We start from the raw sequence: 54,964 nt of genomic DNA, 5'->3' as shown, positions 1-54,964 counted from the left end.
TCTGTGTGCAGGCGGACGTGGCCGACCGCATGATCGAGATGATTGCGGGTAGCGCGCGCGAGCTGAAGCTCGGCGATCCGCGCGATGTTTCGGTCCATATCGGTCCGGTGATCGACCGCGAGGCCAAGGACAAGCTCGATGCGCATACCGATGAGATGAAGCGCCAGGCGAAGGTGCATTATGCCGGCACTGCGCCGGCCAACGGCACTTATGTCGCGCCGCATATCTTCGAGCTCAACAAGCCGCACGATCTCGCGCAGGAAGTGTTCGGCCCGATCCTGCACGTGGTGCGCTACAGGGCGGATCGTCTCGAAGAGGTCATTCAGGCCATCGAGGGCACGGGCTATGGCCTCACGCTCGGCGTGCATTCGCGCATCGACGCCACGGTGAATCGGATCGTCGAAGCTCTGTCGGTCGGCAACGTCTATGTGAACCGCAACATGATCGGGGCGGTGGTCGGCGTGCAGCCCTTCGGCGGTCACGGCCTCTCCGGCACCGGCCCGAAAGCTGGCGGCCCGCACTACCTCCTGCGTTTCGCCACGGAGCAGACGGTGACCATCAACACCGCTGCAGCCGGCGGCAACGCGAACCTGATCGCTATGGGTGAGTGAGATTGCTCTCTCTCGTCATGCCCGGCCTTGTGCCGGGCATCCACGCCTTCTTCTACACAGGGTCTTAAGACATGGATGGCCGGGACAAGCCCGGCCATGACGTAGCAAGTGGCGTTGTTATTCAGCGAAATGGAATCGCCGTACCTTCTCCCAAGGTCCGCCGCGATACCACCAGAGATCCAAGCCAATCCCTTGGACCTGGAACAGCACGAACGGCTCTGACAATTTCATCAAGAGCGCGCGCGCTTTCTGCGGGTCGACATTGTTCTGCACCGTCACATGCGGCTGGTGGTTCTGCCGATCCTGTGGTGTCAGCCAATGGGCCCATTGTGATGCGAGGCTACGGCGCAGATCCGCCAGTTCTGGAGACTGCAGAGCGTAGGCGACGCCACGTCCGAGGAAGCGCAGGTTCGTGACATCAAGTTGGAAGCGGGGCTGAGCTGAGCACTTTTGCTCGATGTGTTCGTGGATGATCTCCACCTGATCGCCCGGCAGATGATGAAACAACGTCAGATGCGCGGGGATGAAGTTCCGCTCGGGCGGAAAATAGCGCCGCCTCTGCTCGTCGAAGAACGCGAAGGAGGGTTCGTCCAGCACGAGTGTCAGGATGAGAGGCGCAGGCTTCGTCATGAAAAGAAAAACCCGGCTTGGGGCCGGGTTGTTTCAGGTCAGTAGTTCAGCGCCGCCTTGGCCTCGCGCAGCTGCGCGATGGCCGATTCCGCCGCATGCTTGGCGGCCGGATCATTGGTGGCGTCATAGTGCATCTCGGCCGTCAGGATCTCGTGGTCGAGAATTGCCTGCGTCAGCTCCTCCTCAGGAAGAGCACGCTCGGCAAGGACCGTAAGGCCGTTCTGGTTGACGTCGGCGAAGCCGCCGCGCACCAGAACCCGGCGACCGTTGCCGGGGTTGCTCGTAATGACGAGGAAGCCGGTCTTGAGGGTCGTCATCATCGGCGCATGGCCGGCGAGAACCGTCATATCGCCTTCGCTCGCAGGCAGGACCACCGCATCGACGGGGCCTGAGAACAGCACGCGCTCGGGAGAGACGAGTTCGAAATTGAAGTTGGCCATCTGAGCTTCTCGTCATCCGTCCGCTCGGAGAAAGCGGTCCGGGGTCGTTGGAGACAGGCTTTTACAAAGCAGTCCCGGAGCGTGCGGGCACGCTCCGGGACGATGCCGATTTCAATCAAGCTGCTTCGGCTGCGAGGCGCTGGGCCTTCTCGACGGCTTCCTCGATGGTGCCGACCATGTAGAAGGCGGCCTCGGGGAGGTGATCGTAGTCGCCGTTCACGAGACCCTTGAAGCCCTTGATGGTGTCTTCAAGCGCAACGAGCTTGCCGGGCGAGCCGGTGAACACTTCCGCGACGTGGAACGGCTGGCTGAGGAAGCGCTCGATCTTGCGGGCGCGGGCGACGGTGAGCTTGTCCTCTTCGGAGAGCTCGTCCATGCCCAGGATCGCAATGATGTCCTGGAGCGCCTTGTAGCGCTGCAGCACCTGCTGGACCTGGCGGGCGACGTTGTAGTGCTCCTCGCCGACGATGGCGGCGGACAGCATGCGCGAGGTCGAGTCGAGCGGGTCCACGGCCGGGTAGATGCCCTTCTCGGCGATCGAACGCGACAGCACGGTCGTGGCGTCGAGGTGGGCGAACGAGGTGGCCGGAGCCGGATCGGTCAGGTCGTCGGCGGGCACGTAGATGGCCTGCACCGAGGTGATCGAGCCCTTGGTGGTGGTGGTGATGCGCTCCTGCAGCGTGCCCATGTCGGTGGCGAGCGTCGGCTGATAGCCCACCGCCGAAGGAATACGGCCGAGAAGCGCCGACACTTCGGAGCCCGCCTGGGTGAAGCGGAAGATGTTGTCCACGAAGAACAGCACGTCCTGGCCCTGGTCGCGGAAGTGCTCGGCAACGGTCAGACCCGTCAGAGCGACACGGGCGCGGGCGCCCGGAGGCTCGTTCATCTGGCCGTACACGAGAGCGCACTTCGAACCGGCGGCCGAGCCGTTGTTCTCCGTCGGGTTGACGTTCACCTTGGACTCGATCATCTCGTGATAGAGGTCGTTGCCCTCGCGGGTGCGCTCGCCGACGCCGGCGAACACGGAGTAGCCGCCGTGCGCCTTCGCGACGTTGTTGATGAGTTCCATGATGAGCACGGTCTTGCCGACGCCTGCGCCGCCGAAGAGGCCGATCTTACCGCCCTTGGCATAGGGAGCGAGCAGGTCGACGACCTTGATGCCCGTGACGAGGATCTGAGCCTCGGTGGACTGCTCAGCGTAGGACGGAGCGGGCTGGTGAATGGCGCGGGCAGCTTCACCGGTGATGGGACCGGCTTCGTCCACCGGCTCGCCGATGACGTTCATGATGCGGCCGAGCGTGCCGGCGCCGACCGGCACGGAGATCGGAGCGCCGGTGTCGACGACTTCCTGGCCGCGCACCAGACCCTCGGAGGTGTCCATGGCGATGCAGCGCACGGTGCTCTCGCCGAGCTGCTGAGCCACTTCGAGCACCAGGCGGTTGCCCTGGTTCTGGGTCTCGAGGGCGTTGAGGATCTCCGGCAGGTGGCCTTCGAACTGCACGTCGACGACGGCGCCGATGACCTGCGTGATGTGACCGACCTTGTTGCCGGCGGTAGCGGTGTTAGCCATGTGAGGCTCCTCTCGGATTCGTCAGAGCGCCTCGGCGCCCGAAATGATTTCGATCAGTTCCTTGGTGATCATCGCCTGACGCGACCGGTTGTAGGTCATCGTCTGCTTCTTGATCATCTCGCCCGCGTTGCGGGTCGCATTGTCCATGGCGCTCATGCGAGCACCCTGTTCGGAAGCGGCGTTCTCGAGCAGCGCGCGGAAGATCTGCACGGTGAGGTTCCGCGGCAGAAGCGTCGCCAGGATCTCGCCTTCATCAGGCTCGTATTCGTAGACCGCATCCGACGCAGCGCCGGTAGCCTCGATCTGAGCCGGAATGATCTGCTGCGCCGTCGGGATCTGCGCGATCACCGAGCGGAAGCGCGAGTAGAACAGAGTTGCCACGTCGAACTCGCCGGCTTCGAAGCGCGAAAGCACCTTCTGAGCGATCATGTCGCCCTGTTCGAAGCCGATCTGACGCACGGAGCGCAGGTCGATGAACTCGATGATCTGCTCGGCGAACTGGCGACGAAGGATATCGTAGCCCTTCTTGCCCACGCAGATGATCTTGATTGTCTTGCCGTCTGCGAGAAGCCGGTTGGCATGGTCGCGAGCCAGACGTGCGATCGAGGAGTTGAACGCGCCACACAGGCCGCGCTCGGCCGTGCAGACGATCAGAAGATGAACCTGATCGGCACCCGTGCCGGCGAGCAGACGCGGCGTATCGGGTCCGACAGTGATGCCGGACGCCAGATTGCCGAGCACCGTGGCCATGCGCTCCGCGTAAGGACGCGCGGCTTCCGCCGCGGTCTGCGCGCGGCGCAGCTTCGCGGCGGCCACCATCTGCATGGCCTTGGTGATCTTCTGCGTCGCCTTGACCGAGGCGATGCGGTTACGAAGGTCTTTCAAGCTCGGCATCGAGCGGCCCTACCCTCTCCGGAGTTCCGGCTGGATCTTACGAGAACGCAAGTCTTACGAGAAAGACTTGGCGAAGTTCTGGACGACGTCCTTGAGCTTCGCTTCCGAATCGCTCGACAGGTCCCTGGAAGCGCGGATCGATTCCAGGATGTCAGCGTGCTTGCCGCGCAGGGTGGCGAGCAGGCCATCCTCGAAAGCGCGCACGCGGTTGAGCGGCAGGTTGTCGAGGTAGCCGTTCACGCCGGCGTAGATCACGGCGACCTGCTCTTCCATCTTCAGCGGCGAGAACTGCGGCTGCTTCAGGAGTTCGGTCAGGCGCGAGCCGCGGTTCAGCAGGCGCTGCGTGGTGGCGTCGAGGTCGGAGCCGAACTGAGCGAAGGCCGCCATTTCGCGGTACTGCGCCAGTTCACCCTTGATCTTGCCCGCGACCTTCTTCATCGCCTTCGTCTGGGCCGAGGAGCCCACGCGCGACACGGAGAGGCCGACGTTCACCGCCGGACGGATGCCCTGGTAGAACAGATCCGTCTCAAGGAAGATCTGGCCGTCGGTGATGGAGATCACGTTGGTCGGAATGTAGGCCGACACGTCGTTCGCCTGCGTCTCGATGACCGGCAGAGCGGTGAGCGAGCCAGCGCCGTTGTCGTCGTTGAGCTTCGCAGCGCGCTCCAGCAGACGGGAGTGCAGGTAGAACACGTCGCCAGGATAAGCCTCGCGGCCCGGAGGACGGCGGAGCAGAAGCGACATCTGACGGTAGGCGACGGCCTGCTTGGACAGGTCGTCATACACGATCACGGCGTGCATGCCGTTGTCGCGGAAGAATTCGCCCATGGCGCAGCCGGCGAACGGAGCCAGGAACTGCATCGGGGCCGGATCGGAAGCGGTCGCGGCGACGACGATGGAGTATTCCAGAGCGCCGTTGTCCTCGAGAGCCTTCACGAACTGAGCGACCGTGGAGCGCTTCTGACCGACGGCGACGTACACGCAGTACAGCTTCTGCGATTCGTCGTCGCCCTGGTTCAGCGGCTTCTGGTTCAGGATCGTGTCGAGCGCGATCGCGGTCTTGCCGGTCTGACGGTCGCCGATGATCAGCTCGCGCTGGCCGCGGCCGACCGGGATGAGGGCGTCGATGGCCTTGAGGCCCGTCGCCATCGGCTCGTGCACCGATTTGCGCGGAATGATGCCGGGAGCCTTCACGTCGACGCGGCGACGCTCGGTGGACTGGATCGGGCCCTTGCCGTCGATCGGGTTGCCGAGAGCGTCGACGACGCGGCCCAGCAGGCCCTTGCCGACCGGCACGTCCACGATGGCGCCCGTGCGCTTCACGGTCTGGCCTTCGGCGATCTCACGGTCGGAGCCGAAGATCACGACGCCGACGTTGTCGGTTTCGAGGTTGAGGGCCATGCCGCGCACGCCGCTCTCGAATTCGACCATCTCACCGGCCTGAACCTTGTCGAGGCCGTAGCAACGGGCGATACCGTCACCGACGGACAGGACCTGACCGACTTCTGTGACTTCAGCTTCGGTACCGAAGTTCTTGATCTGCTCTTTGAGGATCGCGGAGATCTCAGCGGCTCGAATGTCCATCAGCGGACCTCTTTCATCGCTAGACGAATGGAATTGAGTTTGGTGCGCACCGAGGCATCCACCATGCGGGAGCCCATCTTCACGATGAGACCGCCGATGAGGCTCGGGTCGATTTTGACGTCGACAGCGACGTCAGCCTTGGCGACGTCGCGCAGCGCCGCCTTGATTTCGTTCAGAACGGTGTCCGACGGAGCCTCCGCCAGAATCACCTGAGCCCGCACGATGCCCTTCGCGTCGGACACGAGGTCCTGATACGCGCGGATCATGTCGGGAAGGGCGAAGAGGCGGCGCTTGGACGCCACGAGACGGATGAAGTTGCCCGCCAAGCCCGCGATGCCGGCCTTGGTGAGGAGGACATCCATCGCGCGGGACTGCTCTTCAGCCGTGAAAATGGGGTTGCGGATCAGGCGCTGCAAATCTTCGCTGCCCCGGATCAGTTGCTCGAAGCGGCCGAGGTCGCCGGCGACGGCGTCCACGGCGTTGGCCTCCCGAGCGAGTTCGAACAGCGCCGAAGCATAGCGCAACGCTACGCCCGACAGGAGGGGTCCTTCATGCGAACCGCTTTGCGCCACGTAATCGTCTCTCTCAAGTTACGGGTTTCGGACCGGCAAGCTCTTACAAAACTGAGCTTTCGGGAAACCCGTCAGGTCGATGGAAGTGAGCCTTGGACGCGACCGTCTCCGCCTCCAGGCGGGGGTGCACTAGCATGGGTTTTCCTGGGGCGCAAGGAGAGCTAGGCCAGGAGCGGCCCGTAAAAAGTCGGTGATGCTGCTCCAGGGTTAAAGATCACAGCTCCAGAACGGCAACCTCGCAATTGCCAAGGTACTGCCCGGTGAGCCGGCTGAAGAAGGTGCCGTGGCCCACGACCGCGATCATTCCCTCCGGCCGTTGCTTAAGCCAGCGGCGGAACTCCTCCACCCGGCCCTCGAAAATATGGCTGGGCTCATAGACGAATCCGCGCGGGTCCAGCTCCCCCTCGTTGTGCCACCAGATCTCGTCCAGATGATCGAAGGCGAGGTGCGGAAAGTCCTGAGCCAGGAGATCCGGCTTGCGGCCCACGTCGCAGCTGCTCTCCAGGTGCTCCCGGTGGAGGCACTCGATGTGGATCGGCGGCTTGGCCGGGTGGTCGCCGAAGAGCCCCAGGGTGGTCTGAATCGCTCGTGTCAGCGGCGAGGTGACGACCAGATCATAAGCGTGTTGCCGCAGCTCGGGGGCCCGCTCCGCCACCTGCCTGCGGCCAAGCTCGGTGAGGGGCGCATCGAAATGCAGCGGGTCCTCCCCGGTCTCGGCGAAATGGGCATTGAAGGTCGATTGGCCGTGGCGGATGCAGTGAACGATCTTGGACATGAGGTTCCCGGGCACAGGTCTTCTTGCGTCTGCTATCGACCACAAAAACACATTTGCGTCGACCCGATCGAGGTAGTCCGTCGCATCTGTGCTTTTGCGCACTTGAGAAGCCGGAGCCGGGCTCCACCCTAACGCATGGTTAACACGAGGCATCCCCTGAGGAAGCTGCCATGCGCTTGTTCGCCACCATTACCCTGCTCGCCTTAAGTCTGTTCTGGAGCTACCCGTTCTTCGCTCCGGAAATCGAAAAGGCTGTGCGCAACAAGGTCGCGCCCGCCCCGCGTGGCGGGGAACCCGTTCTCGTGCTCGCGCCTGCGGATATCCGGGTGCAGCCCCGAGAAACGGTCGCGGCCCGGCTTACAGAAAGCTCTGAGGATCCACGTCAATAGAGACGCGGGTATTGCCTCTCACCTTCGGACAGCGGGCAAGCCAGGAGCGCAAATAGCCCTGCAGATCGACCTCCCGCTCCGTCTTCACCAGCAATCGATAGCGATAGCGGCCCCGGATGAGGGCGAGCGGCGCCTCGGCGGGGCCGAGCACCATGACCCCGGGCGGCGGCTCCGTCACCATGGCCATGGCCCGGGCATGGGCCTCGGCGACCTCGCGCTCCTCCGCGGAAATGATGAGGGAGGCGAGCCGTCCAAAGGGCGGAAGCCCCGCCATTTCGCGAACGCGCGTCTCCTCCTCGTAGAATCGCTCGGCATCGCCTGAGACGAGTGCGGCGATCACCGGATGATCCGGCTGCCAGGTCTGGACGAGGGCCCGCCCAGGCTTTTCGCCGCGCCCGGCGCGACCCGTGACCTGCTGGAGCATCTGGAAGGTGCGCTCCGCCGCCCGGGGATCGCCGGAGGTCAGGCCGATATCGGCATCGAGCACGCCCACGAGCGTCATGAGCGGGAAATTGTGCCCCTTGGCCACGAGCTGGGTGCCAATCACGATGTCGACCTCGCCGGCCGCAATCGCCGCCAACTCCGTCCGCAGCCTCTCGGTGCCGCCGGGAAAGTCACTGGAGAGCACAATGGAGCGCTTGTCCGGGAAGAGCTCCGCCACTTCCTCCGCGATTCGCTCCACACCCGGACCGCAGGGCACCAGCGAATCGATGCTGCCGCATTCCACGCAGGCCTGAGGCGTGCGCTCCACATGCCCGCAATGGTGGCAGACGAGGGAGCGCCGGAAGCGGTGCTCCACGAGCCAGGCCGAGCAGTTCGGGCATTCGTAGCGATGCGCACAGGCACGGCAGAGAGTGAGAGGCGCATAGCCGCGCCGGTTGAGGAAGAGCAGCGCCTGCTCGCCGCGCCCGACCGTCTCCTCCACCGAGGCGACGAGGGTGGGCGAAAGCCAACGACCTTTTGGAATCTGCTCGCGTCTCAGGTCGACGGCGCGGATCTGCGGCATGGAGCGCCCGCCGAAGCGCTCGGGCAGCTTCACATGGCGATAGCGCCCGCGCTCCACATTCACGCGGCTCTCGATGGAGGGCGTGGCTGAAGCCAACACCACCATGGCGTTCTCGATCTTGCCTCGCACCACCGCCATGTCGCGGGCGTGGTAATGCACGCCGTCGTCCTGCTTGTAGGCGGTCTCGTGCTCCTCATCGACGACGATAAGGGAGAGATCGGCATAAGGCAGGAACAGCGCGGAGCGCGCGCCCGCCACCACCTTCACCTCGCCCGAGGCAATCGCCGCATAAAGCCGCTCGCGCTTGCGGCCCGTAACGCCCGAATGCCAGGTGGCGGGCTTCACGCCGAAACGCGCGGCGAATCGGTCGAGGAACTGCGCGGTGAGCGCGATTTCCGGCATGAGGATCAGCGCCTGCTTGCCCTGCCGCACGGCCTCGGCCACCGCCTCGAAATAGACTTCCGTCTTGCCGGAGCCCGTCACGCCTTCGAGGAGGATCACGGGCGGATGCGCCTCATGCATCGCAGCGACGATCTCGCCGGCCGCGTCGCGCTGGCCGTCGGAGAGCGCGGTGTCGCCGAAAGCGGGATTGGGGAGTCCTGCCACCGGCTCCTGCAGCAGGGACAGGGTTTCGAGTACGCCTTCGTCGATCAGCCCGTCGACGACACTCGCGCTGACACCTGCCGCATGGGCGAGCTCGCTTTTGAGGCGCACGACGCCATCCTGCGCCGCCTCGATCACCTTCTGCCGTGCGGGCGTCATGCGCTTCGGCAAGTTCGCCGTGAGCCTGACGCCGATGCGCACGACCTCCGAGCGGTCGGGATCGGGAAATTTCAGGCTCATGGCGAGTGCCGAACCCTTGGGGGCCAGCGTATACCAGGACACCCAATCGATGAATTTGCGCATTTTGGGCGAGAGGTTCGGGCCTTCGAGGGCGCCCGTGACCTTCTTGAAATTGCCGCCCTGCCCTTCGCGCAAACCCCAGACGACGCCCGCCACCTCGCGGGTGGCCAACGGCACCTGCACCACATCGCCCTCTTCGAGCGCGAGGCCATCCGGCACGGCATAGGAATAGGCCGTGTCCAGCGCCAGCGGGATGAGGACATCGGCGATGCGGCTTGTCATTCGAAAGGGATTAACCTGTAGCTGTTACTCTGTCTGCCCTTGCATATAGCGGCGCCATGTCAAAGAGCGAAATGTCAAGCAGCGACACACAGGATACCCTCGATCTCGCCCTGCCCGGCGCGGAGGATACCCGCCGGGAGGTGATGGCGTGGCTCAACGGTCTTGCGAAAGAGCGCAGGCTCTCGCCGAAGACGGTGGAGGCCTATGCCCGGGACATCCGGCAGTTCCTTGCCTTTCTTGTCGAGCATCTCGGCGAGAGGCCGACCGTCAAGGCTGTGTTGGGGTTGAAGCCCCTCGACATCCGCTCGTTCCTGGCCTCGCGCCGCATGAGTGCGGTGGGAAGCCGCTCGCTCATGCGCCAGCTCGCGGCCTTGCGTTCCTTCGCCCGTCATCTCGAACGGGAAGGCCATGGCACGGCCTCGGCCTTTGCGGCGATTCGCACCCCGAAAGTGGACAAGAACCTGCCGCGCCCCCTCTCCGCCTCCTCCGCCGTTGCGGTGACGGACAGGGAGGCGCGGGCGTCCGAGGATCGCAAACCGTGGATTCTTGCACGCGATGCCGCCGTGCTGTCGCTTCTCTATGGCGCGGGCCTGCGTATTTCCGAAGCGCTCGGTCTCCAGCGCCGCGACGCGCCGGTGAGCGGCATCGATTCGATCACGGTGACAGGCAAGGGCGGCAAGGTGCGCAGCGTCCCGGTGATTCCGCCGATTCAGCGGGCGGTGGAGGAGTATCTGCACCTCTGTCCCTATGCGGTTCCGCCCGAAGGCCCGCTTTTCGTGGGCGCACGCGGCGGGCCGCTCTCACCGCGCATCATTCAGCTGGCAGTCGAAGAGCTGCGCGGCGCCTTGGGTCTGCCCGATAGCGCGACCCCTCACGCCCTGCGCCACTCCTTCGCCACGCATCTGCTTGCCAAGGGCGGCGATCTGCGCGGCATCCAGGAACTTTTAGGCCATGCATCGCTCTCGACGACGCAGCTCTACACGAAGGTGGATGCGGCCCGCTTGATGGATGCGTTCAATGCTGCGCATCCAAGGGCAAGGGTGAAGTGAGCTCCACCGCGTCATCACCGGCCTTGTGCCGGTGATCTCGATTGGCTGAGGCGCTGTTCCGGTATCGGGATGACCGGGACGAGCCCGACCATGACGGGCGGTTCAGCCGCCTATTCCGCAGCCACGACAGCCTCGGCCAGGAGCTGGCGTGCGGCGGGGCCGATATCACCCTTCGTCCAGTGCGGACGGCAGACGGAGACGTAGCGGCTTTCGCCGCCCACTTCGATCACGGGACCTGAACGCACGGGCTCGCCGTTGGGATCGAACTTCAGGATCATCGTGGCCTTGCGGCCGCAATGACAGAGCTGCTTGATTTCCTGGAAATCGTCGGCGAGCGCCATCATGGCCTGAATCGCCTCGCTGAACAGCGTGCCGTAGACGTTGTTCTTCAGGCCATAGGCCATGACGGGGATACCGAGTTCATCGACGATCCAAGCGAGCTGGCGAACCTGCTCCGCCGTCATGAACTGGACTTCGTCGATGAGGACCGCGGTCACCTTCCTCCTGGCGTGCTCCGCGGACACGATGGCGTCGATGGCCTCGTCCTTCCTCAGGACCGTCGCATCGGCTTCGATGCCGATGCGCGATCTCACCTTGCCGACGCCGAAGCGGTCGTCGATGGGACTCGTGAACAGCAGCACGTGACCGCCGTTCTCGATGTAGTTGTGACGAACCTGCAGGAGATGTGTGGTCTTGCCTGCATTCATCACCGAGTAGAGGAAGTGAAGTTTTGCCATGAATCCATATTACATATGGATCGCGCGCTTCTCCACTGCGAGTGCGGCTTCCTTCACAGCTTCCGCAAGGGTCGGATGCGCGTGGCAGGTGCGGGCCATGTCCTCGGACGAGGCACCGAACTCCATGGCGATGGCCGCCTCGTGAATGAGGTTGCCGGCCTCGGGGCCGATGATGTGCACGCCGAGCACCTTGTCGGTGGCGGCATCCGCGAGGATCTTCACGAAGCCGTCCGTGGTGCGGTTCACCTTCGCGCGGCCGTTCGCCGTAAAGGGGAACTTGCCGGCGTTGTAGGCGATTCCCGCATCCTTCAGTTCCTCTTCGGTCTTCCCGACCGAAGCGACCTCGGGGAACGTGTAGACGACGCTCGGGATCACGTCGTAGTTCACGTGCCCCGCTTTGCCGGCGAGGATCTCGGCAACCGCAACGCCCTCGTCCTCGGCCTTGTGCGCGAGCATCGGGCCTGCGATCACGTCGCCGATGGCATAGATGCCGGTGACGTTCGTGGCGAAATGCGCATCGGTGAGGATGCGGCCGCGATTGTCCTTCTGGACGCCCACATGCTCCAGCCCCAGGCCTTCCGTGTAGGGCACGCGGCCGATGGCCACGAGCACCACATCCGCCTCGATGGTCTCCGCAGCGCCGCCTGCGGCGGGCTCGAAGGTGAGCGTCGCGCTCTTGCCGGTCTTCTGAACGCCGGTGACCTTCGCGCCGAGCTTGAACTGGAAGCCCTGCTTGGAGAGAATGCGCTGGAAGTTCTTGGCGACCTCGCCGTCCATGCCGGGCAGGATGCGGTCGAGATACTCGACGACGGTGACTTCGGCACCGAGACGACGCCACACGGAGCCGAGCTCGAGGCCGATCACGCCCGCGCCGATGACCACGAGGCGCTTCGGCACGCTCTCGAGTTCGAGCGCACCGGTGGAGGACACCACCACCTTCTCGTCGATCTCGACGCCAGGCAGGCGCGTCACGTCCGAGCCCGTGGCGATGAGGATGTTCTTCGTCTGCAGCAGCTGGTTGGAACCGTCTTCGGCGGTCACTTCGACCTGGCCGACGCCGGCGATGCGGCCGGCGCCGATGAAGGCATCGATCTTGTTCTTCTTCAGCAGGAACTCGACGCCCTTGGTGTTGCCGTCGACGCCTTCCTGCTTGAAGGCCTGCATCTTCTTCAGATCGAGCTTGGGCGCGCTGAGGCCGATGCCGAGATCCGCGAAGTGGTCGCGCGCATCCTCGAACATGTGCGAGGCATGGAGCAGCGCCTTGGACGGAATGCAGCCCACGTTGAGGCAGGTGCCGCCGTGGGTCTTGCGCTTTTCGACGACGGCGGTCTTGAGACCGAGCTGCGCAGCGCGGATAGCGGCCACATAGCCGCCGGGACCTGTGCCGATGACGATGAGATCGTAGGACATGTGTTCGCCCCCTTGGACGTCATGGCCGGGCTTGTCCCGGCCACCCGTTCGCGAGGATGGCCACCCGGCTCAAAAAAGGTGGATGCCCGGCGCGAGGCCGGGCATGAGGTGAGTGTTTCTTAAAGGTCCAGAACGAGGCGAGCCGGATCTTCCAGGGCTTCCTTGACGCGCACGAGGAAGGTCACGGCTTCCTTGCCGTCGACGATGCGGTGATCGTAGGAGAGCGCGAGATACATCATCGGGCGCACGACCACTTGGCCGTTGCGGACCACCGGACGCTCCTCGATGCGGTGCATGCCGAGAATGCCCGATTGCGGCGCGTTGAGGATCGGCGTCGACATGAGCGAGCCGTAGATGCCGCCGTTAGTGATCGTGAAGGTGCCGCCCTGCATCTCCTCGATGCCGAGCTTGCCGTCACGCGCGCGCTTGCCGAAATCGGCAATGGTCTTCTCGATGCCGGCAACGGAGAGCTGATCCGCATCGCGCACCACCGGAACCACGAGGCCCTTCTCGGTGCCGACGGCGATGCCGATGTGGTAGTAGTTCTTGTAGACGATGTCGGTGCCGTCGATCTCGGCGTTGACGGCCGGCAGCTCCTTCAGGGCCTGGATGACGGCCTTCGTGAAGAAGCCCATGAAGCCGAGCTTCGTGCCGTGCTTCTTCTCGAACACGTCCTTGTACTGGCTGCGCAGCGACATGACCGCGCTCATGTCCACGTCGTTGAACGTGGTGAGCATGGCGGCGGTGTTCTGAGCGTCCTTCAGACGACGTGCGATGGTCTGGCGCAGCTTCGTCATCTTCACGCGCTCTTCGCGCTCGGCGTCGACCGAAGCGGAGGGAGCGCGCACGGACACCGGAGCAGCGGGTGCGGCAGCAGTTGCGCCGCCGGTGGCGATGGCAGCGAGCATATCGCCCTTCGTCACGCGTCCGTCCTTGCCGGTGCCTGCAACGCCAGCCGGGCTCACGCCGCTCTCCGCAGCGAGACGAGCCACGGCCGGGCCGTGATCCTTCGCGGCGCCCGGAGCAGCCGGTGCAGGGGCAGCAGCTACTGGCGCCGGAGCAACCTTCGGAGCCTCAGCCTTGGGGGCAGCCGCAGGGGCGGCGGCAGCGCCGCCCTCGATCACGGAGCCGAGCACCGCGCCGGGAGAGACCGTCTCACCGTCCTTGGCGACAATCTCGCCAAGGGTGCCGCTCGCAGGAGCGTTGACTTCCAGAGTGACCTTGTCGGTCTCGAGCTCGAGCACGGGCTCGTCAGCCTTCACGGGATCGCCGGGCTTCTTGAACCAGCGGCCAATGGTGGCCTCTGAAACGGATTCGCCGAGAGTGGGTACGCGGATTTCGGTTGCCATGATCGTCTTGCCGTTCGGGGCTTACAAAGCCCGATGAAAGTTATGAGAGCCTTCGCGGTTTCTACGCCGCGAAAGCCTCGTCGAGGAAAGCCTGCAGCTGGGCGAGATGCTTGGACATCAGGCCGGTGGCGGTGGCGGCAGAGGCGGGACGGCCCACGTAGCGCGGACGGTCCACCTTGGAGCCGGCGGTCTTGAGCACCCATTCGAGATAGGGCTCGACGAAGGTCCAGGAGCCCATGTTCTTGGGCTCTTCCTGGCACCACACCACGTCGGCCTTCTTGAAGCGGGAGAGCTCCGCGGCCAGCGACTTCGCCGGGAATGGGTAGAGCTGCTCGACGCGAAGCAAGTAAACATCGTCGATGCCCCGCTTCTCGCGTTCTTCGAGCAGGTCGTAATAGACCTTGCCCGTGCAGATCACCACGCGCCGGATCTTGTCGTCCTTCACCAGCTTGATGCCGTCACGACCGAGCTGCGCATCGTCCTGCAGGACGCGGTGGAAGTGCGTGCCTTCCGAGATCGCGGCCAGCGTCGAGGTGCAGCGCTTGTGACGCAGCAACGACTTCGGCGTCATGAGGACCAGCGGCTTGCGGAAGTCGCGCTTCAGCTGACGGCGCAGGACGTGGAAGTAGTTGGCTGGCGTCGAGCAGTAGCCCACCTGCATGTTGTCCTCAGCGCACATCTGGAGGAAGCGCTCGAGACGTGCGGAGGAGTGCTCGGGGCCCTGGCCCTCGTAGCCGTGCGGCAGAAGGCAGACGAGGCCCGACATGCGCAGCCACTTGCGCTCGCCCGACGAGATGAACTGGTCGAACACGACCTGCGCGCCGTTGGCGAAATCGCCGAACTGAGCTTCCCACAGGGTCAGCGCGTTGGGCTCGGAGAGGGTGTAGCCGTACTCGAAGCCGAGCACCGCCTCTTCCGAGAGCATCGAGTTGATGACCTCGTAACGGGCCTGATTCTCAGCGATGTGGTTGAGGTTCGTGTAACGCTCCTCGTTCTCCTGATCGGTGAGAACCGAGTGGCGCTGCGAGAAGGTGCCGCGCTCCACGTCCTGACCGGAGAGACGCACGCGGTGGCCCTCGAGCAGCAGCGAACCGAAGGCAAGCGCCTCCGCCATGGCCCAGTCGAGGCCTTCGCCGGATTCCAGCATCTTCTTGCGGTTATCGAGGAAGCGCTGGATGGTGCGGTGGACGTGGAAGCCCTCAGGCACCTTGGTCAGCACGTCGCCGATGCGCTTGAGCGTCTCGACCGGCACACCCGTCTGGCCACGGCGGGGATCGTCCTGATCCTCACGCACAGCCTTCAGGCCCGACCAGCGGCCGTCGAGCCAGTCAGCCTTGTTGGGCTTGTAGTTGGCGGCGATGTCGAACTCGGCGTCGAGCTTCGAGCGCCAGCTGTTCTTCATCTCCTCGAACTCGACCTCGGTCATAACGCCCTCGGCCAGGAGCTTCTTGGAGTAGAGTTCCGTGATCGACGGATGCGACCGGATCTTGCGGTACATCAGCGGCTGCGTGAACGACGGCTCGTCGCCTTCGTTGTGGCCGAAGCGGCGATAGCAGAACATATCGATCACGACAGGCTTCTGGAAGCGCTGACGATACTCGGTCGCGACCTTCGCGGCGAACACCACGGCTTCGGGATCGTCGCCGTTCACGTGGAAGATCGGAGCCTCGACCATCTTCGCCACGTCGGACGGATAGGGGGAGGAGCGCGAGAAGCGCGGGTCAGTGGTGAAGCCAATCTGGTTGTTGATGATGAAGTGGATCGAACCACCCGTGCGGTGACCGCGAAGACCCGAGAGGCCGAGGCACTCCGCCACAACGCCCTGGCCCGCGAAGGCCGCGTCACCGTGGATGAGGAGCGGCATCACCGCCGTGCGATTATCCGCCGTGCAGCCGTGCTGGTCCTGCTTGGCGCGCACCTTGCCGAGCACCACGGGATCCACAATTTCGAGGTGCGAGGGGTTCGCGGTGAGGGAAAGATGGACGTTGTTGCCGTCGAAGTTACGATCGGAGGAAGCACCGAGGTGGTACTTCACGTCGCCGGAGCCTTCCACGTCGTCGGGAGCAAACGAGCCGCCCTTGAATTCGTGGAACAGCGCGCGGTGCGGCTTGCCCATCACCTGCGTCAGAACGTTGAGGCGGCCGCGGTGGGCCATGCCGAGCACGATCTCCTTGCAGCCCAGGTTGCCGCCGCGCTTGATGATCTGTTCGAGGGCCGGAATCAGCGACTCGCCACCGTCCAGGCCGAAACGCTTGGTGCCGGTGTAACGAACGTCGAGGAACTTCTCGAAGCCTTCGGCCTCGACGAGCTTGTTGAGGATGGCGCGCTTGCCTTCCTTCGTGAAGGTGATCTCCTTATCGGGACCTTCGATGCGCTCCTGCAGCCATGCCTTCTCGACGGGATCGGAGATGTGCATGAACTCGACGCCGAGCGTCTGGCAATAGGTGCGTTCGAGGATCGCGACGATCTCGCGAATCGTGCCGAATTCGAGACCGAGCACGTTGTCGAGGAAGATCTTGCGGTCCCAGTCGGCTTCCGTGAAGCCGTAATGGGACGGATGCAGCTCCTCGTCGCTCGGACGCGGATTGATGCCGAGCGGATCGAGCTTCGCATGAAGATGGCCACGCACGCGGTAGGCGCGGATCAGCATGATGGCGCGCACGGAATCGCGTGTTGCCTGCTGCACGTCGGCCTGGCTGATCTCGGCGCCCTTGGTCTGAGCCTTGGCCTTGATCTTGTCGCCGACGGCCTTCTCGACCTGGGCCCAGTTGCCGTCGAGCGCGGAAATGAGTTCGCCGTTCGCGTGGATCGGCCAGTTCGGCTTTTCCCAGGAGGGGCCCTTGGCCGCCTTCTCGACAGCCTGCTTGTCGTCCTTCAACGCGCCGAAGAAGGCCTGCCACTCGGGATTAACCGAAGACGGGTCTTTCTCATACTGGGCGTAAAGCTCCTCGATATAGGACGCGTTCGCCCCATAGAGGAAAGCGGTGTTCAGGAAGTTTTCGTTGGCGTCTTGGCGTGCCATGGCAATCTACAATCCAAAAGGTGATTGGCCGCCCCGACACCGGGGCGGCCTTTTCTCGTTACTTACCCTTGAGAACCTCGACCAGGGTCTTGCCCAGTCGTGCCGGGGACGGGGACACGCGGATGCCTGCCGCCTCCATGGCGGCGATCTTGTCTTCCGCGCCGCCCTTGCCGCCGGAGATGATCGCGCCGGCGTGGCCCATGCGGCGTCCGGGAGGAGCCGTGCGGCCGGCGATGAAGCCGACCATCGGCTTCTTGCGGCCCTTCTTGGCCTCGCGGGCGATGAACTCGGCCGCCTCTTCCTCGGCCGAGCCGCCGATCTCGCCGATCATGATGATCGACTCCGTCTTCGGATCGGAGAGGAACATGTCGAGCATGTCGATGAACTCGGTGCCCTTGACCGGGTCGCCGCCGATGCCGACGGCGGTGGTCTGGCCCAGGCCCTCGTTCGTGGTCTGGAACACGGCTTCGTAGGTGAGCGTACCGGAGCGCGACACGATGCCGACGGAACCCGGACGGAAAATGTTGGCCGGCATGATGCCGATCTTCGATTCACCCGCGGTGACGATGCCGGGGCAGTTCGGGCCGATAAGGCGCGACTTGGAACCTGACAGAGCGCGTTTCACGCGCACCATGTCCTGCACCGGAATGCCTTCCGTGATGCAGACGATGAGCGGGATCTCGGCCTGGATGGCTTCGCAGATGGCGTCGGCCGCACCCGGCGGCGGAACGTAGACGACGGACGCATCGGCGCCGGTCTTCTCGCGCGCTTCCATGACCGTGTCGAACACGGGCAGCCCCAGATGCGTGGAGCCGCCTTTGCCGGGCGAGGTGCCGCCGACCATCTTGGTGCCGTAGGCGATGGCCTGCTCGGAGTGGAAGGTCCCGTTCTTGCCGGTGAAGCCCTGGCAGATGACCTTGGTGTTCTTGTCGATGAGGATGGACATCAGCTCGAAACCTTACTTTCCGCCGCGCACGGCGTTCACGATCTTCTGGGCGGCATCGTCAAGGTCGTCAGCCGGAATCACGTTGAGGCCGGATTCGCGGATGATCTTCTTGCCCTCTTCAACGTTCGTGCCCTCGAGGCGCACCACCAGCGGAACCTGCAGGCCGACCGCCTTCACCGCAGCGAGAACGCCGCGCGCGATGACGTCGCACTTCATGATGCCGCCGAAGATGTTGACGAGGATGCCCTTCACGTTCGGGTCGGCGGTGATGATCTTGAACGCCGCCGTCACCTTCTCCTCCGACGCGCCGCCGCCGACATCGAGGAAGTTCGCCGGCTCTTCGCCGTAGAGCTTGATGATGTCCAGTGTCGCCATGGCGAGACCGGCGCCGTTGACCATGCAGCCGATGGTGCCGTCGAGGGCGATGTAGGCCAGGTCGTACTTGGAGGCCTCGATTTCCTTCTCGTCCTCTTCCGTGATGTCGCGCAGCGCGACCACGTCAGGATGACGGTAGAGAGCGTTGCCGTCGAAGGAGATCTTGGCGTCGAGGCACTTGAGGTGCCCTTCCTTCGTGACGATCAGCGGGTTGATCTCGAGCATCTCCATGTCCTTCGCGGTGAAGGCCTTGTAGAGCTTCGTGACCAGATCCTCGGCTTCCTTGGCCAGCGGGCCGGTGAGACCCAGCGCCTTGGCGACCGTGCGGCCGTGATGGGGCATCACGCCGGTGGCAGGATCGACGGAGAAGGTGAGGATCTTCTCAGGCGTGTCGTGAGCGACCTGCTCGATATCCATGCCGCCCTCCGTCGAGACGACGAAGGCAACCTGGCCCGTGGCGCGGTCCACCAGCATCGAGAGATAGAACTCTTTCTCGATGTCGGAGCCGTCCTCGATGTAGAGGCGGTTGACCTGCTTGCCGGCTTCGCCCGTCTGGATCGTCACGAGGGTCTTGCCGAGCATCTGCTGGGCAAACTGCTTCACCTCATCGACGGACTTGGCGAGGCGCACGCCTCCCTTCTCGCCGGCTTCGGCTTCCTTGAACTTGCCCTTGCCGCGGCCGCCTGCATGGATCTGGGACTTCACGACCCAGAGCGGACCGCCGAGCTGCTTGGCAGCGGCTTCCGCCTCGTCGGCGGAGAAGATGGCGATGCCGTTGGAGACGGGAAGACCGAACTCCTTCAGAATGCCTTTGCCTTGATACTCATGGATATTCATCTGTTTTCCTCTCCGTCATGCCCGGGCTTGACCCGGGCATCCACGCCTTGGAGGCGTGGCGGTTAAAGACGTGGATGGCCGGCACGAGGCCGGCCATGACGCGCAGTGTTTAAGCGAGGGCCGGATTGATTTGCTTGCAGGCGTCCACGAGGCCCTGCACGGAAGCGACCGACTTCTCGAACATGGCCTTCTCGTCGGCCGAGAACGACACTTCGACGACGCGTTCCACGCCGTTCTCGCCGATCACGATCGGAACGCCGACGAACATATCCTTCACACCGTACTGACCGGTGAGGTAAGCGGCACAGGGCAGAACCCGCTTCTTGTCCTTCAGGTAGCTCTCGGCCATCGCGATGGCGGAAGCGGCCGGAGCATAGAAGGCGGAGCCGGTCTTGAGCAGGTTGACGATCTCGCCGCCGCCCTTGCGGGTGCGCTCGACCATGGCGTCGAGCTTCTCCTGGGAGGTCCAGCCCATCGTCACGAGGTCGGGCAGCGGAATGCCGGCAACCGTGGAGTAGCGAACGAGCGGCACCATGTCGTCGCCGTGGCCGCCGAGCACGAAGGCGGTCACGTCCTCGACCGACACGTTGAACTCTTCAGCCAGGAAGTGGCGGAAGCGGGCGCTGTCCAGAACGCCGGCCATGCCGACGATCTTCTCGGGCTTCACGCCGGAGAACTTCTGGAGAGCCCACACCATCGCGTCGAGCGGGTTGGTGATGCAGATGACGAAGGCGTCCGGGGCATATTGCTTGATGCCGTTGCCGACAGCTTCCATGACCTTCAGGTTGATGCCGATGAGATCGTCGCGGCTCATGCCGGGCTTGCGCGGCACGCCGGCGGTCACGATGATGACGTCAGCGCCTTCGATGGCGGCGTAGTCGTTCGCGCCCTTGTACTTGGCGTCGAAACCGTCGACCGGTGCGGATTCTGCGATATCGAGGCCCTTGCCCTGAGGAATGCCTTCCGCGATGTCGAAGAGAACGACGTCGCCGAGTTCCTTCAAGCCGACGAGATGAGCGAGCGTACCGCCGATCTGGCCTGCACCGATGAGCGCGATCTTTTTCCGGGCCATGGTCTGTCCTTGGATGTTGTGTAAGGCTGGCGCCTTTTAAGGGGTGGCGCTGTTTGACTCAGAAATGGGCCTGCTTCAAGCCAGCAAAAGGTTAACCAGCAAGGCTTCGTGCCCCTTCGGTGTTAACCCGTGGCTTAGTCGTTCCCGAATAGCTGTGCCTTTTCAGAGCTTTAGGCCTGTGTCCCTGCGGTAAATTTTCCTGTTACATTTATTTAAAAATGTAACTTAGCTTAGACGGTACCGATCTCGAGCGACCTGAGGATCACCCGGATCATGGCCGCCAGGCGCTGATCCAGAATGTCCTGGGGCACCTCCGCATCGAGCCTTACGGTCAAGGGGTTGATAAAGCGATAGACCGCATCGCTGATGAAGGCGAGCGCCCTCTCACGGTCCCGAGGATCGAACTTGCCCGTGACGCTGCCTTCGTCCAGCACCCGTTCGATCAGCACCCTCATCCGGGATCGGTGCTTGCGGACGAGTGCCCGTGAGGTCTCGGTGGCGGAGCAATAGACGTCGAAGAGGTGCCGGTCCTCCCTCAGGAGGTCCCGGTGGGTGCGGGCCCAGGCCTGGATCAGGCGCTCGAGCTTGTCGTCAGCGGGGTCTGGAGAATCCGCGATGTCGGCAATGGTCGCCTCGAGCCGCCGAAGCCATTGGCCCGCCACCGCATCGATGAGCGCGGCCTTGGAGGCGAAATAGCGGTACACATTGGCATGGGTCATGCCGGCGGCATCGGCGATGCTCACCACCGTCACATGCCTGGGCCCGAAGCGCTTGAGCTGGTCGGCCGCAACGGCAAGCAGGCGGCTGTCGGCCGGTGCGTCGGCCTCCGCGATCCGCTGGATGCCGCTGCGGGGCCGTCTCATGTCTCGACCAGCCCCTCGGAGCTACCGGATTCCTCGCGTCCATGCGGGAGGGAAAGATACTCTTCCGAGCGCATCTCGATGAGACGCGACACGGTGCGGTCGAACTCGAAGGCCTCGCGTCCGCTATCGGCGCGATAGAGCTCCGGCGCCTCGGCTTCGGCGGAGGCGAGCAGCTTCACCTTGGCATCGTAGAGCGCATCGACCAGCATGATGAAGCGCTTCGCCTCGTTGCGGCGCTCGAAGGTCATCTTCGGAATGTTTTCGAGGATGACGGTCTCGAACTCATCGGCGATGGCGAGGTAATCGGCGGCTCCGAGGGGCTTCGAGCAGAGGTCCTCGAAGGAGAAACGCGCCACGCCGGAGGCCGCCTGCGGCACCTCGACTAGGTGACCCTTCACGGTCAGCGTCATCGGTTTGCCGTGCTCATGGCCGGTCAGGCTCTTGAAGGCCCGAGTGAGCGCCGCATGAGAATTCTCATCGGCGGGCGCATAGAAGACGGGGCTGCCCGCGAGCTTTTCCAGGCGGAAATCCGTGCGGGATTCGAGCTTCACGATGTTCATCCGCTCCTGCAGCAGAGCGATGAAGGGCAGGAAGAGGGCGCGGTTGAGGCCGCCTTCATAAAGATGCTGTGGCTCTACATTGGAAGTCGCGACCACCACGACGCCGCGGGCGAAGAGCGCCGTGAACAGGCGGCCCAAAATCATCGCGTCCGCGATATCGGTGACGGTGAATTCGTCGAAGCACAGCACCCAGGCTTCCTGCGCCAGGGCTTCGGCCACGGGGGCGATCGGATCGTCGCCCTTCACCGCGCCGGTCTTCAGCTTCTGCCGGAAATCGTGGATGCGCTCATGCACATCCGCCATGAAGGCATGGAAATGGACCCGGCGCTTGCGCCTCACCGGCAGCGCCTCGAAGAACAGGTCCATGAGCATGGTCTTGCCGCGCCCGACCGAACCCCAGACATAGAGCCCCTTCGGCGGCGCGGGGTTCTTCTTGCTGAATAGCCAGCCGAGCGCGCTGGGCTTGCGCGCCAAGCGATAGTTGCCGAGGCTTTCTGCAAGCGCTTCGAGCTGGCGGAGCAGCTTGACCTGTGCGGGATCGCGTTCGATCACGCCTGAGGACACAAGCGCATCGTAGCGGGCGGTGATGGATTGTGGAGAGCGGAAGGTATCGGTCACGGATCAACCGATACCTTTCCCCTTGGCCAAGGGCAATGCGCCTATATGAGCAATAATCTTAGCGCGACAGCGACAGCGGGGCGCCGGACTTGGCGATCACGCCGGAGAGCGCTGAAGGTGATCCGCGCAGACGCGCCGCCACCGAGCCACCGGTCTGGTAGAGATAGACTTCGCCGTCCCGGTAATCCCAGGCGTTCACCTTCGACAGATCCTGGTTGGAGCAGCCCGAGGCCGAGGCGCGGTAAAGATCGAGCGCGGGCGAGCTCGACAGCTGGATGCGGCAGGACGAACCTGCGGCATCTCGGACCGTCCAGTTGCCGACCATGGCGGTGCGGCTTGCGGGAGCGGGCGCCGGAGCCGGAGGCAACGCAGCAACGTCCGTTCCGCCTGAGGGAGGCGCCAGGCCAGGCGCAAGGGGAGCGGTCGAACCGGCGATCGGCGGCAGGGCCTGACCTTCGATGGGGGCCAGCGGCGCGGATTCGACCGGCCCGGACGGAACCGCCTCGATGGGCGCAGGAGCAGGCGCTGCGGCGCTGCGCATCGGGGATCCGCCCAATCGCGTGGAGGAGCATGCGCCGAGTGCCAGAGCGGCGCACAGGATGGCGGTCAGAGCATAAGCACGTCGTTTCATGTCGATCATTGCAGCAGGTTGCTTTTATCTTTTCGGGAAGGTCGTCGCAGCTACCGTGAAATGGCAGAGATCAGGTACGAGTCAAGCCAAGGCGGTCGCGCAGGGCTCTAAGGGCGCCGATTTGGCTGGCGGTCGGCTCGCCGTCGGCTTCGGTCACTCTCTTGGCCATGTCGTAGATGTCAGCGCGCTGGGCGTCTTCGAGAGCCGCCACCCAGAGCTTGGAGAACTTCAGGGAGAGGGTATTGGGATCGGTGGCATGGCCCGCCACCCATTCGGCGAAGGTGAAGGTCTCCATAATGTTCGGCAGACCCATCACGTGCTGCATCTCGGCCTTGATCGCTTCTTCGGCAGCCAAACTCAGGTCCCCGCGTTCGGAGGCCAGCCCGATCAGCATGGCTACCGCTGCGGCAGCGGGGTCATCGACGGCCTCAATCGCCGAGCTTTCGGCTTTCTTGCGGAACTGCTTGCGCCGATAGGTGCCACGCGCCCGCTGAGCAGCATCGATGACTTCGCCAGCGACGTGGCCCACGTCGCGCAGGCGGTAGTACCAGAAGGCAGCAGCGCCGAGCATCCCGAGGATGGCGAGAAGAACAGGCATGAAACACTCCGGGAGTGAGCCAGAGGATCACTCCCGGAGTGTTACAACAAAACGCCATCCCTGCGCTAGGCTTTTAGTCCGCTTAGACGGCGCGAGCCACCATCATCTTTTTCACCTCGGCAATGGCCTTTGCCGGGTTCAGGCCCTTCGGACAGGTGTTGGCGCAGTTCATGATCGTGTGACAGCGATAGAGCCGGAACGGATCGTGCAGGTTGTCGAGGCGCTCGCCGGTGGCTTCGTCACGCGAATCGATGAGCCAGCGATAGGCCTGGAGCAGAGCCGCCGGGCCAAGGAAGCGGTCGCCGTTCCACCAATAGCTCGGGCAGGAAGTGGTGCAGCAGGCGCAGAGAATGCACTCGTAAAGGCCGTCGAGCTTGGAGCGTTCTTCGGGAGTCTGCCGCCACTCGGTCTCGGGCTCCGCCGTCTCCGTCTGCAACCAGGGCTGGATGGAAGCGTGCTGGGCGAAGAAGCTCGTGAGATCCGGCACGAGGTCCTTGATCACCGGCATGTGCGGCAGCGGATAGATCTTGATCGAATCCGACTCGCAATCCTCGATGCCCAGCGTGCAGGCCAGCGTGTTCTTGCCCATGATGTTCATGGCGCAGGAACCGCAGATGCCTTCGCGGCAGGAGCGGCGGAAGGTCAGCGTCGAGTCGACGTTGTTCTTGATCCAGAGCAGCGCGTCGAGAACCATCGGGCCGCAATCGTCGCGGTCGATGTAGTAGGTGTCGATGCGCGGGTTGGCACCGTCATCCGGGTTCCAGCGGTAGATGCGGAATTCCTGGACGTTGGAAGCGCCGGCCGGCTTCGGCCAGGTCTTGCCTTCGGTGTACTTGGAGTTCTTGGGAAGCGTGAACTGAGCCATCGTTGCTGTCTTCCTTAGTACACGCGAGCCTTCGGCTCGATGTACTGGATGTCGTTCGACATGGTGTAGGTGTGCACCGGACGGTAATCGAGGGTCACCTTGTGCGAGGTGTCATCGAGCCATGCCAGGGTGTGCTTCATCCAGTTCTTGTCGTCGCGCTCGGAATAGTCCTCACGGGCATGAGCGCCGCGCGATTCCTTGCGGTTCGCCGCGCCTTCCATGGTGACGACCGCCTGTCCGATGAGGTTGTCGAACTCGAGCGTCTCGAGAAGGTCGGTGTTCCAGACGAGCGAACGGTCCGTGACCTTGATGTCGGAAGAGGCGTTCCACACGTCGTGGATGAGCTTCTTGCCCTCTTCCAGAACCTCGCCGGTGCGGAACACCGCGCAGTTGTTCTGCATGGTCTTCTGCATCTGGAGGCGCAGCTCCGCGGTCGGGGTCGAGCCGTTGGCATAGCGGAACTTGTCGAGACGCGAGAGCGCGAGCTCGTCGGCGCCCTTCGGCAGGTCCGCGTGACGGGCATTCGGCTCCAGGATTTCGGCGCAGCGCAGGCCCGCCGCGCGGCCGAACACCACGAGGTCGATGAGCGAATTCGAGCCGAGGCGGTTCGCGCCATGCACGGACACGCAGGCCGCTTCGCCGAGCGCCATGAGGCCCGGCACCACCGTATCGGGGTTGCCGTTCTTCAGGGTGAGCACTTCGCCATGATAGTTCGTCGGGATGCCGCCCATGTTGTAGTGCACGGTCGGCAGAACCGGGATCGGCTCCTTCGTCACGTCGACGCCCGCGAAGATCTTCGCGCTTTCCGAGATGCCGGGCAGGCGCTCGTGCAGGATCTTCGGGTCGAGGTGATCGAGGTGGAGATAGATGTGGTCCTTGTTCTTGCCCACACCACGGCCGGCGCGGATTTCCATGGTCATCGAGCGGGAGACCACGTCACGGGAAGCAAGGTCCTTCGCGGAGGGCGCATAACGCTCCATGAAGCGCTCGCCTTCCGAGTTCGTGAGGTAACCGCCCTCGCCGCGCGCGCCCTCGGTGATGAGGCAGCCCGCGCCGTAGATGCCGGTCGGGTGGAACTGCACGAACTCCATGTCCTGCAGCGGCAGGCCGGCGCGCAGCACCATGGCGTTGCCGTCACCCGTGCAGGTGTGAGCGGATGTGGCCGAGAAATACGCACGTCCGTAGCCGCCCGTGGCGAGAATCGTCATATGGGCGCGGAAGCGGTGGATCTCGCCGGTCGACTGGTTGAGGGCCACTACGCCGATGCAGCGGCCTTCCGAATCCATCATCAGGTCGAGCGCGAAATACTCGATGAAGAAGTTCGTCTGGTTCTTCACCGCCTGGCCGTAGAGCGTGTGCAGGATCGCGTGGCCCGTGCGGTCGGCGGCGGCGCAGGTGCGTTGCGCGGTGCCCTTGCCGTATTCGGTGGTCATGCCGCCGAAGGGACGCTGATAGATCTTGCCTTCCGCCGTGCGGGAGAAGGGAACACCCCAATGCTCCAGCTCATAGACGGCGGCCGGTGCGTTGCGGACGAGATACTCGATGGCGTCCTGGTCCCCGAGCCAGTCCGAACCCTTCACGGTGTCGTACATGTGCCAGCGCCAATCGTCCGGCCCCATGTTGCCGAGCGAAGCGGAGATGCCGCCCTGCGCTGCAACCGTGTGCGAGCGGGTGGGGAACACCTTGGTGACGCAGGCGGTGCGAAGACCGGCCTGCGAGCAGCCGACGGTGGCGCGAAGACCCGCACCGCCCGCGCCTACGACCACCACGTCGAAGGTGTGGTCGACGATATTGTAGGCCTTGCCGTTGATGGCCGGGCCGTTCGTTGCTTGAGCCATGAGAGAATTCCTTAAACCAGGATGCGGCCAAGGCTGACCTTGAGGATGGCGTAGAGGCACGCCACCGCGATGATCACCGCATAGAAGTTGTTCGCGATGAGGGCGACGATCTTCTGACCCTTCGCGTGCACGTAGTCTTCGATGACGATCTGCATGCCGAGGCGCATGTGGTTCGTCACGGAGATCACGGCGAGGATGAGGATGATCGCCACGAGCGGATGCGAGATGATCGCAATCGCCTGCTCATAGGACGAGCCGGCGAGCGCGGCGACGATGATCACGAACGATATGATGAGCGGGATGTTCGAAACCGCCGTGACGCGGTGGATCCACCAATGCTCGACGCCGTGACCGGACGCGCCGAGGCCCTTCACGCGGGCGAGCGGGGTGCGCATGGAAACGCGGGTATCAAACCGATTATCGACCATGGGTCCGTCTCCTTAGAACAGCAGGAAAGCGATGACCCAGATCGCAACGGTGAGCGCGATCGAGCCGATGAGGGTGAAACGGGACATGTTGATGCGCTGGACCGCTTCCATGCCGTAGCCGAAGTCCCAAACCAGGTGCCGCACGCCGCCCAGCATGTGGTGCATCAGGATCCAGGTATAGCCGAAGAGAATCAGGTACCCGATGGGCGAGCCGAAGAACCACTGCACGCTATCGAACGTGGCAGGCCCCGAGGCCAGGGCCACGAGCCAGACCGCGAAGAGCGCGATGCCGCCGTACAGCGCAATGCCGGTCAGACGATGAACGACGGACATCGCCATCGTCCAGCTCCACCGATAAATCTGAAGATGTGGGGACAAGGGCCGCGGGGCCACTTTCGCCTCAGCCATAGCTTTCACTCCTGATCGGCGACAGAGCGTCGCCCGTAGTTTGGAATGGTTCGTATCGGAAGCGCGGGAACACCGCAATGCGCCTTCCGCCCGAGATGGTGACAAGAGAGCACACTTCGTCAGCCGCGAAGAATGCCTTGGGCTCGCTTAATGGACAATTTTTAATTATTCTTATCTCCCTTCGCGAATGACGAAGGAAACCCATGCAATTCGATCTGACCGATTTGAGCCTCTTTCGCCATGTGGTCGAGGCGGGCAGCATTACCCACGGGGCCGAGCGGGCCCATCTGGCGCTCGCCGCCGCCAGCACCCGCATCCGCAACATGGAAAAGTCGCTCGGAGCCCCCCTCCTCCTGCGCACCCGGGCCGGGGTGACCCCGACGCCGGCCGGGCGCACCCTGCTCCAGCATGCCCGCACCCTCCTGGCGCAGGCCGAGAAGCTGAAAGAGGATCTGGGGACTTATACCGGCGGTCTGGCGGGCCAGATCCGCATTTTCTCCAACACCAATGCGCTCACCGAATTCCTTCCCGAGGCGCTCGGGGCCTTCCTGGCCCAGCACCCGCAGGTTTCCATCGATTTGGAAGAGCGGCTGAGTGATGAGATCGTGGGGCTGATCGCCGAGGGCGTGGGAGATCTCGGTATCGTGGCGGGCACGGTGGATACGGGCCAGCTCGAGACCTACCCGTTCCGCAGCGACCGCTTCGTTCTGGTGGTCCCGAAGGGGCACCCCCTCGCCGTCCGCCCGAGCATCGCCTTTGCTGAAGTCCTGGAGCACGACTTCGTCGGCCTCGACCGGGCGAGCGCCCTCCAGCGCTTCCTCTCCGGCAAAGCCACGCGCATCGGCAGACCCCTTCGGCTCAGGGTGCAGCTGCGCAGCTTCGATGCCGTCTGCCGCATGGTGGAGGCCGGCGTGGGCCTCGGCATCGTGCCCGAAACCACAGCCCAACGCGCCACCCGCACCATGGCGATCAGCGCGGTGACCCTGGACGACCCTTGGGCCGCCCGCGAGTTGACGCTCTGCATCCGCTCGATGAAAGACTTAGCCCCCTCGGCGCGGCAACTGGCGGAGCATCTGCGGCGGGAAGCCTAGCCGATCACGAGATTGGGAACTCGCCCTCCTCCCTCCTGCCTCCAAAACGCCGCAGGGAGGACCAAAATCCTCTTGGCGACGGCAGTTACGAAAATGCCGCGATAGACAGGAGGAACGAATGAGCAGGGTGAAGAGCATTAGTCTCATGACGGGTGCGGGCCTTCTGGCCCTGGCCCCTTTCGGCGCCCAGGCCCAGGGCACACCTGCCGACACGACCTTCTTCGTCACCAGCGTCGGATCGGGCAAGGGCGCGGATCTCGGCGGACTGGAGGGCGCGGATCGGCACTGCCAGACCTTGGCCGAGGCCGCCGGAACCCGCGGCAAGGTCTGGCGTGCCTATCTGTCCACCCAGGCCACCGGCGGCGCCGCTGCCGTCAACGCCCGCGACCGGATCGGCCGCGGTCCCTGGCAGAACGCCAAGGGCGTCGTGATCGCCAAGGATGTGGCGGATCTGCACAGTGCCAGCAACAACCTCAACAAGCAGACCGCGCTCACCGAGAAGGGTGAGGCGGTGAAGGGCCGAGGCGATACTCCGAACCAGCACGATATCCTCACCGGGTCGCAGCCCGACGGCACGGCTTTCGCAGGCGGCCAGGACATGACCTGTGGCAATTGGACGAAGAGCGGCGCCGAGGGAGCGGCCATGACCGGCCACCACGACCGCATGGGCCTCAATGAAGAACCGCCGGCCAAATCCTGGAATTCGTCCCACGCCACACGGGGCGGATGCAGCCAGGATGCCCTCAGGAGCACTGGCGGCGCAGGTTTGTTCTATTGCTTCGCGGCGAACTGATCAGGCTGCGAAATCGACCTGCGGCATGGGGATGCCGCGGCGCAGGCACGCGGCTTCCAGAGTGTTGCGCAGCAGGCATGCGATGGTCATGGGGCCGACACCGCCGGGAACGGGCGTGATGGCGGAAGCCACTTGGGCGGCCTCCGCATAGGCCACGTCGCCGACCACCTTGGTCTTGCCCTCGCCAGCTGCAGGGTTCGGTACCCGGTTGATGCCCACATCGATCACGATGGCGCCGGGCTTGACCCAGTCGCCCCGCACCATTTCGGGCCGTCCGACGGCGGCGACGAGAATATCCGCCTCGCGGCAGACCTCAGGCAGATCGCGGGTCCTGGAATGGGCGACCGTGACCGTGCAGCTCTGGGCAATCAGCAACTGCGCCATGGGCTTGCCGACGATGTTGGAGCGGCCCACCACGACGGCGTTGAGGCCGCTAAGATCCCGGCGCACCGACTGGATGAGCAGCAGGCAGCCGAGCGGCGTGCAGGAGACGAGGCCCGGCACGCCGGTCATCAGCTTGCCCGCATTGATGGGGTGGAAGCCGTCCACGTCCTTCGCCGGATCGATCGCCTCGATCACCTTCTGCGCATCGATCTGCTTCGGCAGCGGCAGCTGGACGAGAATGCCGTCCACCGCCGGGTCGGCATTGAGCTGCGCGACCAGGGCGAGAAGCTCCGCCTCGCTCGTGGAAGCTGGCAGCACATGCTCGAAGGAGCGCATGCCCACTTCCACGGTCTGGCGGGCCTTGTTCTTCACATAGAGCTGGCTCGCCGGATCCTCGCCGACGATCACCACGGCAAGTCCTGGCGTCACGCCCTGGCCCGACAGGTCCCTCACCGCGTTGGCGATGCGGGCGCGCAGCCCCCCCGCATAGGCTTTTCCATCGATGATCGTGGCGGTCATGGGCTAACGTCCTGTCAAAGCAGCGATGTCCTTGGCGAGGGCTTCTCCCTCGCCGGCAATCAGAAAGGTCTTCAGCCGGGCGGTCGCGCCCGCCTCTAGGCTCACGGCGGAGGCCGGAAGCCTCAACGCCTTGGCGAGCAGTCGCCTCACGCCCTCGTTGGCGGCCCCATCCTCGGGCGCGGCCCGCACCCGAATCTTCAGGACCAGCTTGCCATCGGAGAGCGCCTCCACCCCGTCGATGGCATCTCGCCGGCCTTTTGGAGTCACGCGCACGCGGACCTCAAGACCATCGGGGCGGATGCGCCAGGGCCTGTCTGGCATGCGTTAGAGAGCCCAACCAGGAACCTGGTACTTCAAGCGATCCAGGATGTTCTGGATGAAGATGATCAGGAAGATGAGAAGCACGGGAGAGATATCGACCCCGCCTAAGTTCGGCAGGATCTTGCGGATCGGCCGCAAGGCGGGCTCGGTCACTGCATCCAGGAAGCTCCAGATCGAGCGGACCACGTCGTTGCGGGTGTTGACCACATTGAAAGCTACGAGCCAGCTCAAGATCGCCGAGGCGATGATCAAATAGGTATAGAGCTGCAGGGCCAGTTGGATGACGGTAATCAGAGAACTCATGGGAGACCTGTCAGGATCGGGCGTTGCTCATGTAACCTTCCAAGCGGGACTGAACAACCCGTGAGGCCCGCAAAAGCAGCTCCCTCCGCCAAAAGGCGGTCTTCCGCCGCCCTATCGCCGATTGACAGACCGAAGCGAGGGGGCCTAAAACTCAGCCCGCTTGGTCTAAAAAGCGACCGGGGCTGTAGCTCAGATGGGAGAGCGCTGCAATCGCACTGCAGAGGTCAGGGGTTCGAATCCCCTCAGCTCCACCAATATCTTCAATGACTTAGCCCATTGGGGCCCAAATCCAGCTCGATACGGGTAAGCAATAGGTAAGCAAGCGGGGCAAATTCACCGAGTCGGTAGAGAGCAAAGAGGCTCGATGGATAAACTTGAAGTTGCTCGCCGCCAGTTGGGTACGGCCTTAGCCTTGTACCTGGACGATTTGGACCCTGTTTCGGTCCACTCACTCGCAAGCGCTGCCTGTGAGTTGTTAGAACACTTGGCCACCAAAGCTGGCAAAAGGCCGCTCAACCACTACATTCTGCCGGTTTTTCCTGGATACAAGCCATCAGACCTGCGCCGCATCCAGCATGAGTTCTGGAACGCGTTCAAGCATGCGCTCCGACCCGACCAAGAGACAGAGCGAGACGACAGCCCGCTTCTCGCCAACTTCAGCGATGCGGATAATGACCACCGTCTATTCGTTGCTTGGTACGATTATGCCAACGCGGCGCAACGGCTCCCAATAGAGGCATCCATATTCCAGATTTGGTACATGTGCCTCTATCCTGATGTGGTGGGCATTCACCTTCCCTCAGGGATGATTGACGAGTTCTTTCCGGATCTTCCCAAATACGACCGAGCTTTACAAAAGCAGGCATTACGAAAGACAATTGGGGTGCATCGGGCGTTATTGGACCCAAACGATCCGACAATTGAGCACGAGCCGCTCATTCATTCTCGGTAGACTCCAAGCCTGCCATAGAACCGCAACATCCGCTCATAGCACTCAACAACACGGCGCCCGGCCTTCTTGCGAGTGCATTCCCGGTCGAACGTCGTAAAGGGGCGCCGTTCCCATTTAAGCAGCCTTCTTTCCTAGGTGGGTTTCGTGTATATTCAGTGATGACTTCGGTTCGCTAGTTGTAGGCTGCTCAGAACTAGGGAGGCCCTTCATGGCCAGCAGAAAGCAGTCCCCAAATCCGAAGCAGGCAGGATTACCACTCCTAGAACGCGGCGGGTCAGGGCTCTCCCAAGCGGACCCGACACCACAATTCACTTTGAAGGCGACAAACTCGCAGTGGTGGTGTTCAAACCTACCGGAGGCGGTGCGGGCGGGATCAAGAGGCCCAAGATCGATATCTGCAAGTGCACAAAGACAGTGTACAAATGCAAGACAGACGAAGAGGGCAACACCATCTGCAAGGAAGAATGTACTGAGTGGGATTGTAAGACGATAGAAGCGGCGCTTTAGGCACCGCTCCCATTTTCACCTTAAGCAGCTGCCCGGCGTCCCCTCTCGCGCTGTGCCAATAGCGCCATTAGCTCTCCCGGCCTTCTCGCGCGAACTTGCCCTGCGGTTCGCCGACAATGCTCTTGGCTAAAGCACTTCCGCACGCTGTCCGGCGCGCGGATCACTCCATTTCGATCCGCACCCTCGCGAGGAGGGCGACCGGATGGGAGATAGTCAAACGGAACCATGATCCCGTTTCGATCCACGCCCTCGCATCCCCTGCATGTTATCGGGTTCGGCACTAAGTCAGGCGCCGAAAGCCTTCCATAGAGTGCGTAATTCGCGGAAGCCCATTTTTGGAACGCTCAAGGCGAGCATTTTAGAGCAGCACTTGCATCAGGATCGCATAGCTCACGCCGGTAAGCGTCAGAACAAGGGCCAGGATGGCGGCAGCCTGCCTCTCGAACCGATCAAGCGCGGCGTGAGCATCCTTGACCCGGGCGCGACGCTCAGGATTCGGATCGCTCATCCAGCCTCCGCTGCATTGGATCCCGAGATGCCATACAAACGACGCAGTACGCCCGAAGATCCAACCCATCATGTCGGGATCCAACGTGACTGGCGACTGGTCGCCAATCAGCACAGCGCCGCGTGACGGCACGCCCGTGATCCTCTGCTTGGTTGAGGACAAGACCCCACCTGCTCTCCCGCTGACGGCGGGGTTTTGGACGAGCAGCCTTCAGGCAGGGGTCAGCTATTGGCAACTCTTTGGCGATCCACCGCGCTTCTGCTCTGATCGGCAGATCCGGGGGTGGAAGCCGCTTCTTCGCGATTGAGACGATCATCCGCGCAATGAGCAGAAACGCGCACTTATGGAACAAAGGGCATCGGTGAAGACTGCACCTCTTGCGAGGCAAAGCACCGCCTCCGGAAATCATCAGGCGGGTGCGCTAATGGTCCCGTTCAGGAGAGGCGGTGTTTGTCCATTACTCGAACCGCTTGCCGCCGTTGTCACCGCCCGGGAACACTCCTCCGGTTGCTCCACCACCCGGGAACGCTTTGCCGCCAGAACCGGCGATTGCGTCCGAGTTCATGCTGGTCGACAGCAACACGGTCACCGTGGGAGGCGTCAGTACCGCAAACCTGCCGGCTTTTTTCAAAAAATCACGGCGGGCCTGATCCTCAGCCGACAAGGCTTCTGGGGATTGTTTATCGGTCATGGTGCACCTCCAGCATCGGATACAAGTCTACCATTGTTGATGCTATCGGTTCCGATACTAAGATGCTAAAAGGAGAGGTTCTAATGGTGTAATCCTTTGGGACTAAACTAAAGCCCTCGGCTTTATCGCGAGCTTCCGAAAAGTACATCCTGGAGTAGAGCGATAAACGCACGCCCTCGATCTGATATAGCTCGAAAAAATATTCCCGTAGGGGCAAACACGGGCCCAAGGGCCGCGCTCACAATCAAACCAGGACCTGGGCGCGGCCCTCTTCATGAGCACTCTGGCTTCCTTGCCTGCGTGCGAGACGATTGTCCGCGAATTTCGCGGCGCCCTTTATGGAACAGCGAGCGAGCCCTCCGGCATTAACGGAGATTGTTCGCAAGTGCCGGAGCACCCATGCCTCGCTTTTTCTTCGACATCCATGATGGCAAGAACTTCACGCCTGACCGTCAAGGGGTTGAACTGGAAGACCTAGAAGCGGCCAAGGATGAGGCCAAGAAGGCCCTCCCCGACATGGTGAAAGACGAAATGCCGGACGAGGACCGGCGCGACTTTACCGTCGATGTCAAGAACGTGGCCGGACAGATAGTCTGGCGAGTTACGCTTTCGCTGGTCGTGGAAAGCCCATCCCAAGGCTCACCAGCTAATACCTGACAGAGGGCCGCGAATTTCCGAGAGTCCCTTCCTGGAACAGCGCCGCAACCGAGATCGAGGCTCGCGCCGGGTCTTGGCAGCACTCAGACCTTCGAACCTGCTCAAGGCCCACATCAACGGTGGTAGAAAGGTGGTAGAAAGAAGCCTTGAAGGGCTGATCTGCCACGCATGGCATGAGGTCGGCGCACCCCCTACAGGCAGTGATCCTGCCCTGAGCGTTGCAGCGCACCACATTCCGACTATGGCAACTGCGAACACAGGACCACAGCCGCGCTGGCGGCGGTGATCGCAGTCGCGACGAGCCCGACATCCAGCGGCGTCCATGGCACCGCTGCAAGATCCAGAAAACGCTTCAGCAAGACTGGGCCCAGCAGATCAAATTAGCCCGTTCAACGTCCTCCGGAGCGAAAGGTTGCGGCGCACCATAGCGAAAGGTTGCGGTGCAGCAACCAATGCGAACGCCACCCTGATTGGACGCAAGCCGACCTCGCTCAGGTGACAGGCCTAAGCGTCGTGACCATTCGCGCTTTCGAGAGAGGCGGAGAAATGCGGGACAGCAACCGCATGCTGTTGCTGCTCTCATTCGAAAAGGCTGGCCTTCAATTCATCCCCGAGAATGGCGGCGGTGCGGGTGTTCGCTTTAAGGAGAAGAAGGAGACGCCATGACCGATGAACTGCCCAAGCAGGCCGCCATGTGCGCCCTGGAGACCGGCATCAAAGTCGCCGAGGACGGCGAGTTCGTCCAGGCCGCTCGGCTTTGCCCCTATGGACGAACAACCGAAGCGCGCCGATATTATGCGAACGAAACATGAACAGAAGGAGCGGGCTCATGACCGATAAGCGGCCCGTGGGACGACCGAGGGTTCTGACGAAAGTCTTGAAGGCGGAAATCTGCGCCCGCATCGCCAACGGCGAAACGATCCGCCAGATCACCGCCCTCAGCCACATGCCGACGCACACGACGCTGTTCAAGGAGGTGCGCGAGGATCGCGAGTTTGCTGCACAGTACGCGCAGGCGCGTGAGATCCAGCTGGAGCGAATGGAGGACGAGTTGCTCGAAATCGCCGACAGCCCCCGTTACGAGCCGCAGCAGGCCAGGGTCATGATCGACACGCGCAAATGGATCATGGCCAAACGCATTCCGAAGAAATACGGCGAGAAGGTCGAGCAGACGCTCAAGGGCGACGCCGAAGCGCCGGTGCAGGTCGAGACCACCTACCGCTACGTGGTGGTCAGGCCCGAGGCCAAGGCGTGACGGCGTTCGAGGACATCGAAATCGCCGAGAGCATGCTGCCACTCCTCGGCGAAGCGCGCTACAAGGCGGCCTACGGCGGCCGGGCCGGGATGAAGAGTCACTTCTTCGCCGACCAGGTTGTGCTGCGGGGGCGCAAGCAGCGGCTGCGCGTCGCCTGCATCCGCGAAATCCAGAACAGCCTCAAGGAGAGCGTGCGTCAGCTCATCATCGACAAGATCGAGCGCCGCTCCCAGCCCGGCGAATGGACTATCACCGACAGCGAGATGCGGCACAACCGGACCGGCACCCTGATCATCTTCAAGGGCATGCAGTCGTTCAACGCCGACAACATCAAGTCGCTGGAGGGCTTCGACATCATCTGGGTCGAGGAGGCGCAGACCCTGTCCGCGCGCTCCTTGCGCATCCTGCGCCCGACGGTGCGCAAGGAGGGCTCGCAGCTCTGGTTCTCGTGGAACCCGCGTCATGACACCGACGCGGTGGACAGGTTCTTCCGGGGCCAGGAGCCGCCGCCCGGCACCATCCTCGTCGAGACGAATTGGCGCGACAATCCCTGGCTGTCGCCGGAAATCCGGGCCGAGATCGAGCACGACTTCAGGGTCGATCCCGAGATGGCTCACCATGTGTGGGACGGCGGCTACGAGATCATCACCGAGGGCTCCTACTATGCCAGGCTCATCGCCCAGGCCGAGCGCGAAGGCCGCATTGGCGACTTTCCTTACGACCCTGCTTATCGGCTGCGCACTGCTTGGGATATTGGCGTCGACGACTACACGGCGGTCTGGTTCATTCAGGACAACGGCATCTACCGGTGGGTCGTCGACTATTGGGAAACGAGCGGAGACGGACCGCAACAGGTCGTCGAAGCTGCTCTCCCTGAGCTGCTCGCCGACCCTGCACTGACGCGGGCCAACTTGGTCAGCCTGGGCCGCGAGACCGCGTTCAAGTACGAACGCCATTTCCTGCCGCACGACGTGATGGTTCGGGAATGGGGCGCGGGTGCCAAGGAGCGATGGAAGACGCTGAAGGAACTCGGCGTTTGGCCGCTCCATCCCGGCGTCCAGCAGCCGCCTGAGGAGCGCATCAACGCTACGCGCAAGCTGCTGCCGTTGACCCGCTTCAACAACACGCGCCGGGTGCAGACGGGTCTGTCCCGCCTGCGCCGCTATACGCGCAAGTTCCACGAGCAGATGGGCGTGTGGCAGGGACCGCAGCACGACATCAACTCGCACGGGGCCGACGCCTTTGGCGAGTACGCCGTCAACTGCGGCATCATCCCCATGGTCGAGAGAGTCAAGGCCCAGCCCAAGGCGCAGAATCTGACCTATGAGGCCCGGCAGATGCCGGACGGCACCGTGCGCGTCGTGTCCAACATGTCGATTATGGACATCGTCAACGCCCGCTTGAAGGGTAAGAGACGGCGCTAATCGTCCGAGGAAAGTGTGATGCTCGCACCCTTGAGATGGCGGTTGAGCGTCCTGGCCAGGATCTCCGCTTCCTCGATAGTGGTGCCCTCGCGCAGCCTCAGGGAGAGGAGCCCATCGCCCAGCATAGGGATGGTCTCGCCGGTCGGCTCCAGAACGAGAAACGGGTGGCCGTACTCGTGTTCCTTGACGATGGCCTTGTACTCGCCGTGCTCGGTTCGTGCCTTGATGCCCTTGCCGTGAAAAGCTCGCGCCATAGTCTAAGCTCTCTTGAAAGCAAACGTTCTGAAACAATCATATCGAATAAACATCGGGATGCTGCAGACCCTGCCGCCGCGACGAAGTGATCCGGCGGATGACGCCAGCAACGACTGCATGGTGAAGGTGTAGAGAGGCGGAACGGCAATCGCGGTTGCAGACCACGATCATATCAGCCGCTCCCGTGCCTGCATCGAGATGCGCAAGTGGATTAAGTCGAAGCGCGCGCCGAAGAAGTACGGTGACAAGGTCGCGGTCGACAACACGCACCGGGTGAAGACGGTGAGTTTGTGGCCCGTCCGGTGATGGGCGTGGTCCACTTCCGCTCGTCGGGGAAGGGGCAGGAGCCGCCAGAGTACGACAGCTCCGTGACGCCATGGCCTGCGGTACAGCGCCCTGGATAAACGGGCGATCCGAGAGTCATCCTGATCCAGGGCACGGTCCGGATTTCCGGGTGCAGAGTGGATTCAGGTTCAATCACCTCAGCGGATGCGAATGTCCGAGAGAGTACCGTCAGCAGACGTCCACTCAACCGTGCTTAGAGGCCGCCTTTGACCCAATCCGGAAGTTGGGCATGGATCGATTGTGCTTCATGAACGACCCGCCTGCAGCATCGCCCTAGCGTGCTGACCCCGCTACAGACTCTGTCAGACCTGCTGAGGCTGGCGAATGTGCAGGGCAATAATCTTTTTCAGTCGAGCAACATCTCGATCCGAGAGAGCTCCGATCATCGCATGGTGCTCGCGGCTCGACTGCTCGACGCGTGCTCGCGTGCTCCATTGCCCTGCCAGGGCTGACGACGTTCGGCCGCGGAGTTCCGTAACAAGGCTCAGAAGCTCCGGGTTCGAGCACAGGCCGAGGAGCTCACGGTGGAAGGCGAGGTTCGCCTCATATTGATCCAGGATGGTTCCGTTGAGGATAGCTTCGTCGAACTGCCGCGCCCGATCGCGGATCCGCTCAATCGCAGCAGGTGTCGCACGAGCCACAATGCTGTCAACGGCTGCCATTTCCAGGATGACGCGAAGCTCAAGGATGTGAGCGGTCTGGTCACCATCCGGCAGGAAGACATGGTAGCCGCGATTGGGCACGTGCTGCACCAACCGCTTCTGAGCCAGATAGTCCAGGGCGCGCCGGACATCGGGACGCCCATAACCGTAACGCTGTTCAAGATCGATCTGCTTCAGCCACATGCCCGGCGCAAAGACCCCGGAGCGCACATCGCGGGCGATCGCGTCTGCAAGATCCATCCAGGGCTTCTTCAGCGGTGCATCCATTATCGTGTCCATCGTGGCTAACCCTGTCCTATCCGAGGCCACAACCAGGCGCTGCCCGATCTTTAGACGCAGCTTGAGCCAGTCGCCAAATCAAATAGCAGCTGTCCTCTTGCATCGCCGCAGCTGACGTGCATGATATTGGCACCAATTTTGGTGAATATTCAACTGCCTTCGTCTCGGGCCAGTTCGGCTTCCGACTAGGCGTAATGCTGAGCTGTGGAGGTCGGATCTTGCCTGCAAAAAACTCCCCGGACATCTGGGATCTGGTTGAGGCCAAGCGCGAGGCGTTCTTCGCCCTCAGCGACCGCATCTGGGAGATGCCAGAGCTGAACTACGAGGAGTTCCGCTCTTGCGCCGAGCACACTGCAATGTTGGAGCAACAGGGCTTCCGGGTGACGGGTGGAGTGGCGAACATTCCGACCGCCGTCATGGGAGAGGCGGGCGAGGACGGGCCGGTCATCGCGATTCTGGGCGAGTACGATGCCCTCCCGGGCCTGAGCCAGGAGGCCGGAATTGCCGAGCAGAGACCGGTCGTTCCGGGCGGAAACGGTCATGGCTGCGGGCACAACCTGCTCGGCAGCGGGTCGCTCATGGCTGCGACTGCGGTGAAGGATTATCTGGAAGCCCACGGCCTGAAGGGCCGCGTTCGCTATTATGGCTGCCCGGCCGAAGAAGGCGGCTCCTCCAAGGGCTTCATGGTTCGGGCCGGCGTCTTCGACGACGTGGATATCGCGATCTCCTGGCATCCGGCGCCTTTTGCAGGCGTCAACAATCCGATTTCTCTCGCCTGCAACGAGATCAATTTTCATTTCACGGGCCGTGCCTCTCACGCGGCGGCCTCGCCTCATCTGGGCCGGAGCGCACTTGATGCGGTCGAGCTCATGAACGTGGGCGTGAACTACATGCGTGAGCATATGCCGAGCACGGCCCGCATTCACTATGCCGTCACGGATACGGGCGGTTCGGCCCCGAATGTGGTGCAGGCCAATGCAACGGTGCGCTACCTGATCCGGGCTCGCGACCTGCCGGAGATGCAGGGGTTGCTCCGGCGCGTGAAGAAGATTGCCGAAGGTGCCGCGCTGATGACCGAGACGAGCGTACGCAGCGAGATCGTCAGCGGCGATGCCAACCTCGTCGGCAACACGCCGCTCGAGCAGTTGATGCATCGGAACCTGGAGAGGCTTGGACCTCCGGTTTTCGACGAGCAAGACAGGGCCTTCGCAGCGAAGATCCAGGAGACATTGACGGACGAGGACATCAAATCCTCCTTCGCCCGCTTCGGGCTGAAGCCCCGGGTGGGCGTCCCGCTCTGCGATACGATCTTCCCGCCCGAGAGCGGGGATGGAACACTCGTGGGCTCCACCGACGTGGGCACCGTCAGCTGGGTAGTTCCCACCGTGCAGATGCGCGGAGCGACCTACGCCATCGGGACGCCGGGTCATTCCTGGCAGCTCGTGGCACAAGGAAAAGCTCCTGCGGCCCATAAGGGCATGGAGCATGCCGCCAAGGTCATGGCCGGCACGGCTGTCGATCTTTTCCGTGATCCGGCTCTGATCGAAGCGGCCCAAGCCGATTTCCACGAGCGGCTGGCGGGGACGCCTTTCGTCAATCCGATCCCAGATGATGTCGATCCGCCGATCCCGACGAAGACGAGCCGGGCTGAATCCGTCGCGTCTTGAGAACCCCATCTCCATTCGAACCCACCAGTCTTGAGCGTGATGGGCGCTCATCAACAATGATCAACAGAGGGAAATTTATGAAGACCATCAGCAAGATCCTGGCACTCGCAGTCGCCGGTGCGACGCTCGCACTCGGACCGGTCGCGACGGCGCAGGAAAAGACCTGGACGAAAGTGCGCATTGCAACCGAAGGGGCATTCGCGCCGTGGAACTTCACCAAGACGGACGGCACGCTCGATGGCTTCGAGATCGAACTGTACCAGGATCTCTGCAAGCGCATGAAGGTCGAGTGCACGATCGAGGCGCAGTCCTTCGATGGCATGATTCCTGCGCTGAACGCCGGCAAGTTCGACGCGATCATGGCCGGCATGTCGGCGACCGCCAAGCGCGAGGAGGTGATGGCCTTCACCCAATCTTATGGGACCACGGGCCAGACCTTTGCGGTGCTGAAGTCGAGCCCTCTCGTCAATCTGCCTGACAAAGAACAGGTGTTCTCGCTCGCGACCAACGAGGCTGGCGCCGCTGCAGAAATCGAGAAGCTGAAGCCGTACCTGAAGGGCAAGACCATCGGCGTGCAGGGCTCGTCGATTGCCGCGAACTTCCTTGACAAGTACCTGAAGGATACTGCCGAGATTCGCGAGTACAAGACCACGGAGCAGCACGATCTCGACCTCACGGCTGGCCGCATCGACATCATCATGGCATCGACGGCCTACCTGACCGGTGCAGCGGGGAAGCCCGAGAATGAGCAGATGACTCTCGCAGGTCCGCGCTTCCAGGGCGGCATGCTCGGTCGTGGCAGCTCTGTCGGCCTGCGCAAAGGCGACCCGGAGCTGAAGGCGATGTTCGACAAGGCCATCACCGAAGCGAAGGCAGACGGCACGATCGAGAAGCTCTCGACGAAATACTTCGGCTTCGACATCACGCCGCGCTAAGATTTGTGCACCACACATCCCGGAAGTTAGACTCGGAATGCCACCACAGCGCTGGAGCCACCGCTCCGGCGCTGTGACACATTCCCGGAAACGACACACGGGACGATGGAAAAATCGGCAGCCGATCAAGTCGGCCGAGCGACAACAGCATCTTGTGGCACTTCCCGGAAGGAGGCAGAAGGTCTGCTCACAATGGGCGCACCAGACCTTCCCAGAAGGCGGGGCGTCTGCTGCTTAGACCGGATGCGAACCTTTCTGCGCTTGATCGATCCGCCACTGCTATCGCCACATGCCCCGCATCTTCGCGCCGATGTCGACCCGAACATTTCTCGGCGTGGCGGGAGCAGTGATTGTCTCTGCCACAGCGACGGGCGTGAGGGCAGCAGGACGCTCCGTACCTATTCGGGATGAGGTGTCCCCAATAAGCGAGTGTGGTTTCCTGCTTGCCATTGTGAAAGCAATCGCAGGAGGCAACGGCCATGGCCGGTAAAGCGCGCATGAGACCCTCATTCAAGAAGCACACCCGCCGCTACAAGGAGATCATTGCCCTTGCCAAGACCCTCGAAGGGCAGAAGAACCTCGCCAAAAAGCGCCGCTACGCCAACCGTCACGGGTAGGCCGCACTCAAACGGCGCATCAGTGCATCCGCAGACGTCAGCCGCCTCCGAGAGCGACTAACGCAGGTCCTCTTCCGAGAGGGTGTTGGCGAGCGCCGCCGCCAGAGCGCGTGATGGGATGGCGGTCCGGGGCTGCTCGGCCACGCCGCCCGCGCGCATCAGCCGGGCGAGGTCGTTGATATGCTTGCGGCGCAGCGCCTGCGCGCCTTTGTTCGCGGCGTACCCGCCCGCCAGCGCCGCCCCTATGCTCACGGCCGTGTTCGGGTGATCGCTCAGCATGCCGTACCCGAGCGTGCCCAGGGTTCCGAGCTGGCCGGTCGTCCGCGTCGGCGAGAGGTGGCCAACGGCTTCGAGGATCGTTTCGGGAACCGTGCCGCGATAGGCCCGCACGGCTGCCGCCAGCTCGTCAGGCGTCAGGGTGTGACGCTGGATCAGGCTCTTGATCGCCTCCTTGGGCACGGGCTCGCCGAGCCGGTTCGCCTCCCTGATCAGGGCCTCCAGCTCCGTAAGCGCCGCCTGCGACGGAATGCTGCCGGGCGCGGGCCTGTGCATCAATGCATCGCCCAGCCGCTTGCCGAGCCGGGAAACGCCTTCGGACGCCTTTTGGCCTGTCGCACCCAGGCCCGCGCCGGTGACCGCGCCGAAGGTGAGATCCGCCGCCGACAGCCCATCGTCGTCATGCCCGGCCCCCTCCAACGCGCTAGAGACTACCAAGCCACATTTGCGTCAATGAGGCATCGCTTCCAAGAGGAAATTGCCGTTGCCCGCTACGGTTTTGACATCATCACGGGAGCATTCTGGCCACAGACCTTCAGGCAGCCTGAACTCCCGCCTCCGGTCTGGCATCGCGCAGGTTGCCATAGCCCCCATGCACCCAGACCCGATTGGCGGCATACCGCACCATCCGTGCAGCCTCGGCAAGTTCCGCGTCGGCCCGTGCCTGCGCTCGGCTCTCGACGCTCTCCAGTACCAGCATGACCTGACTGCGGTTCTCCGAGGGCAGGGCCGTGAGCGTCGCCTCCAGATCCGAGGGATCGCCAAGCGAAGGGGCCGTCTGCCGCGCCATCGCATAAAGCCGCTCCAGAATGATCGTGAAGGCCCTTGAGGTCTCGGGTCGGGTGGTCTGCGGAGATGTGTGCATGAGTACCCTTGCAGATTCTTGGCAGGCTGCGGGAGCAGCCGCTCTTCGTTGTTGTTGGTCGAGCCTGATGCGTCAGCTCGAGCCCACATAACGCCAAGGTTCCCGTCATGAAGGGGAAGCCTGCGTCCTCATTCAAGGGCCCGGCTCCATCGAGTCGAGACCGTTTACCCAATCTTGGAAAACGCAACGACCGTCCCCTCGTCTGGATCAGTCTCCTTCAGGGCGGCTGCGGCTCTGGCGGCCTGTGCCCGCGCGGCAGCGGATCGCACATAGGATACAAGCGTCTCGCTCGGGCAGGGCTTGGCCAAGAACGCGGCTCCGGGCGGGAGGGAGACCTCCCGCGGCCACTCACGACCGGAGGTGATCAGAATTTCAACCGTCGGCCAGTGCTCATGAGTCAGGCAAGCCAGCTCATAGCCGTTGATGCTTGGCGGCATCTCCACGTCCGAGAGCAGAACATCCACCGCAACTCCGGCGCGGAGAACGGTCAAAGCCTCTGCGGCATTGGACACTTCGATCACGCGAAAGTTGGCGTCCACAAGAATGTCAGCCGCAATCAGCCGCACCAGCGGCTCATCCTCAACCAGGAGAACAACACCCGCAAATGAATTGGTCACAGAGCAAACACGCCAAAGATGAGAGAAGCCAGGCCAGAACAGCAAAGCTCAACGCATTGGTCCGCCATTCGGTTCCGCCATTTGAAATGCAAGCCGTTTCTGCTCAATGGGCGGACCCACTATTCTGCCCCGTCAGAACACCCGACCCTCCCTCCCGCGAGAACCCACGGCGCAGCAGCCCGTTATCCGCACTGCAAGTTGCGTAAGGGGTCAACATGAGTGCAGCCTCGGTCACGGCTTTTCCACGCCGAACACCTCCCGCCATCCTGGTGGTCGAAGATGAAGTTTTAGCACGGGCCCTCATCTGCGATGAACTGCGGGCACATGGCTTCAAAGTGCTGGAGGCGAGTTCCGCTGTCGATGCCATCACGGTGCTCGACAGCGTGCGCGTTGATCTTCTGTTTGTCGATGTGCACCTGCCGGGCCCGCGGAACGGGCTGGACGTGGCCCGTCACGTGCAGGCCCGCGGCATGCCGGTTCAGATCATCCTCACCTCAGGTAAGTCCGAGGCCAGCGCGATCCCGGATCTCGATGAACTCGGGCTGTTCATCCGCAAACCCTATCTGATCTCGCGGGTGCTCGACCTGGTCAGCCACAGCCTCAACTGGCCGGAGATGCCCAGGAGCTGAGGTCGGGAACCAAGGTCCAAGCGTGGCGATTAGCCTTGCATGAGCCCTGCATCATCCAACCTAACTCCTCAATCCGACACTCCGCTTCACACCGTTCTCGTGGTCGAGGACGAGGTTCTGGTCCGCATGGTCATTGCCGATTACCTGCGTGAATGCGGCTACCGAGTCTATGAGACTGTGAATGCCAGCGAGGCGTTGGCCGTGCTGCAATCGCCTGAGGTGTCGATCGATATCGTGTTCAGCGATGTCCAGACGCCGGGTGACATGGACGGGTTCAGGCTGGCCCGCTGGGTCCGGGCCAACAAGCCCGGCGTGCAGGTGGTTCTCACCTCCGGGGTCGAGCGTTCGGCTGAGATTGCGTCGACGCTCTGCGAGGCGGGCCCGTTGCTCAAAAAGCCATACCCGCCGCAGGACGTGGTTGATCGTATTAGGCAGCTGGTTGCCAAAGCCAAACGCTCCTGATGAGCGCAAGGCTGCCATTGGCAACAACGTTCTCCACCCTGATGTTATTGCCCAGGGTGACGATGCGGCCTTCTTCGTTGCTCGCGCGAAGCTGAACTACAAGTTCAGCACGTACTAAGACCCGTCGCGTCTGCGACCGAAAAGGCTCGGGTTTCCCCGGGCCTTTTTATCATCATGCGGTCACCTTGATTGCCCCGGACACCTTACCGGCATGTTGCTGCTAGCAGGCGGCGAAGGAGTTGCTGAGGCGAAGAGGCCGCCGATCGATCGTTCTCAATCTCTGCCGTGAGCCATCTGGGGCCAGGGCGGGGCAGGATGGGCGAACAGCTCAGTCTACCTCTTGCATCCCCTTTTGGCGATGAGTCTGCTTGGGGAAGACCAGCCTGACGTGGACCCTTCTCCTGGCGGACATGCGGTCCAGTCTGTCCTTGATCACCTGGGCCGTCTCAGAATCAATGCTCCGGATCTGCTCGATACGGTGAGCCAAGGCCTTGAGCTGCTTGAGGCTCGTAATATGGGCATCTTCAAGAGCTTTCCAGGCGCTCACGGGCAGGCGCAGACCATCGAACAGATCGTCAGGGTTCTTGGAGCAGCTTTGTGGCATCGAGTTCGCCTCCTGGCCGCGGGTGAGACTTACCGGGGCAGCTGGTGCTGTCCTGATTGACGAAGAGTTATCTGAAGGTGACGGAGGTCGAGTGAGACTATCGTCCCTTTGCAGGATCAGGATCAACGCATCTGCCGGGGTACCCCTCAAGGGAGACACACACTGGAGTTCGTCTGCATCGGTGTCAGCTGAGTTGTCAGTTCACTTTGGAGCCCACCACGCTCCCGGCTGATGAGCCGGGAGCGTGTGCTTGTTGGGACTCAACCGGCGTTTAGGCCACGCGGCTGAGGCGCTGGGCCGTCTTGTCGGTCTGAACCGTCACAGTGCGTGTAGCCTCATCGGCCATCTGGATGGTGAGCTCGGCAATCCGGCGGCTGTTGTCGAGGGTCTGTTCCAGGTTGTCCCGGATGAGAGAACTCTGCAGCGCGAGAAAATCTGACAGCGACCGGCAGCGCGCGAGCTGGCCTAAGCCGTCCAGATTCGTCTGCCACCGTTTCTGGCTTCGCTCGACGCATTCGCGGGCGACATCCTGGACGCCACGGGCCAGCACCGTGCCGGATTGGGCGACGGCACGGAGGTTCTCCGAGGTCTGTCCCGTCAGGTTCTGACCATCGCCGTCGGGAAGGCCGAAGAGCTGCATGGCTTGCTGGATGGCCTGGTCTGTCGAGCGGCGGGTCATCTCCGAGACTGCATTAAGGCTGTTCTGGAGCGTCTCCTGCATGGTGCGGGCCATGGTCTGGGCTCCTTCTGCTCCGGCCCGCACCGTCTCGGTCACGCCGTCCGCCACCAGCTGGACGGTTTCGACCTGCTCGCGGGCGCGTCGGGCCTCCGCCCGCTTGGCTTCCTCAAAGTTCGCCATCTCATCCTCCACTTTCTCGACTACGGCGTGGGCCTCTTCGTCGCTCAAGACCTTGAGCACAGCAGGCAGCAGCTCCCTCTTGTCGTCGCGGATATGCTGCTGGAACACCTTCCTCAACTCGGCCACTCTGCCAAGGAAGGCACCGCTGTTCTTCGGCATGCGCTCCAGCTCGGCCAGGAGCGCACTGGTGTTCTCATTGTCTGCGGCGGCCTCCCGTACGAGATCCTGCATCCCGTGCCGTCGCAGGATCGGAAACAGGTGTTCTTCCTGAAGGCTCGCCAGGAGCTGCAGCTCCTCCTTCAGGTCTGCGAGCAGCCGCTCGCGGGCTTTGACCGCATTGTCGGACGTGGCGAGGAGCTTCTCAAACAGCTCATGCGCCTTGTCCGGTGGGGCCTGGCCGAATCGTGGGTTCGTCATTGTCCCTCGCAAGCTATCGAAGAGAGGATCTCAAGCACTGCAGCTTGGACCTGCTGTGACACTGGAATGTCGCTAGTACCAAAACGCGCTACACACGCCGCTTGGGCGGACGAGGCAACAAAGCATTCCTAGGCACCGACCGCTTCGTTGCGCGTCCACTCGCTACTGGTCTTGAAGGGCACTCGCCCCCAAGTTCGGCCGCGCTGAGCGACCTGTCCTTGGTTTTATTAACGCAGGTTAATTCATCGACAGCGCCTGATGTTCCACCGATTTCATTCGGCCAAGCCGAAGGCTGCTCCGTCAGCGCCCAGGTGCTCGATATCCTAACCGCTACGCGCAGCCCGCCAGTCGGTCCCGCTGAGCTTCCGATTAATCAGACCCCTCAGGAGACTCTCCAAGCGCGATTAACTGCTGAAGGCTACAACCCCGTCCCAGCAGGCGCTAAAAGCCTGCCAGTGGACTCGGCAGGCGCTTTGGAAGGCATGTGCGTTTCGGCGGCAGGTCAGACGGATTGATCAGCGCAGGGCAGCCGCACCTGAGCATACGCTGCACGGCGCTGCTGGCGTGTTCCTGTCATGCCCATGCTCATCTTTTCCTTGCCTCTGCTGCTCCGGCTTGGCGTCTGAAGACCCGCCCATCCGAGAGAATTGCAGCCGTCTCCGTGAGGGAGACAACCGCTGCCCCCTTCAAGGCCCACGCCAACCCGTCTGCGGCGAACAGGTCGGCGGAATACCAGCCAAGCGCGGCGGCTTCGCGCCCGAAGCTGTCGAAAAACCGCCCGGCATCATCAATCGCCAGATGCCACTCCTCGATCGCGCGGCCTGCCGGGCAGCCCATCTGAAAGGCCGCAAAGGCGAGCGCGAAGACAGGCGGGACGCCGCCCTCGATCTCAGCCATCGCCGCGCGTTCCTCCAGTTTCAACTCCCACTCTGCTTCGCAAAATGCGGATTTGGGTTGAGGGTCTGCGACACTTGCGACGGTTGCGACACTTTGGGGGGTAGCAGGGTCAACCGTCGCAAGTGTCGCAAGTGTCGCAAGGGTGGATCGGGATTCCGCGATTTTGAAACGGCGGTAGGCCATGAGGATCACGCCTCCCTCATGAGGTGCAACCTGCGGGGGCGAGGCGAGATATCCACCACCCAGCCATGGTCCTTCAGGATCGCAAGAGCTTCTTCGGCCTTATTCTTCGTGCGGACCGGCGCTGGGCCACACCGGAGGATCTCACGAAAGTCGATGACGTCTTCGCCGCGCTCGCGTAGCCAATCGAGCAGCTGTTGCGCGACCTTGAGCCGTGGATCGGTGCGGGCGGCCCGCTGAAGCCGCAATGCCTCGGCCACATACCAATCGGCGAGCGTCAGGGCGGCGTGCATCGCAGGCGTGCCGATCTCGGTGGCCTGACGATCCGCGACAATCGTCAGCACGCCTGCGATCCGGGCCGCGTGCTCAGCAGACTTCGCGGCAAAGTCCTGGATCGGCCGCAGGTCGCGGCCCGGCCCGCACTGGCTTTCAATATGGTCATGGAAAGAGCGCCAGGCGGCAGCGGCCTCTTCGGTCATCCGTAGCACTCGAGGTGCAAGCTCGTTGCTGCACCCCTCGGCAAGCGGCCACGGAGCCTCAAGGATCGACAAGATGCGAGCGGCATAGGCACGGATCGCGGCATCGTCCTCCGGCAACGGGTCGCGGTACAACCGCGTGCCCGCGATACTCTCGGGTGCGGCGACCAGCACGCGCGACAGGAGCCCCTGATCCCGCAGGAGCGGATCGGACAGGAACTGCGCAGCGGCCTCATGCTGCACCATTAGGTGCATCGAGAGGCGGCGGCCGACGAGAATGCTGACACCGTCGAGCGAGCGAATGCGCTTGATCGGATGGCCGTCCCAGATTTCGGAATAAGCAGCGGCTGTCCGGAGCCGGTTGTCCTGAGACATGCCATGCCCTCCGATGAACTGCCCACCTTCGGCAGTGAAGATGCCGAGTGCCGCTGGCGCTGCCGCCCACGCCTTGACCAGGCCTTCGATCGTCGGCTCTGGCACTGTCAGGAACGGATATAGAGGCATCTCGGGCTCGGGGCCGAGAGCCGTCAAAGCCGCCTTCCGCGCCTCGAAGTCCATGTTCTTCGCGTTCTCGATCTTCCGCTTCTGCGCGCTGTAGGCTGCGAAGGCGATCGACCAGGCTTGATTGGCGCTCTCGTGCTCTTCCTTCAGTGTCTTCTCGCGCCTGCGGATCGGCCAGAGGGCTTCGTTGTCGGCCGTGGATTTTCGATCGCCGGAAGCAGCGATGGTCACCAGGAAGAGCGACAGCGGCCGCGTCTGCCCATACGGCAACAGCACATCGGCGTGCGCTTGGGCGGCCAGAGCGGCCGCCGCGAGCACCGCCTGCCCGGCGATTGCCTCCGGCACTTGCACCTTGCGGGCAATGGCTCTGGCTGCGGGCGCAAGGACCGGGCCGAGAGCCTCGATCGGGTAGCGCTCGGCGGGAGGCAGCAGCGGGAACAGCGGGATCGGACCATCGCTCGGAGCCGATGCCCGCCCGGCTCCGAGCGCGCCATTCGCGTTCTCCCGCTTGCGGGCGCGAAGGATATTCAAGTCGACATAGTCGGTATACTGGTCCATTTCAGGCGACCTTTTTAAAGGATGAGGACGGGATGAGGATGCGCGGCTTCGGGCGAGTCAGGATCTGATCCAGCTCTTCACCATGCGCTTCGTCTTCAACGCTGAGCGGACCGGCGTCGTCGAGGTAGTGCGCCGCCGCTGCCGGGCGGACCACGCAGATGCCCCGGCGGCGCGCCTTCAACCACCCGACCGGCGAGCGATGCACCTGCAAGGCACCGTGCTCATCCAGGCGCGGATCGTAGATCGTCTCCTCGCCGAGCGCCCAGGCCCTCCCGAGCCACGAGGCGAGCTGGCCGCTGGCGGGCGACCAAGCCACGATGTCGACCGCCTCGTCCCATCGATTGGTGATGAGAAACAGGAAGGCGTGGACGCCTTTCTCGTCATAACGATGATGATGGTGCACGAACTCGAAACGATCCCCGTCGAAGTACACGTCGCTTGTGGCGACCGGAAAGGGACCGGCGAGCGCATCGGGCGGAATACCGAGACGCTCCAGGTCCTCGACCTCACGCGGCGTCAGGGTGCGGCAGGCGTTGAACGTGCCGATGATTGGATCGGGGGAGAAGACGTTCATCACTCGCCCCCGTCCCGCGAAATGCGCGGAGCGACAGCCTCACGGTCGCGGTCGTCTTGCCGCCGCTCATGCATGCGGCGGGCGGCGAATTGCTGGCGCTCGGACGTGCTGTTGACACGCGGGCCGATCTTCGCGGCGGCCCACTCATCGAGACCGTCCTGCGGATAGAGGGGAAAGCGCCCTGCATATTCCATCGGCGGTCCGCCGCCGACGCAGGCCAATTTGGCGAGTGTGCGAGGACCGTAAGACAGTCCCCACGCTTCCTTCAGGTAGTCGCTCGCCGCATAGCGCCGGAAACGGTGCTTCTGCTTCGAGAGACTGTGTTCGATAGACATGTCAACCTCACATCATCTCAGAGCGGTATGCTCGGGTGATGTTCGGCATCATGAACATCTTGGGTCGCGGCAAATAACATTGGGCAAGTCGGAAAATGCGCGCTCGGTTTGCCCAATGTCCTATTGCTCGTTCAGTCCTGCCGGATGGATTTCACAGCCGACGCCGTTCAGCATCTCGCGCAGGCTTTCCTCGCTACTCCAGGATAGTCTGGCGATGGTGGCGATGGCCTGGTTCGGCACTTGAATAAGCTGGACGGTCCATTCTGAACGGCCATCAGCTATAGCTTCGTAGGCTACGCCGAATGCTTTGCCGTTATAGACCAGCGTTCCTGCTGAAAACCTATTGCCTGCGGTTCTAGCTGAGGCTCAGGGGAGGCATGCAGCGCCTTCTTCGGAAGAGGGCTTTCTTCTGGGCTTTGCGCCGGATCGCGTCTGCTGGAACACCTTGAGGATTGTCTCTCGGCTGTAAGGGCCACCGTGGGTCGACTTGATGCCGAGTTCATTCAGAACGGCTTCCGCAAAACGAATGTAAGGGCTATTCGCTTTGCCGGTTATTTCCTTCTCGCCGTGGTGAGAGCGGGGCCGCGCAATTCTTGCCTGCTGTTGAAAATGTTGCTCGAAGATTTCCGGCAGGTGTGTGCCGATTAGCCACTCCGCCGCACTTTTGTCCTGCCGTAGCGGGGCCTCTGGCTTCGTCTGTCCGCGTGCCCGGTTAGTAATTCGGGCCAGCCGAGCCAGGCCGACAACCAGCCCTCTAAGCGAGGGTGCCGGATCTCTCCGCTTCCCCCGCATGGCACCTTCTCCGAGGGGGAATTGCTGGCCAATGACTTGCTGCAACCACGCTGTATCGTTTGACAGCAGGGATCTCAGTCTACGAGCAGCCATCTCTATGTCTTTCAGACGATGTACACGTCCACTCCAGAGCCCCCTGCTGTCCAACTCATTGAGGGTGTCCCATAGAGATCCGGCCCATTCAATGTCTTCCCGTAAGCGCCGCCTATTGATCGTTCGCGGGATATGCATTCGTCCCACGGCCTTCAGGATATGGTCGACGTTGGCCGCTTTCATTGCGTTGGCAAACCGATATGCAGCCATCCTGCGACGAGATCTGGCGTGGAGGGGCGAGATGCCGGGCATCAGGCTCGCGCCTTCGCATGCAGGTCCACCACCTGGGCACTCTCGGCCGGATTGCCTTCCATTGCGACCGCGATGTGCTGCGAGACGCGATCCGCCGCCGAAATGAGGGCAGTATCCAGCTTGTGAATGTAGCCTCGCGTGGTGCCACCTCCGGAGTGCCCCAGCATTGCGCCGATGGTTGCCTCGGTGAAACCGAGGTCGTCGGCGACGGACGCGAAGGCATGGCGCAGCCCGTGCGGCGTCAGAGAAGCAATCGACGGCTCAGCGATCTCCCTTCCGTCCGGCGTCTTGGCGTTCCGTATCCGATCCCACGCCTTCGGCAGACCCCGAAAAGGCTTTGGCCCGCTCTTCGGGTTCTCTGCATCCACCGTCCGCAAGGCCGGGAACACATACATGCTGTTGCTGCGGGCGAGGATAGCGCGAAGGGCCTCCAGCGCGGGCGATCCGAGCGGACGCACGCTTGCGCCGGTCTTTGTGTCGCTGAGCCTGAGGCACGATCCGCGCAAGTCGCACTCGCCCCGCTTGAGCCCAGTGATTTCGCTCGCGCGGCATCCGGTCAGGGCGAGCAGCCGCACGGCCTCGACCGCCTGCCAAGGCTCTCCCTTCAACTCGGCGGCAGCGAGCGCCCTGCCGAGAGCAGCATACTGGCTGGCATCAAGATGGATCTTGCGCTTGTTGTAGGAGGGCAGAACGATGCCGCGCGCCGGGTTATCGGTCCGGCAGCCCTCCTCGACCGCATAGGTGAGGATCGTGCTCAGCAGCGCCATGGTGCGCGTGGCGGTGCCCTTCCCGCCTTTCACGATGGCGCGTCCACGAGCCTTGGTCTTCACGTCGGTTGCCGTCTTCCCGGCAATCACGTCACGCAGGAAGACCCGCAGATCCGCTGTGGTTAGATCCTTGACCGTACGATGTCCAATGAGCGGGATGATATGGCGCTCGACCCGTCCCCGGTCAGTGTACAGTGTCGATGGCTTCTTCGCTTTGCCCATGCGCGTCAGGATGAGCCCCTGCTCGGCCCTGTCGAGATACTCCCGGCAAAGCTCGGCGACGGTCGCCGCCGTGCGATCCGCCGCCCTGGCTTCTGCCGGGTCTTCCCCCTTCGCCACCCTGTTCAGAATAGTCCGCGCCTCGTTGCGGGCCTCGTCAGGGGTCAGCACGCCATAGCGGCCCACCGTGAGGCGGCGGCTCCGCCCGTTCCTGTTGCGGTATTGGACAAGGAAGGATTTGGCTCCGCTCGGCTTCACGCGAAGCCCGAAACCCGGCAACTCGTTGTCCCAAGCGTACACGTCCGCTCCGGCTTTCGGATGGATCGCATCGATGACCCGCTTGGTCAGTTTCGGCATCGGGTAAGCACCGGGTAAGCAGAAGGCGGTCATTTCGAGCCAGCTCGGGTAAGCACCGTCAATCAGTTTTGCCCTCGAAAGCCTTATTTTATAAGGCTTTGGTAGACTCGGGTCAACGCGGGTAAATCAGGGGAATCGATGGACGACTGCAATCGCACTGCAGAGGTCAGGGGTTCGAATCCCCTCAGCTCCACCAAGCCTTTGGTTGTACAGCGCTATTCCTCAAATCACGATATTCCTGCCGCACAACGGTGCCATACACGCTGACCGCTGATGGGCTCCAAGCGCTTGGAACCGTATGTCAGCCTAACTGGCGTGAGAACTCTGGTCCCAAGGCCCGTGGACGCGATCGAGCGGGTGTAATCGGCCAAGAGCATCACGACCAAGCAAGAGCCTACCGACGAGGAAAACTGGCTCTCCCTCTTGGCCAGATCCAAGGGTCAGGAAGCGAGATCCGATGCAGAGCGGGTCATCGCTTGGATGAAGGCAACGGGGTTCGCCACGAATACTTCAAAAAGCCAGGACTCGATCGATGGCCCATTCACATTGCCGAATGGATGGACGGCATTCCCGTTCTTTCTTCCCAAAAATACCGGCAACTTCGAAATCTCGCTCTTCAGCCTGTTTTCGAGCAAAGCCGACATCCGGCTCGACAGGCGCTTAACCTTAACGAAAGCTGTCGATGGAGGATCCGGCTTGTGGGGTGTAGTCGTAGAAACAGGATTACATTGCTACCCTAGGATTTATGATGAAGGCGCTCTCCGCCTGCGCGCTTGCAGCGACCCTGTTTGCTGTTACGGGATGCCAGAACGCGCCTTCCGAAGGACCGGCCCGCTACAGCATTCTGGGTTCGGGGGCGCCTTTCATTACATCCAACCGGCTGGAGAACGGATCGAGCGCATCCCTCGTCGATACACAAGGAAGAGGGCCTGCCGGTTATACGGATCTGGGAAGCGATACGACGGTCTCTCCTCGTCAATCACCGGCAGAGGCTGTCCTCGTTTCCGATAACGGTGCGAAGGTTTCGCTCAATTTCGTCAACGTGGAGACCCAGGAATTCGTCCGGGTGGTCTTCGACGAGATTCTGAAGGAGAGCGTCGTTGTCGACCCTGGTTTGACCGGACGCATCACCGTCAGGACGACGGAGCCCGTCTCGCGCAGCACGGCCTTGAGCCTGGTGCGCAACGTGCTTCAACTCAACAATGCCTCTCTCGCGAAATCGGGCGGGATCTTCCGCGTCTCAGGCCGCGTTGCAGGAGGTCAAGCACGAGGACAGATCGGCGAGAACATTCGCATCGTGCCGGTCCGCTATCTCAATCCCGAACAGGCCCGCGCAGCGCTCCAGCCCTTCTCGAGCCAGGGCACGGACATTACCGCCAACGGGGACGGGCGCTACCTCGTGCTCTCGGGAAGCCCGGCCGATCTCGACAGTCTGTCCCAGGTGCTCGAGACGCTCGACGTCGATCACATGCAGGGCATGTCGTTCGCTCTCGTGCCGCTTAAAGACGCCAATGCGATCTCGGTGTCCGGCGAACTGATGCAGATGTTCGGACAGGGTGGAGGTTCAGGCTTCCGCGCCATGCCGATCCAGCGCATGAACGCTGTCCTGCTCATGACCCGCAACAGAGAGAGTCTGACGCGAGCAAAAACTTGGATCGAGCAGCTCGATCAATCCGGCAGCGATAGCCGACAGGTCCGCGTGTTTCCGATCCAGAACCGCCGCGCCGCCGATCTCGCGCAAATCCTGAACGGCATTCTCCTCGGCGCAGGCAACTCGACACCGGAAAAGCCGGACAACGCCGTCACTGCGCCATCGCTCACCCCTGCGACATCACAGACAGCCGGGATTCAGCCGGCGAGCGCTTTCGATCGATTTCAGCCCACCTCGCCGGGTGCCCCCAACAGTATCGAGGCGGCTTCAGGCTCGAGCAACATCCTTCAGGGCGCACAGATCCGCGCGGACGTTTCCACCAACTCGCTCGTGGTCATGGCGAGACCTGAGGCTTATAAGCTGATCGAGGCGACGATCCGCCGTCTCGATGTGCTGCCGACGCAGGTATTGATCGAAGCCACCATTGCCGAAGTCGGGCTGAACGACGCCTTGCGCCATGGCGTGCGCTGGTATTTCCAGAGCGGCCCGCACGGCGTTGCGCTCACCGACGATCAAGGCCGCGTCGCGCCGCTGGCGGGCTTCAATTATGTGTTCAGCGCGCCGCAGGGCCGCGTGGTGGTGGATGCGCTGGAGAAGGTGACGGATGTGGAGGTGATCTCGTCTCCTGCCCTCACCGTGCTCGACAACGAGACCGCTAATCTCAAAGTCGGCGATCAGGTGCCGGTCGCGACCCGCTCCGCCCGCAGCGTCACGAACCCCGAAGCGCCGGTGGTCAACGACATCGAGCTGAAGGACACCGGCATTATCCTCTCGGTCACGCCGCGCGTGAATTCGAGCGGCATGGTGATGCTCGACATCAGCCAGGAGGTCAGCGACGTGGTGCAGACCTCGACCTCGAACATCGACTCGCCGACGATCCGGCAGCGCAAGATCAACAGCTCGGTGGCGGTGCAGAGCGGCCAGGAGATCGTGCTCGGCGGGTTGATCTCATCGGCCAACCAAACGGGCAAAGACGGCGTGCCGGTGCTGAAAGACATCCCGATCCTGGGCGCGGCGTTCACCAGCAAGGGCGGCTACGAGCGCAAGCGCACAGAGCTGCTGATCATTATCCGGCCCACGGTGATGGCGAACCGTCTCGATGTGCAGCGCGTCACGGAGGAGATCAAGGCCAATATGACTAGAGCAACGGCAGTTCTGACGGAATCGTTGGGGCTATGCGGTGTGGCGGCTTCGTGATTCACTCATCTTGGCTCTC

59 protein-coding genes and 1 tRNA gene (1 of these 60 cut by a window edge) are annotated in these 54,964 nt (G+C 62.9%); 18 read left to right on the top strand and 42 right to left on the bottom strand.

The window, feature by feature from the left end; translation table 11 throughout:
* Positions 1-611: the end of a bifunctional proline dehydrogenase/L-glutamate gamma-semialdehyde dehydrogenase PutA gene (gene putA / locus DC522_RS01830; RefSeq protein WP_116527000.1), read on the top strand. Its footprint begins 2,488 nt before the window's first position; only the last 611 of its 3,099 coding nucleotides appear in the window; its start codon lies off the left edge, out of view; its stop codon occupies positions 609-611.
* A 117-nt stretch (positions 612-728) separates the two neighbouring features.
* Here the strand turns inward: putA and DC522_RS01820 are convergent, their stop codons facing one another.
* From DC522_RS01820 to DC522_RS01790, 7 genes are all read right to left on the bottom strand, one after another.
* The gene (locus tag DC522_RS01820; protein WP_116526998.1) at positions 729-1,241 is read right to left on the bottom strand and encodes a 2'-5' RNA ligase family protein; all 513 of its coding nucleotides are present in this window, start codon (positions 1,239-1,241) and stop codon (positions 729-731) included.
* 38 nt (positions 1,242-1,279) lie between these two features.
* Complete coding sequence (locus DC522_RS01815; protein ID WP_116526997.1) at positions 1,280-1,681, bottom strand: F0F1 ATP synthase subunit epsilon; 402 nt, start codon at positions 1,679-1,681, stop codon at positions 1,280-1,282.
* Positions 1,682-1,796: 115 nt separating this feature from the next.
* Entirely contained in the window at positions 1,797-3,251 is a 1,455-nt protein-coding gene (atpD, locus tag DC522_RS01810; protein WP_116526996.1) for a F0F1 ATP synthase subunit beta, read from the bottom strand.
* 21 nt (positions 3,252-3,272) lie between these two features.
* A complete protein-coding gene (locus DC522_RS01805) occupies positions 3,273-4,145 on the bottom strand; it encodes a F0F1 ATP synthase subunit gamma (RefSeq protein WP_116526995.1) in 873 nt (290 codons plus the stop codon).
* A 54-nt stretch (positions 4,146-4,199) separates the two neighbouring features.
* Positions 4,200-5,729, bottom strand: coding sequence for a F0F1 ATP synthase subunit alpha (gene atpA, locus DC522_RS01800; RefSeq protein WP_116526994.1), 1,530 nt, complete (start codon positions 5,727-5,729; stop codon positions 4,200-4,202).
* Positions 5,729-6,301, bottom strand: coding sequence for a F0F1 ATP synthase subunit delta (locus tag DC522_RS01795; RefSeq protein WP_116526993.1), 573 nt, complete (start codon positions 6,299-6,301; stop codon positions 5,729-5,731). The genes atpA and DC522_RS01795 overlap by 1 nt, the downstream gene beginning before the upstream one ends.
* A gap of 214 nt (positions 6,302-6,515) precedes the next feature.
* Positions 6,516-7,076: a histidine phosphatase family protein gene (locus DC522_RS01790; RefSeq protein ID WP_116526992.1), complete on the bottom strand. Its 561-nt coding sequence runs from the start codon at positions 7,074-7,076 to the stop codon at positions 6,516-6,518.
* 170 nt (positions 7,077-7,246) lie between these two features.
* Here DC522_RS01790 and DC522_RS01785 point away from each other — a divergent pair, with 170 nt between their 5' ends.
* Positions 7,247-7,465, top strand: a complete 219-nt coding sequence (locus DC522_RS01785; RefSeq protein ID WP_116526991.1) for a hypothetical protein — start codon at positions 7,247-7,249, stop codon at positions 7,463-7,465.
* Here DC522_RS01785 and DC522_RS01780 read toward each other — a convergent pair.
* A complete protein-coding gene (locus DC522_RS01780; RefSeq protein ID WP_116526990.1) occupies positions 7,434-9,596 on the bottom strand; it encodes a primosomal protein N' in 2,163 nt (720 codons plus the stop codon). The two genes, DC522_RS01785 and DC522_RS01780, sit on opposite strands and share 32 nt — an antisense overlap.
* A 71-nt stretch (positions 9,597-9,667) precedes the next feature.
* On the opposite strand from DC522_RS01780, the gene DC522_RS01775 reads away from it, so the two are divergent.
* Complete coding sequence (locus DC522_RS01775) at positions 9,668-10,645, top strand: tyrosine recombinase XerC (RefSeq protein WP_116526989.1); 978 nt, start codon at positions 9,668-9,670, stop codon at positions 10,643-10,645.
* Between the two features lie 110 nt (positions 10,646-10,755).
* Here the strand turns inward: DC522_RS01775 and DC522_RS01770 are convergent, their stop codons facing one another.
* From DC522_RS01770 to sdhC, 15 genes are all read right to left on the bottom strand, one after another.
* On the bottom strand, positions 10,756-11,382 hold the full coding sequence (locus DC522_RS01770) for a thymidine kinase (RefSeq protein ID WP_116526988.1): 627 nt from the start codon (positions 11,380-11,382) through the stop codon (positions 10,756-10,758).
* Between the two features lie 9 nt (positions 11,383-11,391).
* Entirely contained in the window at positions 11,392-12,792 is a 1,401-nt protein-coding gene (gene lpdA, locus DC522_RS01765) for a dihydrolipoyl dehydrogenase (RefSeq protein ID WP_116526987.1), read from the bottom strand.
* A 119-nt stretch (positions 12,793-12,911) separates the two neighbouring features.
* Positions 12,912-14,141, bottom strand: a complete 1,230-nt coding sequence (gene odhB, locus DC522_RS01760; RefSeq protein WP_116526986.1) for a 2-oxoglutarate dehydrogenase complex dihydrolipoyllysine-residue succinyltransferase — start codon at positions 14,139-14,141, stop codon at positions 12,912-12,914.
* Positions 14,142-14,202: 61 nt separating this feature from the next.
* Positions 14,203-17,163, bottom strand: a complete 2,961-nt coding sequence (locus tag DC522_RS01755; protein WP_116526985.1) for a 2-oxoglutarate dehydrogenase E1 component — start codon at positions 17,161-17,163, stop codon at positions 14,203-14,205.
* Between the two features lie 58 nt (positions 17,164-17,221).
* Positions 17,222-18,109, bottom strand: a complete 888-nt coding sequence (gene sucD / locus DC522_RS01750) for a succinate--CoA ligase subunit alpha (RefSeq protein WP_116526984.1) — start codon at positions 18,107-18,109, stop codon at positions 17,222-17,224.
* 12 nt (positions 18,110-18,121) lie between these two features.
* The gene (gene sucC, locus DC522_RS01745) at positions 18,122-19,321 is read right to left on the bottom strand and encodes an ADP-forming succinate--CoA ligase subunit beta (RefSeq protein ID WP_116526983.1); all 1,200 of its coding nucleotides are present in this window, start codon (positions 19,319-19,321) and stop codon (positions 18,122-18,124) included.
* Positions 19,322-19,430: 109 nt separating this feature from the next.
* Positions 19,431-20,393: a malate dehydrogenase gene (gene mdh, locus DC522_RS01740; RefSeq protein WP_116526982.1), complete on the bottom strand. Its 963-nt coding sequence runs from the start codon at positions 20,391-20,393 to the stop codon at positions 19,431-19,433.
* Between the two features lie 230 nt (positions 20,394-20,623).
* The gene (locus DC522_RS01735) at positions 20,624-21,256 is read right to left on the bottom strand and encodes a TetR/AcrR family transcriptional regulator (protein WP_116526981.1); all 633 of its coding nucleotides are present in this window, start codon (positions 21,254-21,256) and stop codon (positions 20,624-20,626) included.
* On the bottom strand, positions 21,253-22,434 hold the full coding sequence (gene zapE, locus DC522_RS01730) for a cell division protein ZapE (RefSeq protein ID WP_116526980.1): 1,182 nt from the start codon (positions 22,432-22,434) through the stop codon (positions 21,253-21,255). Before zapE ends, DC522_RS01735 begins: the two co-directional genes overlap by 4 nt.
* A 58-nt stretch (positions 22,435-22,492) precedes the next feature.
* Positions 22,493-23,065, bottom strand: coding sequence for an AprI/Inh family metalloprotease inhibitor (locus DC522_RS01725; protein WP_116527157.1), 573 nt, complete (start codon positions 23,063-23,065; stop codon positions 22,493-22,495).
* Between the two features lie 70 nt (positions 23,066-23,135).
* Entirely contained in the window at positions 23,136-23,663 is a 528-nt protein-coding gene (locus DC522_RS01720) for a hypothetical protein (protein ID WP_116526979.1), read from the bottom strand.
* Positions 23,664-23,745: 82 nt separating this feature from the next.
* Positions 23,746-24,528, bottom strand: a complete 783-nt coding sequence (locus DC522_RS01715) for a succinate dehydrogenase iron-sulfur subunit (protein WP_116526978.1) — start codon at positions 24,526-24,528, stop codon at positions 23,746-23,748.
* Between the two features lie 14 nt (positions 24,529-24,542).
* Positions 24,543-26,366, bottom strand: a complete 1,824-nt coding sequence (gene sdhA / locus DC522_RS01710) for a succinate dehydrogenase flavoprotein subunit (protein WP_116526977.1) — start codon at positions 26,364-26,366, stop codon at positions 24,543-24,545.
* A gap of 11 nt (positions 26,367-26,377) precedes the next feature.
* Positions 26,378-26,794, bottom strand: coding sequence for a succinate dehydrogenase, hydrophobic membrane anchor protein (gene sdhD / locus DC522_RS01705; RefSeq protein ID WP_116526976.1), 417 nt, complete (start codon positions 26,792-26,794; stop codon positions 26,378-26,380).
* 12 nt (positions 26,795-26,806) lie between these two features.
* Complete coding sequence (sdhC, locus tag DC522_RS01700) at positions 26,807-27,202, bottom strand: succinate dehydrogenase, cytochrome b556 subunit (RefSeq protein WP_116526975.1); 396 nt, start codon at positions 27,200-27,202, stop codon at positions 26,807-26,809.
* A gap of 203 nt (positions 27,203-27,405) precedes the next feature.
* On the opposite strand from sdhC, the gene DC522_RS01695 reads away from it, so the two are divergent.
* Both DC522_RS01695 and DC522_RS01690 read left to right on the top strand, forming a co-directional pair.
* Entirely contained in the window at positions 27,406-28,293 is an 888-nt protein-coding gene (locus tag DC522_RS01695) for a LysR substrate-binding domain-containing protein (RefSeq protein WP_116526974.1), read from the top strand.
* Positions 28,294-28,411: 118 nt separating this feature from the next.
* Positions 28,412-29,086, top strand: a complete 675-nt coding sequence (locus DC522_RS01690; RefSeq protein ID WP_116526973.1) for a hypothetical protein — start codon at positions 28,412-28,414, stop codon at positions 29,084-29,086.
* Here the strand turns inward: DC522_RS01690 and folD are convergent, their stop codons facing one another.
* From folD to DC522_RS01675, 3 genes are read right to left on the bottom strand one after another with little or no spacing between them, the layout of a single operon-like run.
* Positions 29,087-29,989 (bottom strand): bifunctional methylenetetrahydrofolate dehydrogenase/methenyltetrahydrofolate cyclohydrolase FolD, encoded by a 903-nt coding sequence (folD, locus tag DC522_RS01685; protein WP_116526972.1) that lies wholly within the window; start codon positions 29,987-29,989, stop codon positions 29,087-29,089.
* Between the two features lie 3 nt (positions 29,990-29,992).
* The gene (locus DC522_RS01680; protein WP_116526971.1) at positions 29,993-30,310 is read right to left on the bottom strand and encodes a DUF167 family protein; all 318 of its coding nucleotides are present in this window, start codon (positions 30,308-30,310) and stop codon (positions 29,993-29,995) included.
* A 3-nt stretch (positions 30,311-30,313) separates the two neighbouring features.
* Positions 30,314-30,613: a YggT family protein gene (locus tag DC522_RS01675; RefSeq protein WP_047190121.1), complete on the bottom strand. Its 300-nt coding sequence runs from the start codon at positions 30,611-30,613 to the stop codon at positions 30,314-30,316.
* Positions 30,614-30,791: 178 nt separating this feature from the next.
* On the opposite strand from DC522_RS01675, the gene DC522_RS01670 reads away from it, so the two are divergent.
* A tRNA-Ala gene (locus tag DC522_RS01670) sits at positions 30,792-30,867 on the top strand.
* Positions 30,868-30,977: 110 nt separating this feature from the next.
* A complete protein-coding gene (locus DC522_RS01665) occupies positions 30,978-31,565 on the top strand; it encodes a hypothetical protein (protein ID WP_116526970.1) in 588 nt (195 codons plus the stop codon).
* 865 nt (positions 31,566-32,430) lie between these two features.
* Here DC522_RS01665 and DC522_RS01660 read toward each other — a convergent pair.
* Both DC522_RS01660 and DC522_RS01655 read right to left on the bottom strand, forming a co-directional pair.
* Positions 32,431-32,742: a hypothetical protein gene (locus tag DC522_RS01660; RefSeq protein WP_116526969.1), complete on the bottom strand. Its 312-nt coding sequence runs from the start codon at positions 32,740-32,742 to the stop codon at positions 32,431-32,433.
* Positions 32,743-33,037: 295 nt separating this feature from the next.
* Entirely contained in the window at positions 33,038-33,271 is a 234-nt protein-coding gene (locus DC522_RS01655) for a hypothetical protein (RefSeq protein ID WP_116526968.1), read from the bottom strand.
* Between the two features lie 399 nt (positions 33,272-33,670).
* On the opposite strand from DC522_RS01655, the gene DC522_RS01650 reads away from it, so the two are divergent.
* The 4 genes from DC522_RS01650 (at position 33,671) to DC522_RS01640 (ending at position 36,607) form a co-directional block, all read left to right on the top strand.
* Positions 33,671-33,928, top strand: a complete 258-nt coding sequence (locus DC522_RS01650; protein WP_116526967.1) for a hypothetical protein — start codon at positions 33,671-33,673, stop codon at positions 33,926-33,928.
* 662 nt (positions 33,929-34,590) lie between these two features.
* Positions 34,591-34,740: a hypothetical protein gene (locus DC522_RS34560; protein ID WP_165820011.1), complete on the top strand. Its 150-nt coding sequence runs from the start codon at positions 34,591-34,593 to the stop codon at positions 34,738-34,740.
* Positions 34,741-34,757: 17 nt separating this feature from the next.
* The gene (locus DC522_RS34555) at positions 34,758-35,183 is read left to right on the top strand and encodes a hypothetical protein (protein WP_165820010.1); all 426 of its coding nucleotides are present in this window, start codon (positions 34,758-34,760) and stop codon (positions 35,181-35,183) included.
* The gene (locus tag DC522_RS01640) at positions 35,180-36,607 is read left to right on the top strand and encodes a PBSX family phage terminase large subunit (RefSeq protein WP_165820009.1); all 1,428 of its coding nucleotides are present in this window, start codon (positions 35,180-35,182) and stop codon (positions 36,605-36,607) included. Before DC522_RS34555 ends, DC522_RS01640 begins: the two co-directional genes overlap by 4 nt.
* On the opposite strand, the gene DC522_RS01635 is transcribed toward DC522_RS01640, so the two are convergent.
* Positions 36,604-36,861, bottom strand: a complete 258-nt coding sequence (locus tag DC522_RS01635) for a hypothetical protein (protein ID WP_116526964.1) — start codon at positions 36,859-36,861, stop codon at positions 36,604-36,606. The genes DC522_RS01640 and DC522_RS01635 overlap by 4 nt on opposite strands.
* 148 nt (positions 36,862-37,009) lie before the next feature.
* Here DC522_RS01635 and DC522_RS37155 point away from each other — a divergent pair, with 148 nt between their 5' ends.
* The gene (locus tag DC522_RS37155; protein ID WP_371678722.1) at positions 37,010-37,168 is read left to right on the top strand and encodes a hypothetical protein; all 159 of its coding nucleotides are present in this window, start codon (positions 37,010-37,012) and stop codon (positions 37,166-37,168) included.
* 341 nt (positions 37,169-37,509) lie between these two features.
* Here the strand turns inward: DC522_RS37155 and DC522_RS01630 are convergent, their stop codons facing one another.
* Positions 37,510-38,136, bottom strand: coding sequence for a GntR family transcriptional regulator (locus DC522_RS01630; RefSeq protein ID WP_245443900.1), 627 nt, complete (start codon positions 38,134-38,136; stop codon positions 37,510-37,512).
* 230 nt (positions 38,137-38,366) lie between these two features.
* On the opposite strand from DC522_RS01630, the gene DC522_RS01625 reads away from it, so the two are divergent.
* From DC522_RS01625 to DC522_RS34550, 3 genes are all read left to right on the top strand, one after another.
* On the top strand, positions 38,367-39,815 hold the full coding sequence (locus DC522_RS01625) for a M20 family metallopeptidase (RefSeq protein WP_371678622.1): 1,449 nt from the start codon (positions 38,367-38,369) through the stop codon (positions 39,813-39,815).
* A 77-nt stretch (positions 39,816-39,892) separates the two neighbouring features.
* The gene (locus DC522_RS01620; RefSeq protein WP_116526962.1) at positions 39,893-40,750 is read left to right on the top strand and encodes a transporter substrate-binding domain-containing protein; all 858 of its coding nucleotides are present in this window, start codon (positions 39,893-39,895) and stop codon (positions 40,748-40,750) included.
* Between the two features lie 479 nt (positions 40,751-41,229).
* A complete protein-coding gene (locus DC522_RS34550) occupies positions 41,230-41,367 on the top strand; it encodes a hypothetical protein (protein WP_165820008.1) in 138 nt (45 codons plus the stop codon).
* A gap of 57 nt (positions 41,368-41,424) precedes the next feature.
* Here DC522_RS34550 and DC522_RS01615 read toward each other — a convergent pair whose 3' ends face one another.
* The 3 genes from DC522_RS01615 to DC522_RS01605 all read right to left on the bottom strand — a co-directional run bounded on the left by DC522_RS01615 (position 41,425) and on the right by DC522_RS01605 (position 43,125).
* A complete protein-coding gene (locus tag DC522_RS01615) occupies positions 41,425-42,081 on the bottom strand; it encodes a hypothetical protein (RefSeq protein WP_133239209.1) in 657 nt (218 codons plus the stop codon).
* Between the two features lie 97 nt (positions 42,082-42,178).
* Positions 42,179-42,508, bottom strand: coding sequence for a hypothetical protein (locus DC522_RS01610; RefSeq protein ID WP_116526960.1), 330 nt, complete (start codon positions 42,506-42,508; stop codon positions 42,179-42,181).
* A 164-nt stretch (positions 42,509-42,672) separates the two neighbouring features.
* The gene (locus tag DC522_RS01605) at positions 42,673-43,125 is read right to left on the bottom strand and encodes a response regulator (protein WP_245443898.1); all 453 of its coding nucleotides are present in this window, start codon (positions 43,123-43,125) and stop codon (positions 42,673-42,675) included.
* Positions 43,126-43,340: 215 nt separating this feature from the next.
* On the opposite strand from DC522_RS01605, the gene DC522_RS01600 reads away from it, so the two are divergent.
* Together DC522_RS01600 and DC522_RS01595 are read left to right on the top strand one after the other, a co-directional pair.
* The gene (locus DC522_RS01600; RefSeq protein WP_116526959.1) at positions 43,341-43,754 is read left to right on the top strand and encodes a response regulator; all 414 of its coding nucleotides are present in this window, start codon (positions 43,341-43,343) and stop codon (positions 43,752-43,754) included.
* Positions 43,755-43,793: 39 nt separating this feature from the next.
* Positions 43,794-44,216, top strand: coding sequence for a response regulator (locus DC522_RS01595; protein WP_116526958.1), 423 nt, complete (start codon positions 43,794-43,796; stop codon positions 44,214-44,216).
* Positions 44,217-44,544: 328 nt separating this feature from the next.
* Here DC522_RS01595 and DC522_RS01590 read toward each other — a convergent pair whose 3' ends face one another.
* The 9 genes from DC522_RS01590 to DC522_RS34545 form a co-directional block, all read right to left on the bottom strand.
* Positions 44,545-44,820: a hypothetical protein gene (locus tag DC522_RS01590; protein WP_116526957.1), complete on the bottom strand. Its 276-nt coding sequence runs from the start codon at positions 44,818-44,820 to the stop codon at positions 44,545-44,547.
* Positions 44,821-45,091: 271 nt separating this feature from the next.
* Positions 45,092-46,096, bottom strand: a complete 1,005-nt coding sequence (locus tag DC522_RS01585; RefSeq protein ID WP_116526956.1) for a phasin family protein — start codon at positions 46,094-46,096, stop codon at positions 45,092-45,094.
* A 585-nt stretch (positions 46,097-46,681) separates the two neighbouring features.
* Complete coding sequence (locus tag DC522_RS34200) at positions 46,682-46,993, bottom strand: hypothetical protein (protein ID WP_133239208.1); 312 nt, start codon at positions 46,991-46,993, stop codon at positions 46,682-46,684.
* Positions 46,994-47,181: 188 nt separating this feature from the next.
* Positions 47,182-48,708, bottom strand: coding sequence for a YfjI family protein (locus DC522_RS01575; RefSeq protein ID WP_116526954.1), 1,527 nt, complete (start codon positions 48,706-48,708; stop codon positions 47,182-47,184).
* Between the two features lies 1 nt (position 48,709).
* Positions 48,710-49,282 (bottom strand): hypothetical protein, encoded by a 573-nt coding sequence (locus DC522_RS01570; protein ID WP_133239207.1) that lies wholly within the window; start codon positions 49,280-49,282, stop codon positions 48,710-48,712.
* Positions 49,282-49,617 carry a hypothetical protein gene (locus DC522_RS01565; RefSeq protein ID WP_205769465.1) on the bottom strand — a complete coding sequence of 112 codons (336 nt, stop codon included), beginning with the start codon at positions 49,615-49,617 and terminating at the stop codon, positions 49,282-49,284. The genes DC522_RS01570 and DC522_RS01565 overlap by 1 nt, the downstream gene beginning before the upstream one ends.
* 366 nt (positions 49,618-49,983) lie before the next feature.
* Positions 49,984-50,754, bottom strand: a complete 771-nt coding sequence (locus DC522_RS01560) for a hypothetical protein (RefSeq protein ID WP_116526952.1) — start codon at positions 50,752-50,754, stop codon at positions 49,984-49,986.
* On the bottom strand, positions 50,754-52,097 hold the full coding sequence (locus tag DC522_RS01555) for an integrase arm-type DNA-binding domain-containing protein (protein WP_116526951.1): 1,344 nt from the start codon (positions 52,095-52,097) through the stop codon (positions 50,754-50,756). Before DC522_RS01555 ends, DC522_RS01560 begins: the two co-directional genes overlap by 1 nt.
* A gap of 440 nt (positions 52,098-52,537) precedes the next feature.
* The gene (locus DC522_RS34545; RefSeq protein ID WP_116526950.1) at positions 52,538-52,741 is read right to left on the bottom strand and encodes a hypothetical protein; all 204 of its coding nucleotides are present in this window, start codon (positions 52,739-52,741) and stop codon (positions 52,538-52,540) included.
* 101 nt (positions 52,742-52,842) lie between these two features.
* Between DC522_RS34545 and gspD the strand changes: the two genes are divergently transcribed.
* Entirely contained in the window at positions 52,843-54,945 is a 2,103-nt protein-coding gene (gspD, locus tag DC522_RS01540) for a type II secretion system secretin GspD (RefSeq protein WP_116526949.1), read from the top strand.
* The last annotated feature ends 19 nt before the right edge of the window (positions 54,946-54,964 follow it).

This window comes from Microvirga sp. KLBC 81 (assembly GCF_003075415.1).
Lineage (GTDB): Bacteria > Pseudomonadota > Alphaproteobacteria > Rhizobiales > Beijerinckiaceae > Microvirga.
This window is presented reverse-complemented; position numbering and strand designations above follow the sequence as displayed.

What these genes read in the sequence shown, in the direction of transcription:
- DC522_RS01655 (WP_116526968.1), bottom strand. Translation starts at nt 33,271, where the DNA reads ATGACCGATAAACAATCCCCAGAAGCCTTGTCGGCTGAGGATCAGGCC.
- mdh (WP_116526982.1), bottom strand. Translation starts at nt 20,393, where the DNA reads ATGGCCCGGAAAAAGATCGCGCTCATCGGTGCAGGCCAGATCGGCGGT.
- DC522_RS34545 (WP_116526950.1), bottom strand. Translation starts at nt 52,741, where the DNA reads ATGTCGGCTTTGCTCGAAAACAGGCTGAAGAGCGAGATTTCGAAGTTG.
- DC522_RS01590 (WP_116526957.1), bottom strand. Translation starts at nt 44,820, where the DNA reads ATGCCACAAAGCTGCTCCAAGAACCCTGACGATCTGTTCGATGGTCTG.
- DC522_RS01570 (WP_133239207.1), bottom strand. Translation starts at nt 49,282, where the DNA reads ATGAACGTCTTCTCCCCCGATCCAATCATCGGCACGTTCAACGCCTGC.
- DC522_RS01820 (WP_116526998.1), bottom strand. Translation starts at nt 1,241, where the DNA reads ATGACGAAGCCTGCGCCTCTCATCCTGACACTCGTGCTGGACGAACCC.
- DC522_RS01620 (WP_116526962.1), top strand. Translation starts at nt 39,893, where the DNA reads ATGAAGACCATCAGCAAGATCCTGGCACTCGCAGTCGCCGGTGCGACG.
- lpdA (WP_116526987.1), bottom strand. Translation starts at nt 12,792, where the DNA reads ATGTCCTACGATCTCATCGTCATCGGCACAGGTCCCGGCGGCTATGTG.
- DC522_RS01630 (WP_245443900.1), bottom strand. Translation starts at nt 38,136, where the DNA reads ATGGATGCACCGCTGAAGAAGCCCTGGATGGATCTTGCAGACGCGATC.
- sucD (WP_116526984.1), bottom strand. Translation starts at nt 18,109, where the DNA reads ATGTCCATCCTCATCGACAAGAACACCAAGGTCATCTGCCAGGGCTTC.
- sdhA (WP_116526977.1), bottom strand. Translation starts at nt 26,366, where the DNA reads ATGGCTCAAGCAACGAACGGCCCGGCCATCAACGGCAAGGCCTACAAT.
- DC522_RS01680 (WP_116526971.1), bottom strand. Translation starts at nt 30,310, where the DNA reads ATGCCAGACAGGCCCTGGCGCATCCGCCCCGATGGTCTTGAGGTCCGC.
- DC522_RS01560 (WP_116526952.1), bottom strand. Translation starts at nt 50,754, where the DNA reads ATGCCCGGCATCTCGCCCCTCCACGCCAGATCTCGTCGCAGGATGGCT.
- sdhD (WP_116526976.1), bottom strand. Translation starts at nt 26,794, where the DNA reads ATGGTCGATAATCGGTTTGATACCCGCGTTTCCATGCGCACCCCGCTC.
- sucC (WP_116526983.1), bottom strand. Translation starts at nt 19,321, where the DNA reads ATGAATATCCATGAGTATCAAGGCAAAGGCATTCTGAAGGAGTTCGGT.
- DC522_RS01650 (WP_116526967.1), top strand. Translation starts at nt 33,671, where the DNA reads ATGCCTCGCTTTTTCTTCGACATCCATGATGGCAAGAACTTCACGCCT.
- odhB (WP_116526986.1), bottom strand. Translation starts at nt 14,141, where the DNA reads ATGGCAACCGAAATCCGCGTACCCACTCTCGGCGAATCCGTTTCAGAG.
- DC522_RS01675 (WP_047190121.1), bottom strand. Translation starts at nt 30,613, where the DNA reads ATGAGTTCTCTGATTACCGTCATCCAACTGGCCCTGCAGCTCTATACC.
- DC522_RS34200 (WP_133239208.1), bottom strand. Translation starts at nt 46,993, where the DNA reads ATGGCTGAGATCGAGGGCGGCGTCCCGCCTGTCTTCGCGCTCGCCTTT.
- DC522_RS01610 (WP_116526960.1), bottom strand. Translation starts at nt 42,508, where the DNA reads ATGCACACATCTCCGCAGACCACCCGACCCGAGACCTCAAGGGCCTTC.
- DC522_RS01585 (WP_116526956.1), bottom strand. Translation starts at nt 46,096, where the DNA reads ATGACGAACCCACGATTCGGCCAGGCCCCACCGGACAAGGCGCATGAG.
- DC522_RS01635 (WP_116526964.1), bottom strand. Translation starts at nt 36,861, where the DNA reads ATGGCGCGAGCTTTTCACGGCAAGGGCATCAAGGCACGAACCGAGCAC.
- DC522_RS01780 (WP_116526990.1), bottom strand. Translation starts at nt 9,596, where the DNA reads ATGACAAGCCGCATCGCCGATGTCCTCATCCCGCTGGCGCTGGACACG.
- DC522_RS01755 (WP_116526985.1), bottom strand. Translation starts at nt 17,163, where the DNA reads ATGGCACGCCAAGACGCCAACGAAAACTTCCTGAACACCGCTTTCCTC.
- DC522_RS01600 (WP_116526959.1), top strand. Translation starts at nt 43,341, where the DNA reads ATGAGTGCAGCCTCGGTCACGGCTTTTCCACGCCGAACACCTCCCGCC.
- DC522_RS34555 (WP_165820010.1), top strand. Translation starts at nt 34,758, where the DNA reads ATGACCGATAAGCGGCCCGTGGGACGACCGAGGGTTCTGACGAAAGTC.
- DC522_RS01595 (WP_116526958.1), top strand. Translation starts at nt 43,794, where the DNA reads ATGAGCCCTGCATCATCCAACCTAACTCCTCAATCCGACACTCCGCTT.
- DC522_RS34550 (WP_165820008.1), top strand. Translation starts at nt 41,230, where the DNA reads ATGGCCGGTAAAGCGCGCATGAGACCCTCATTCAAGAAGCACACCCGC.
- DC522_RS01790 (WP_116526992.1), bottom strand. Translation starts at nt 7,076, where the DNA reads ATGTCCAAGATCGTTCACTGCATCCGCCACGGCCAATCGACCTTCAAT.
- gspD (WP_116526949.1), top strand. Translation starts at nt 52,843, where the DNA reads ATGATGAAGGCGCTCTCCGCCTGCGCGCTTGCAGCGACCCTGTTTGCT.
- DC522_RS01565 (WP_205769465.1), bottom strand. Translation starts at nt 49,617, where the DNA reads ATGTCTATCGAACACAGTCTCTCGAAGCAGAAGCACCGTTTCCGGCGC.
- DC522_RS01805 (WP_116526995.1), bottom strand. Translation starts at nt 4,145, where the DNA reads ATGCCGAGCTTGAAAGACCTTCGTAACCGCATCGCCTCGGTCAAGGCG.
- DC522_RS01770 (WP_116526988.1), bottom strand. Translation starts at nt 11,382, where the DNA reads ATGGCAAAACTTCACTTCCTCTACTCGGTGATGAATGCAGGCAAGACC.
- DC522_RS01575 (WP_116526954.1), bottom strand. Translation starts at nt 48,708, where the DNA reads ATGGACCAGTATACCGACTATGTCGACTTGAATATCCTTCGCGCCCGC.
- DC522_RS01785 (WP_116526991.1), top strand. Translation starts at nt 7,247, where the DNA reads ATGCGCTTGTTCGCCACCATTACCCTGCTCGCCTTAAGTCTGTTCTGG.
- DC522_RS01690 (WP_116526973.1), top strand. Translation starts at nt 28,412, where the DNA reads ATGAGCAGGGTGAAGAGCATTAGTCTCATGACGGGTGCGGGCCTTCTG.
- DC522_RS01775 (WP_116526989.1), top strand. Translation starts at nt 9,668, where the DNA reads ATGTCAAGCAGCGACACACAGGATACCCTCGATCTCGCCCTGCCCGGC.
- DC522_RS01735 (WP_116526981.1), bottom strand. Translation starts at nt 21,256, where the DNA reads ATGAGACGGCCCCGCAGCGGCATCCAGCGGATCGCGGAGGCCGACGCA.
- DC522_RS01665 (WP_116526970.1), top strand. Translation starts at nt 30,978, where the DNA reads ATGGATAAACTTGAAGTTGCTCGCCGCCAGTTGGGTACGGCCTTAGCC.
- atpD (WP_116526996.1), bottom strand. Translation starts at nt 3,251, where the DNA reads ATGGCTAACACCGCTACCGCCGGCAACAAGGTCGGTCACATCACGCAG.
- DC522_RS01720 (WP_116526979.1), bottom strand. Translation starts at nt 23,663, where the DNA reads ATGCCTGTTCTTCTCGCCATCCTCGGGATGCTCGGCGCTGCTGCCTTC.
- DC522_RS34560 (WP_165820011.1), top strand. Translation starts at nt 34,591, where the DNA reads ATGACCGATGAACTGCCCAAGCAGGCCGCCATGTGCGCCCTGGAGACC.
- DC522_RS01725 (WP_116527157.1), bottom strand. Translation starts at nt 23,065, where the DNA reads ATGAAACGACGTGCTTATGCTCTGACCGCCATCCTGTGCGCCGCTCTG.
- folD (WP_116526972.1), bottom strand. Translation starts at nt 29,989, where the DNA reads ATGACCGCCACGATCATCGATGGAAAAGCCTATGCGGGGGGGCTGCGC.
- sdhC (WP_116526975.1), bottom strand. Translation starts at nt 27,202, where the DNA reads ATGGCTGAGGCGAAAGTGGCCCCGCGGCCCTTGTCCCCACATCTTCAG.
- DC522_RS01715 (WP_116526978.1), bottom strand. Translation starts at nt 24,528, where the DNA reads ATGGCTCAGTTCACGCTTCCCAAGAACTCCAAGTACACCGAAGGCAAG.
- DC522_RS01815 (WP_116526997.1), bottom strand. Translation starts at nt 1,681, where the DNA reads ATGGCCAACTTCAATTTCGAACTCGTCTCTCCCGAGCGCGTGCTGTTC.
- atpA (WP_116526994.1), bottom strand. Translation starts at nt 5,729, where the DNA reads ATGGACATTCGAGCCGCTGAGATCTCCGCGATCCTCAAAGAGCAGATC.
- DC522_RS01555 (WP_116526951.1), bottom strand. Translation starts at nt 52,097, where the DNA reads ATGCCGAAACTGACCAAGCGGGTCATCGATGCGATCCATCCGAAAGCC.
- DC522_RS01695 (WP_116526974.1), top strand. Translation starts at nt 27,406, where the DNA reads ATGCAATTCGATCTGACCGATTTGAGCCTCTTTCGCCATGTGGTCGAG.